At 62.6% G+C, this 56716-nt stretch carries 59 protein-coding genes and 1 pseudogene (2 of these 60 cut by a window edge); 14 read left to right on the forward strand and 46 right to left on the reverse strand.

Going from position 1 to position 56716, the window contains the following annotated elements; all coding sequences use genetic code 11:
• Nucleotides 1–372: the 3' end of a hypothetical protein gene (locus tag AC2ETI_RS02800; protein ID WP_139182792.1), read on the forward strand. 1752 nt of this gene lie to the left of the window's left edge; 372 of the gene's 2124 nt are visible here — the last part of the coding sequence; the start codon falls outside the window, past its left edge; its stop codon occupies nt 370–372.
• 256 nt (nt 373–628) lie between these two features.
• Here the strand turns inward: AC2ETI_RS02800 and AC2ETI_RS02805 are convergent, their stop codons facing one another.
• The 3 genes from AC2ETI_RS02805 to AC2ETI_RS02815 all read right to left on the reverse strand — a co-directional run bounded on the left by AC2ETI_RS02805 (nt 629) and on the right by AC2ETI_RS02815 (nt 3033).
• Nucleotides 629–1297 carry a DUF8176 domain-containing protein gene (locus AC2ETI_RS02805; RefSeq protein ID WP_092764481.1) on the reverse strand — a complete coding sequence of 223 codons (669 nt, stop codon included), beginning with the start codon at nt 1295–1297 and terminating at the stop codon, nt 629–631.
• 108 nt (nt 1298–1405) lie between these two features.
• Nucleotides 1406–2494: an insoluble domain protein gene (locus AC2ETI_RS02810; protein ID WP_483633538.1), complete on the reverse strand. Its 1089-nt coding sequence runs from the start codon at nt 2492–2494 to the stop codon at nt 1406–1408.
• Nucleotides 2495–2685: 191 nt separating this feature from the next.
• On the reverse strand, nt 2686–3033 hold the full coding sequence (locus AC2ETI_RS02815; RefSeq protein ID WP_483633539.1) for a hypothetical protein: 348 nt from the start codon (nt 3031–3033) through the stop codon (nt 2686–2688).
• 171 nt (nt 3034–3204) lie between these two features.
• Here AC2ETI_RS02815 and AC2ETI_RS02820 point away from each other — a divergent pair, with 171 nt between their 5' ends.
• Entirely contained in the window at nt 3205–3378 is a 174-nt protein-coding gene (locus AC2ETI_RS02820; protein WP_155404261.1) for a hypothetical protein, read from the forward strand.
• A gap of 19 nt (nt 3379–3397) precedes the next feature.
• Here the strand turns inward: AC2ETI_RS02820 and AC2ETI_RS02825 are convergent, their stop codons facing one another.
• Both AC2ETI_RS02825 and AC2ETI_RS02830 read right to left on the reverse strand, forming a co-directional pair.
• Complete coding sequence (locus AC2ETI_RS02825) at nt 3398–4228, reverse strand: MerR family transcriptional regulator (RefSeq protein WP_051119134.1); 831 nt, start codon at nt 4226–4228, stop codon at nt 3398–3400.
• 52 nt (nt 4229–4280) lie between these two features.
• Nucleotides 4281–4787 (reverse strand): VOC family protein, encoded by a 507-nt coding sequence (locus AC2ETI_RS02830; RefSeq protein WP_070797188.1) that lies wholly within the window; start codon nt 4785–4787, stop codon nt 4281–4283.
• Nucleotides 4788–4956: 169 nt separating this feature from the next.
• Here AC2ETI_RS02830 and AC2ETI_RS02835 point away from each other — a divergent pair, with 169 nt between their 5' ends.
• On the forward strand, nt 4957–5445 hold the full coding sequence (locus AC2ETI_RS02835) for a nitroreductase family deazaflavin-dependent oxidoreductase (RefSeq protein WP_483633540.1): 489 nt from the start codon (nt 4957–4959) through the stop codon (nt 5443–5445).
• Nucleotides 5446–5463: 18 nt separating this feature from the next.
• On the opposite strand, the gene AC2ETI_RS02840 is transcribed toward AC2ETI_RS02835, so the two are convergent.
• Nucleotides 5464–6675, reverse strand: coding sequence for a GDSL-type esterase/lipase family protein (locus AC2ETI_RS02840; protein WP_483633541.1), 1212 nt, complete (start codon nt 6673–6675; stop codon nt 5464–5466).
• 106 nt (nt 6676–6781) lie between these two features.
• On the opposite strand from AC2ETI_RS02840, the gene AC2ETI_RS02845 reads away from it, so the two are divergent.
• Nucleotides 6782–7357 (forward strand): TetR/AcrR family transcriptional regulator, encoded by a 576-nt coding sequence (locus AC2ETI_RS02845; protein ID WP_483633542.1) that lies wholly within the window; start codon nt 6782–6784, stop codon nt 7355–7357.
• A 187-nt stretch (nt 7358–7544) separates the two neighbouring features.
• Here AC2ETI_RS02845 and AC2ETI_RS02850 read toward each other — a convergent pair whose 3' ends face one another.
• Both AC2ETI_RS02850 and AC2ETI_RS02855 read right to left on the reverse strand, forming a co-directional pair.
• Nucleotides 7545–8453 (reverse strand): tyrosine-protein phosphatase, encoded by a 909-nt coding sequence (locus tag AC2ETI_RS02850; RefSeq protein ID WP_317832961.1) that lies wholly within the window; start codon nt 8451–8453, stop codon nt 7545–7547.
• Between the two features lie 184 nt (nt 8454–8637).
• Nucleotides 8638–9558 carry an alpha/beta hydrolase gene (locus AC2ETI_RS02855; protein ID WP_483633543.1) on the reverse strand — a complete coding sequence of 307 codons (921 nt, stop codon included), beginning with the start codon at nt 9556–9558 and terminating at the stop codon, nt 8638–8640.
• 174 nt (nt 9559–9732) lie between these two features.
• On the opposite strand from AC2ETI_RS02855, the gene AC2ETI_RS02860 reads away from it, so the two are divergent.
• Nucleotides 9733–11196 (forward strand): glycoside hydrolase family 5 protein, encoded by a 1464-nt coding sequence (locus AC2ETI_RS02860; RefSeq protein WP_483633544.1) that lies wholly within the window; start codon nt 9733–9735, stop codon nt 11194–11196.
• A gap of 51 nt (nt 11197–11247) precedes the next feature.
• On the opposite strand, the gene AC2ETI_RS02865 is transcribed toward AC2ETI_RS02860, so the two are convergent.
• A complete protein-coding gene (locus AC2ETI_RS02865; RefSeq protein ID WP_483633545.1) occupies nt 11248–11910 on the reverse strand; it encodes a GAP family protein in 663 nt (220 codons plus the stop codon).
• A 132-nt stretch (nt 11911–12042) separates the two neighbouring features.
• The gene (locus AC2ETI_RS02870; protein ID WP_483633546.1) at nt 12043–13635 is read right to left on the reverse strand and encodes a D-alanyl-D-alanine carboxypeptidase/D-alanyl-D-alanine-endopeptidase; all 1593 of its coding nucleotides are present in this window, start codon (nt 13633–13635) and stop codon (nt 12043–12045) included.
• An 86-nt stretch (nt 13636–13721) separates the two neighbouring features.
• Between AC2ETI_RS02870 and AC2ETI_RS02875 the strand changes: the two genes are divergently transcribed.
• Both AC2ETI_RS02875 and AC2ETI_RS02880 read left to right on the forward strand, forming a co-directional pair.
• Nucleotides 13722–15047, forward strand: coding sequence for a serine hydrolase domain-containing protein (locus AC2ETI_RS02875; RefSeq protein WP_070385291.1), 1326 nt, complete (start codon nt 13722–13724; stop codon nt 15045–15047).
• A gap of 42 nt (nt 15048–15089) precedes the next feature.
• Nucleotides 15090–15728 (forward strand): PadR family transcriptional regulator, encoded by a 639-nt coding sequence (locus tag AC2ETI_RS02880; RefSeq protein WP_483633547.1) that lies wholly within the window; start codon nt 15090–15092, stop codon nt 15726–15728.
• 240 nt (nt 15729–15968) lie between these two features.
• On the opposite strand, the pseudogene AC2ETI_RS02885 reads toward AC2ETI_RS02880, so the two are convergent.
• A pseudogene (locus AC2ETI_RS02885) lies at nt 15969–16328 on the reverse strand (VOC family protein); the annotation flags it as partial.
• 60 nt (nt 16329–16388) lie between these two features.
• Here AC2ETI_RS02885 and AC2ETI_RS02890 point away from each other — a divergent pair.
• Entirely contained in the window at nt 16389–16796 is a 408-nt protein-coding gene (locus AC2ETI_RS02890; RefSeq protein WP_019748092.1) for a hypothetical protein, read from the forward strand.
• Nucleotides 16797–16842: 46 nt separating this feature from the next.
• On the opposite strand, the gene AC2ETI_RS02895 is transcribed toward AC2ETI_RS02890, so the two are convergent.
• The 22 genes from AC2ETI_RS02895 to AC2ETI_RS03000 form a co-directional block, all read right to left on the reverse strand.
• Complete coding sequence (locus AC2ETI_RS02895; protein ID WP_279163938.1) at nt 16843–17586, reverse strand: DUF6390 family protein; 744 nt, start codon at nt 17584–17586, stop codon at nt 16843–16845.
• Nucleotides 17586–18656 (reverse strand): hydrogenase expression/formation protein HypE, encoded by a 1071-nt coding sequence (hypE, locus tag AC2ETI_RS02900; protein ID WP_020969420.1) that lies wholly within the window; start codon nt 18654–18656, stop codon nt 17586–17588. Before hypE ends, AC2ETI_RS02895 begins: the two co-directional genes overlap by 1 nt.
• Nucleotides 18646–19758, reverse strand: a complete 1113-nt coding sequence (hypD, locus tag AC2ETI_RS02905; protein ID WP_021333540.1) for a hydrogenase formation protein HypD — start codon at nt 19756–19758, stop codon at nt 18646–18648. The genes hypE and hypD overlap by 11 nt, the downstream gene beginning before the upstream one ends.
• A complete protein-coding gene (locus tag AC2ETI_RS02910) occupies nt 19755–20054 on the reverse strand; it encodes a HypC/HybG/HupF family hydrogenase formation chaperone (protein ID WP_020907459.1) in 300 nt (99 codons plus the stop codon). Before AC2ETI_RS02910 ends, hypD begins: the two co-directional genes overlap by 4 nt.
• A 16-nt stretch (nt 20055–20070) precedes the next feature.
• The gene (gene hypF / locus AC2ETI_RS02915) at nt 20071–22359 is read right to left on the reverse strand and encodes a carbamoyltransferase HypF (RefSeq protein WP_483633548.1); all 2289 of its coding nucleotides are present in this window, start codon (nt 22357–22359) and stop codon (nt 20071–20073) included.
• The gene (locus AC2ETI_RS02920; protein WP_021333538.1) at nt 22356–22640 is read right to left on the reverse strand and encodes a HypC/HybG/HupF family hydrogenase formation chaperone; all 285 of its coding nucleotides are present in this window, start codon (nt 22638–22640) and stop codon (nt 22356–22358) included. Before AC2ETI_RS02920 ends, hypF begins: the two co-directional genes overlap by 4 nt.
• 3 nt (nt 22641–22643) lie before the next feature.
• The gene (locus tag AC2ETI_RS02925; protein WP_211916881.1) at nt 22644–23138 is read right to left on the reverse strand and encodes a hydrogenase maturation protease; all 495 of its coding nucleotides are present in this window, start codon (nt 23136–23138) and stop codon (nt 22644–22646) included.
• Nucleotides 23139–23144: 6 nt separating this feature from the next.
• Nucleotides 23145–23264 carry a DUF6893 family small protein gene (locus AC2ETI_RS02930; protein ID WP_003942178.1) on the reverse strand — a complete coding sequence of 40 codons (120 nt, stop codon included), beginning with the start codon at nt 23262–23264 and terminating at the stop codon, nt 23145–23147.
• Between the two features lie 79 nt (nt 23265–23343).
• Nucleotides 23344–24708: a hypothetical protein gene (locus AC2ETI_RS02935; RefSeq protein ID WP_483633549.1), complete on the reverse strand. Its 1365-nt coding sequence runs from the start codon at nt 24706–24708 to the stop codon at nt 23344–23346.
• Entirely contained in the window at nt 24705–25343 is a 639-nt protein-coding gene (locus AC2ETI_RS02940) for a DUF6084 family protein (protein WP_020969415.1), read from the reverse strand. Before AC2ETI_RS02940 ends, AC2ETI_RS02935 begins: the two co-directional genes overlap by 4 nt.
• Nucleotides 25340–25960 (reverse strand): DUF5947 family protein, encoded by a 621-nt coding sequence (locus tag AC2ETI_RS02945; protein ID WP_021333534.1) that lies wholly within the window; start codon nt 25958–25960, stop codon nt 25340–25342. Before AC2ETI_RS02945 ends, AC2ETI_RS02940 begins: the two co-directional genes overlap by 4 nt.
• A 19-nt stretch (nt 25961–25979) precedes the next feature.
• The gene (locus AC2ETI_RS02950) at nt 25980–26882 is read right to left on the reverse strand and encodes a NifU family protein (RefSeq protein ID WP_483633550.1); all 903 of its coding nucleotides are present in this window, start codon (nt 26880–26882) and stop codon (nt 25980–25982) included.
• A 3-nt stretch (nt 26883–26885) separates the two neighbouring features.
• Complete coding sequence (locus AC2ETI_RS02955; protein WP_019748080.1) at nt 26886–28679, reverse strand: nickel-dependent hydrogenase large subunit; 1794 nt, start codon at nt 28677–28679, stop codon at nt 26886–26888.
• 54 nt (nt 28680–28733) lie between these two features.
• Nucleotides 28734–29849, reverse strand: coding sequence for an NADH-quinone oxidoreductase subunit B family protein (locus AC2ETI_RS02960; protein ID WP_020969412.1), 1116 nt, complete (start codon nt 29847–29849; stop codon nt 28734–28736).
• 163 nt (nt 29850–30012) lie between these two features.
• Nucleotides 30013–30852, reverse strand: a complete 840-nt coding sequence (gene hypB, locus AC2ETI_RS02965; protein WP_483633551.1) for a hydrogenase nickel incorporation protein HypB — start codon at nt 30850–30852, stop codon at nt 30013–30015.
• A 2-nt stretch (nt 30853–30854) separates the two neighbouring features.
• Nucleotides 30855–31184, reverse strand: coding sequence for a hydrogenase maturation nickel metallochaperone HypA/HybF (locus tag AC2ETI_RS02970; protein ID WP_099697942.1), 330 nt, complete (start codon nt 31182–31184; stop codon nt 30855–30857).
• A gap of 159 nt (nt 31185–31343) precedes the next feature.
• On the reverse strand, nt 31344–33029 hold the full coding sequence (locus AC2ETI_RS02975) for a cutinase family protein (RefSeq protein ID WP_483633552.1): 1686 nt from the start codon (nt 33027–33029) through the stop codon (nt 31344–31346).
• A 181-nt stretch (nt 33030–33210) separates the two neighbouring features.
• Nucleotides 33211–34323, reverse strand: coding sequence for an alcohol dehydrogenase catalytic domain-containing protein (locus AC2ETI_RS02980; RefSeq protein ID WP_256065118.1), 1113 nt, complete (start codon nt 34321–34323; stop codon nt 33211–33213).
• Between the two features lie 28 nt (nt 34324–34351).
• Nucleotides 34352–35710, reverse strand: a complete 1359-nt coding sequence (locus AC2ETI_RS02985; RefSeq protein WP_483633553.1) for a M16 family metallopeptidase — start codon at nt 35708–35710, stop codon at nt 34352–34354.
• Between the two features lie 126 nt (nt 35711–35836).
• Nucleotides 35837–38107, reverse strand: coding sequence for a polyribonucleotide nucleotidyltransferase (locus AC2ETI_RS02990; protein ID WP_020907444.1), 2271 nt, complete (start codon nt 38105–38107; stop codon nt 35837–35839).
• Between the two features lie 438 nt (nt 38108–38545).
• Entirely contained in the window at nt 38546–38815 is a 270-nt protein-coding gene (gene rpsO, locus AC2ETI_RS02995; RefSeq protein WP_003942254.1) for a 30S ribosomal protein S15, read from the reverse strand.
• Nucleotides 38816–38995: 180 nt separating this feature from the next.
• Nucleotides 38996–39976 carry a bifunctional riboflavin kinase/FAD synthetase gene (locus tag AC2ETI_RS03000; RefSeq protein ID WP_019748071.1) on the reverse strand — a complete coding sequence of 327 codons (981 nt, stop codon included), beginning with the start codon at nt 39974–39976 and terminating at the stop codon, nt 38996–38998.
• Between the two features lie 117 nt (nt 39977–40093).
• Here AC2ETI_RS03000 and AC2ETI_RS03005 point away from each other — a divergent pair, with 117 nt between their 5' ends.
• Complete coding sequence (locus tag AC2ETI_RS03005) at nt 40094–40840, forward strand: metal-dependent transcriptional regulator (protein ID WP_019748070.1); 747 nt, start codon at nt 40094–40096, stop codon at nt 40838–40840.
• A 10-nt stretch (nt 40841–40850) separates the two neighbouring features.
• On the opposite strand, the gene AC2ETI_RS03010 is transcribed toward AC2ETI_RS03005, so the two are convergent.
• The 12 genes from AC2ETI_RS03010 to rimP all read right to left on the reverse strand — a co-directional run bounded on the left by AC2ETI_RS03010 (nt 40851) and on the right by rimP (nt 52526).
• The gene (locus tag AC2ETI_RS03010; protein WP_151531340.1) at nt 40851–41327 is read right to left on the reverse strand and encodes a GNAT family N-acetyltransferase; all 477 of its coding nucleotides are present in this window, start codon (nt 41325–41327) and stop codon (nt 40851–40853) included.
• Complete coding sequence (gene truB / locus AC2ETI_RS03015; RefSeq protein ID WP_021333527.1) at nt 41324–42244, reverse strand: tRNA pseudouridine(55) synthase TruB; 921 nt, start codon at nt 42242–42244, stop codon at nt 41324–41326. Before truB ends, AC2ETI_RS03010 begins: the two co-directional genes overlap by 4 nt.
• Nucleotides 42245–42268: 24 nt before the next feature.
• Nucleotides 42269–42928: a 4'-phosphopantetheinyl transferase family protein gene (locus AC2ETI_RS03020; RefSeq protein ID WP_003942126.1), complete on the reverse strand. Its 660-nt coding sequence runs from the start codon at nt 42926–42928 to the stop codon at nt 42269–42271.
• A 13-nt stretch (nt 42929–42941) separates the two neighbouring features.
• Nucleotides 42942–43865, reverse strand: coding sequence for a metallophosphoesterase family protein (locus AC2ETI_RS03025; protein WP_003942180.1), 924 nt, complete (start codon nt 43863–43865; stop codon nt 42942–42944).
• A complete protein-coding gene (locus tag AC2ETI_RS03030) occupies nt 43850–45253 on the reverse strand; it encodes an MATE family efflux transporter (RefSeq protein WP_229756820.1) in 1404 nt (467 codons plus the stop codon). Before AC2ETI_RS03030 ends, AC2ETI_RS03025 begins: the two co-directional genes overlap by 16 nt.
• A 10-nt stretch (nt 45254–45263) precedes the next feature.
• Nucleotides 45264–46256 carry a DHH family phosphoesterase gene (locus AC2ETI_RS03035; protein WP_483633554.1) on the reverse strand — a complete coding sequence of 331 codons (993 nt, stop codon included), beginning with the start codon at nt 46254–46256 and terminating at the stop codon, nt 45264–45266.
• Nucleotides 46257–46268: 12 nt separating this feature from the next.
• Entirely contained in the window at nt 46269–46748 is a 480-nt protein-coding gene (rbfA, locus tag AC2ETI_RS03040; RefSeq protein WP_003942248.1) for a 30S ribosome-binding factor RbfA, read from the reverse strand.
• Between the two features lie 276 nt (nt 46749–47024).
• Nucleotides 47025–47315 (reverse strand): DUF503 domain-containing protein, encoded by a 291-nt coding sequence (locus tag AC2ETI_RS03045; protein ID WP_003942205.1) that lies wholly within the window; start codon nt 47313–47315, stop codon nt 47025–47027.
• 113 nt (nt 47316–47428) lie between these two features.
• Nucleotides 47429–50374, reverse strand: coding sequence for a translation initiation factor IF-2 (gene infB, locus AC2ETI_RS03050; protein WP_020907439.1), 2946 nt, complete (start codon nt 50372–50374; stop codon nt 47429–47431).
• Nucleotides 50375–50482: 108 nt separating this feature from the next.
• The gene (locus AC2ETI_RS03055) at nt 50483–50833 is read right to left on the reverse strand and encodes a YlxR family protein (protein ID WP_019748063.1); all 351 of its coding nucleotides are present in this window, start codon (nt 50831–50833) and stop codon (nt 50483–50485) included.
• 44 nt (nt 50834–50877) lie between these two features.
• A complete protein-coding gene (gene nusA / locus AC2ETI_RS03060) occupies nt 50878–51909 on the reverse strand; it encodes a transcription termination factor NusA (RefSeq protein ID WP_003942738.1) in 1032 nt (343 codons plus the stop codon).
• Entirely contained in the window at nt 51906–52526 is a 621-nt protein-coding gene (rimP, locus tag AC2ETI_RS03065) for a ribosome maturation factor RimP (RefSeq protein WP_020907437.1), read from the reverse strand. The genes nusA and rimP overlap by 4 nt, the downstream gene beginning before the upstream one ends.
• Before the next feature lie 232 nt (nt 52527–52758).
• On the opposite strand from rimP, the gene AC2ETI_RS03070 reads away from it, so the two are divergent.
• Both AC2ETI_RS03070 and AC2ETI_RS03075 read left to right on the forward strand, forming a co-directional pair.
• The gene (locus AC2ETI_RS03070; protein WP_020969399.1) at nt 52759–53244 is read left to right on the forward strand and encodes a hypothetical protein; all 486 of its coding nucleotides are present in this window, start codon (nt 52759–52761) and stop codon (nt 53242–53244) included.
• Entirely contained in the window at nt 53241–53696 is a 456-nt protein-coding gene (locus tag AC2ETI_RS03075; RefSeq protein WP_020907435.1) for a ferritin-like domain-containing protein, read from the forward strand. The genes AC2ETI_RS03070 and AC2ETI_RS03075 overlap by 4 nt, the downstream gene beginning before the upstream one ends.
• Nucleotides 53697–53751: 55 nt before the next feature.
• On the opposite strand, the gene AC2ETI_RS03080 is transcribed toward AC2ETI_RS03075, so the two are convergent.
• The gene (locus tag AC2ETI_RS03080) at nt 53752–55176 is read right to left on the reverse strand and encodes an MFS transporter (RefSeq protein ID WP_483633555.1); all 1425 of its coding nucleotides are present in this window, start codon (nt 55174–55176) and stop codon (nt 53752–53754) included.
• A gap of 84 nt (nt 55177–55260) precedes the next feature.
• Here AC2ETI_RS03080 and AC2ETI_RS03085 point away from each other — a divergent pair, with 84 nt between their 5' ends.
• The 3 genes from AC2ETI_RS03085 to AC2ETI_RS03095 form a co-directional block, all read left to right on the forward strand.
• Nucleotides 55261–55896 carry a TetR/AcrR family transcriptional regulator gene (locus AC2ETI_RS03085; RefSeq protein WP_021333000.1) on the forward strand — a complete coding sequence of 212 codons (636 nt, stop codon included), beginning with the start codon at nt 55261–55263 and terminating at the stop codon, nt 55894–55896.
• Nucleotides 55897–55989: 93 nt separating this feature from the next.
• The gene (locus AC2ETI_RS03090) at nt 55990–56487 is read left to right on the forward strand and encodes a nuclear transport factor 2 family protein (protein WP_029255178.1); all 498 of its coding nucleotides are present in this window, start codon (nt 55990–55992) and stop codon (nt 56485–56487) included.
• On the forward strand, nt 56484–56716 hold the beginning of the coding sequence (locus AC2ETI_RS03095; RefSeq protein ID WP_483633556.1) for an SDR family NAD(P)-dependent oxidoreductase. Its footprint extends 607 nt past the window's final position; the window shows 233 of its 840 coding nt (coding positions 1–233); it begins with the start codon at nt 56484–56486; its stop codon lies off the right edge, out of view. Before AC2ETI_RS03090 ends, AC2ETI_RS03095 begins: the two co-directional genes overlap by 4 nt.

A 56716-nucleotide genomic window follows, 5' to 3' on the forward strand; every position in this document is an offset into this window, starting at 1 on the left:
CGTCCACTTAGGGACCTGCAGCTAATACTCAAAGACACCGCTGCATTGAAGAGTCAGCTTGAATACGACCGAACACGCGTAGGCGCTCTTGCCCAGCGGCTGAGACGATCACGGAACGCGGCCGTCCACGGCGGCGTACTGTCCCAAGATGCGTGCGAATCCATGGCCAACTTCGCATTTGACCTGGCGCTTCAGGCCCTGAACGTCTCGATGAAGTCCATCTTCGAGGGCGTGGACAAGAAGAGCCTGTTTGATTCCTACCGCGACGAGAGCACCAATCTCCTCGATAGCTTCAGCGATACGCTTGATTTGAGTGTTCTGTTTGAGGACACCGCATCGCGAAAGACTAAGAAGGTGAATACTCCTCGATAGAACGCGCGAGATCAAACTCGTAGGACACCACGATCCCAATAACCAACATCAGTTGAACGCCTCCTTGGTACCCGTGACGTCCCAGTCTGCTCCATTAGCTTCGAGGATCTACGAGTCACTGGTCGGATCGATTGCCATGTGGTGCGGCAGTAGCCCCTACGGCGGCGACCGCGACAGTTACAGCGCGGCGGGTTCGGTTGGCAGAGTCATTCATTGGGGATTCATCTCTCTCGAAGAATGTTGTCGCCTTCGTGGGTCAACTGATGCTGTCAACGAACCATCGACCGTCAAATTCTTTAGCAGTGATGGCCTGTGGGAACTGTGAGGGCGGCTCGCCAGGACGCATTTCGGTGAGAGCGACGGAGTAGATACCGGGCAAGATCGGTCTGATGCGCACGCAATGGGTGGTTCCTGTTGGGACGGTTTCGATTCCGGCTTGGATCTTCTCCTTCGCTGGCAGGGAGGTGTCGGGGGTGGTGAGTGCACGGACGGCTGTTCCGGAGCGGGTGACGTAGTAGGCGTATTCGAACGCTGCGATGACTCCGGGGCCGCTTTTCTGGTCGCCGGGGTCGGTGCGGCATGCGGTGGCGTCGGTTTCGGTCGTCGGTACGGAGGCGAGAGCGGGCGGGGTGACGTCGAGGGCGGGTGCCGATTCCGAGGTGTTCGCCTCGTCGGCGATTCTTTCCTGTGCGCGCTCGTCGTTGCCGGAGAGAAGGCGCAGGACGGACCAGTCGAGTAATGCGACCACGACAATTAAGGCAGCGACGTAACGCAAGCGGTGCGATCGGAAATCCCTCTTGCACGGACGCTTCGGCGCTGGCGAAGGCGTGGGTGCAGACACTGTTGTGGCCACGTCCGCGCCTGCGCCATGGGGCGTGCCGCCGAGTAAATCGATCACTGCGGGGTGCCTGCTCGTGTTCTTCATCGCTGTCGCCCTTTCGGTGCTCGCACCTGGTCCTGCAGTGGCGCATGGACAAGTTCAGGGCGAGCGGCGCGTTGCCGCCCGACTTGAACGGCTCTGATCATGCGAGCTTTACGCCGGGATACCTGCGCCGACTGCGTCGCTGATCAGCGAGGACGCCAGGCCCGGGGTGGCGCTGGTGAGGAAGTCCGTGAGTGCGGTGTCGACGTGTTCGACGATCTGCTCGCCTCCGGGCTGAGCTGCGACGAAGTCGTGGGCCTGCTGGTCGATCGTGGGGGCCGTAGCGATGGTGTCGCGGACGGCGGGTTGGTCGACGTCTGGGACCTCGATTTCGACGGGTTCGCCGAGTTCACCTGCGCCGTACGCGACGGCGGCGGTGAATCCTGCTATTCCTCCGCCCAGACCGCCGACAATGAATGCTGGTGCGCCGGCGAGGAGGGCGCCTGTACCGGCGCCGACGGCGGTTCCGGCGAGACCGCCCGCTACCCAACCGATTCCGGGGACAAAGACGTTGCCCAGTCCGAGGCCGATGTTTCCGCCGACGGTGCCGCCGATCAGTGCTCCTCCGATGGCGAACGGGGTCGCGAGGCCGATTCCTCCGGCGAGTGCTCCGGCTGCGGCACCGCCTACTTGGGTGGCGGCGTCGCGGCTGGCTTTGTCGACGGCGACGCCGAAGGAGTTCCAGCCGGTGGCGGCTCCGGATTCGATGATGGCGGTGGTGTTGTTGGTCCGCTCGAGGTCGACGTCGGAGACCCAGTTCGGTTGTGCGATGTGGAAGGTTCCGATGCGGAGGGTGTCGCGTGGGGCGATGATCGGTGCGACGACGTCGACGGGGGTCGGTGTGGTCTTGGTGTAGGCGGGTGGTGTGTAGGTGTTGGTGTCGTAGTCCCAGTTCGGTAGCGGCTGGTAGTCGATTTTCTGGTGTTGCGCGGGTGGGTCGACCCAGTAGATGGGTTCGGTCGGGGCTGGAGCTTCTGTGGCCGGCGGCGGGGTGGGTTCGATGGTCACGCCGGACTGTCCCCCGCCGTCGGTAATGCCTGCTTGTCCTCCTCCGTCGGTGATGCCGGCTTGCCCGGGCGCTGCGGCGCATTGTCGGGAGATGCCCATCTCGGCGGCGACGTGGGCGATCGGACGACTTTGGCAGCGCTCGATCAGGCGTCGTCTTCCCTCCACGGTCAGCGGAGCATTACGGTGTGTCACAGGGCTGGTCCTTCTTGGTCGAGAACGGTTGTGTCGCAACTCCCATTCTTACGCCGAGGACCAGCCCGTCTACTTCAGTCCCGCGTCAGCAACGTCCATACCCACAACAGCCAGGGATGGCGTTTTTGAGGACGCGGCGTAGTTCGGAGATGACGGGGTCACCGCCGCCTTGGGGGCTGCGAAGGGGTTACTCAGCACGGGTGATGTCGCCGGCGGTCGGGGTGATCGATTGAGAGATGCGGCGGCTCATGGGTGGACCTTTCGGGTGAGGGTTGTGCAGGTGTGTCAGCGAAGCCTGCGCTCCGGTGTCCGGGCGCGGCTGCGGTGGTGTCAGGTTCGGGGAGCAGGACGACTTCGTGTGGTCCGTAGGTGATGTGGTTCTTGACCCGTCCGGTGCCGTTGAAGGCGAGGGTGGTTTCGGTGACGGCGCCGCTGTCCTTGTCTCGGATGACGGTGACCGCGGCGACGTTCGCGGGGTGTTCGTTGCCGTGTCTGTCGTCGACGAGGACGGTAATTCCTTCGGTGATCGCCCGAATCAACCAGACCTACGAAATCGACTAACAGCTCACTTTCCTCAACGACGACCAAGCTCTCCTCGACGAGAACGATTCAACAAAACTGATTGCCTCGCCGTGACCTCCCGCTTCTTCCGACAGGCGAGATGATCGCTGGGGTGGGAGGATTACCGCAACGAGCCAACTCTCTGGCGAGTGACAACGGAGGTAGACATGAAGGTCCCGGCGTTCCACTCGACGGAACCTTCGGACCTCGACGTCTATCACGACAACGAAAGCTGCATCTTGGCCGCGCGCATCGCAGTACCCCATCGTGCCCCCGGGGTCGACGGCCGACCGTGGTGCACTGCCTGCGCGTCTTTGGACTGACGAGCGACCACCAGCTCACTCACACCCATGTCGCCGATTCGGGGACAACTCCATGGGCCAGAGCGTTCGCATCGATGACAGCGCGGAGCCACGCGGTCAGACCGGTCTCGACCGTCTCGTAGAACAGCGCGTCGTAGAACTCGGAGAATCCCGGATCGGCCACGTACATCCGTCCCAGACACACCTGCATCGAATGTGTGCAGTCGAAGTAGACCCCGATCGACGCTCGGTGGCGTTCTGCCAGCGAATTCGCCTCGGCGCTTCCCGGTTCGACACCCGCGCGGCACGCCAGCGCCAGATGTTCGTTGAGCGTCTCGACGCAGTCGGTGATCTTCTGCCAATCCTCAGCGGTCCTACCCGCCGACCGTTCCGCGTGCTGCGCCCACTGCGCACTGTCACCCCAACGCTCGTGCGCCTCCGGCCCCCATGACGGCTGCCAGTGTCGGCCGAAGATCGACACCTGCTCGTCTGCCGGCAACAGCACACCGGACTTCCTGGCATCGATGATGCGATCCAAGGACTCGCCCCGTTGCTCCAAGTCGGCAATCCGTTGTCGCAACTCGGCGCGCTGCCCGCGCAGTGTTTCGTCCACGTGGGCTGCCGGCGATTCGAGCAATATCCCGATCTCGTCGAGCGACAAGCCCACGTCGCGGTAGACAAGTACGCGACCAATTCGGCCGAGGTCGGCGTCGGTGTACAGCCGGTAGCCACCGTCACTGCGCCCGGACGGGCACACCAAACCGATTGCGTCCCAATGATGAAGGGTACGTACAGTTATGCCCAGCCGAGATGCGGCAGCACCGACGGTAAGAGCATTGTCTGCCTCGTCTCCGAAGAGTTGATCCGTCACGGCATCCAGTTTGACAGACGCGGCGCGCGAGACCACCGCGTCAGACTTCTGTTCAGTCGTCGGGTCCGTCAATTCCCATACCTCGCAGATGCTCGGCCTCGGCACTGTTCGGGTCGTACGGACGAGCGGCCGTCATGATCACACGCGCGTTCTCCGGTGTCACGATCTCCAACTCCAGTGAATTCCACGGCTTCAGGTCTGGACCGCTGGTGCATCCGGGCCGCAATTCCTCACACGCCTTTGCTATCTGGTCGATCTGACTCAGCACACACGCAAAGCTCACGCTGATGGACGGTGGTGAATCTGCTCGCTCGCCGGGCACGAGCAGAACGTCTTGAAATGCCCAGCGCCGCAGATGCGTCAGTCGATCAGGCACCGAAAAGAGGTCGAAGAAACCGAGCCCGCGGATCCAGAAGTCTGCCGATTCGGCCAGATCCGAAGTCGGAACAGACACGAACATCGGCATACCGTAGAGACCTCGGAACTGTTCCGGAGGCACGGCATCGGTCGTAGGGACAGGGACGGGGCTGATGTCGAATGCAGGGTAGGTGTCGGTCATGAAGTCATCGTGAGCCCTCACGCTACGTCAGGGTCAAATCGTGTGAACTCCGATCACAAAACACAGTGACCGGAAACCACAGTGATCAGAAATCGAGAAGCACCGAGCCCGGAAGCCTCATAGGTTTGTCGAAACGACGCTCACGCCGACAAACTGGAGGTAGCCGACCATGGCACAGACGGATCCAACACCGAGAGATCCCATCGGGAATCACTGCGAACCGAAGTCCGGCGGTTCCGGCGCACTGTCACGGTGGATGCAGCGGAACGCGAACGCCCGCACGAATCGCAAGATTCGGCGCGGGAAAGGCACGTTCATGGGAATGGACGTCCTCATCCTGCACACGGTAGGCCGACGCAGCGGGCAACCCCGAGAGACTCCGCTGATGCACCTGTCCGACGGCAGGGGCGGTCTGTTGATCGTGGCTTCGGGCGGCGGCGGTCGAAACCCGGACTGGCACTCGAATGTGGTGGCGCATCCCGATCGAGTGTCTATCGAGATGCCCGGCCGAAATGCCGTACCAGTCACAGCTCACGAACTAGAAGGCGACGATCGCGAGCAAGCGTGGCACCAAGTGGCCACCGCCCAGCCCCGAATCGCCAAGTACCAGAGCAAGTCCGATCGCAAGTACCCGCTGATTCGGCTCACCGTGATGTGAGTGGTGGTGTGAGCCGAATCAGATTGCGCGATTACACCTCGCCGGCGAATACACCTCGCCGGCGAATACACCGCCGTCTGCGAATACACGTTGGGCAAAGCGTTCGCCGATGAGACGATGCGTTGCAGCGTCCGGATGGAGCTGATCGGGAAGCGGCAACTCTTCGTTCTCCGCGGCACCGTAGAGATCACACCCGTCGACGTAATGCAGATTGGGATCATCGACTGACCGCTGGGTTACGATGCGCGCCAACTCTTCCCGAATCGAGCGCAGCGTCAGCTTCCCGGATGCCCGCTCGGCGGGATCTCCGGTGGCAACGAATCGCATTTCGCCTCTGGCAAGAGCGTCGAAGTCGAAGGCACCAGGCCCCGGTGTGTCCTCGTGGATCGGGCAATAGACGGGCGAAACGACCAACAGCGGAGCCACTGGATGACCGTCGCGAACCGTGTCGAGGAAGCCGTGCATTGCAGATGTGAAGGCCCGTAGGCGCATCACGTCTGCGTTGACCAGATTGATGCCCATCTTGATGCTGATCAGGTCAGCAGAAGTGTCGCGCATCGCGCGGGCGGTGTACTGGTCCAGCAGAGCACTGCCACTGAACCCGAGGTTGATCAGATCCACGCCGCCGACGGAGGCTGCAAGAGCAGGCCAAGTGCCGGAGGGACTTTCAGCGCCGGATCCTTGACTGATCGAGCTTCCGTGATGGAGCCACACGCGGCGCTTCGTATCAACCGCGAGTTCGAGTGGCGCGTCGGTTCGCAATGCGACAAGTTCGGTGGTCTCGTTGTGTGGCAACCAGATCTCGACGGTCTTGGATCGCGCGGGCAGCTCCGCGAAACGGATGATACTGACAGGTCCGGACTGCCTCTGAGCGGTACCGGTAGCCATGTCGATCGTCACCGTATTGCCGCCCGTCGCGCTTGCTTGCCCGGCCAGTTCGCCGTCGACGAGCAGGTCGTACACCCCTTGCGGCCTCGGCGGAGCGCCGGTGTAGATCATTTTCGTGGGCAGAGTATCGAGTTCGATGCTCGTAGCGCTGGTTCGGAATACAAGCCGCACTCCGGACGGTTGTGATTGCGCCATTGCCATCTGCCCGTCAGCGAATTGCGTGCGAGCCTTGGCAGGTAGGCGGTGCGTCAGCACACCGCGTTCGGTCCGTTCGATTTCGAGGGCTCCGCGCACGATGTCGTCGGAAATTTCGGTAGTAGTCCAGCTGCTCTGGCTGTGCATTTCATTCACCTGAAAATCGTTTACGGAAGTTTGCTACTGCTGATAGTAATTTGCCTATAATCCTTAGGCAAGTGGTTTACCCTCCCAACGAACAGGACCGATTGACATGCCTCGCGCAGGACTCACAGCCGACCGTCTCGCGATGGCGGGCGCGGAATTGGCCGACGAGGTCGGCTTCGAGCACGTGACCGTATCGGCAGTCGCCAGGCAGTTCGACGTCAAAGTCGCAAGCCTGTACTCCCACGTAAAGAGTTCGAACGACCTCAAAACCAGAATCTCGTTGCTCGCTTTGGAGGAGATGGCCGACCAGGCTGCCGACGCCGTGGCCGGTCGGTCCGGCCGCGACGCTTTGACCGCCTTCGCGAACGTCTATCGCGACTACGCGAAGGCACACCCCGGCCGGTACGCCGCGTCACAGATGCGCCTCACCCCGGAGGACGCAGCAGCGAGCGCGGGCTTCAGACACTCGCAGATGATGCGATCGATTCTGCGCGGATACAACCTCACCGACCTCGACCAGACTCACGCAGTTCGGTTGCTAGGCAGCGTTTTCCATGGATATGCCAGCCTGGAGTTAGGTGGATCGTTCAGCCACAGTGCACCGGACAGCGCCGAAAGCTGGTCCAGGATCCTCGAGGCTCTCGATTCGATGCTGACCAATTGGCCAGCGTCGAGTGCATGATCAGGCGTGCTTCTTGTGAGCAAAGTTCCTGCGCCACTTGGTGATGGCATGCGGCCTGATGATGGAGACCGCAACCTCGAGCCCACCGCAGGAGCAGCGCCACAAAATTGCGCATTCCCGTAATCATTGGTCGCACTGGAACAGCAGAGGGTCCGAGTGGGCAATAAGTCGAGGTGTGGGGCTGCGCCTAGAGGAGAAGCTTGGCACGCAGAGAGTCGATAGTGCCCTGGTCGACGCCGAGGCCCTCCCGTACGTAAGTATCCATACCGCCGTAGAGCCGGTCCACCTGGGCGTACGCCGCATCGAGCCACGACAGGTCCACCGCGTCGTCCCGGCCCAGGTACGTGTTCGACGCCATGAAGTCGGCACTGATGACCTCACGCGGGACACCGAGGATGGTCAGCAGGATCGCGGTACCCCAACCGGTGCGATCCTTCCCTGCGCTGCAGTGGTAGACGGTTGCGCCGTCGGAGTTGTTCGCGATCGCCGTCAGCAGATCATGGAAGGCGACATCGGAGCCACGGTAGTTGACCATGAACGGGTAGCCGATGCTCTGGCCGATGTTCGAGGTTCCGTTGACCGCGCCGTCGATCAACGCGCGACCGAGGGTCAGGGGAACGAACTCGTGGAACGCGATGCCATGGTCGATGCTGACGACGTCGGCGACCTGGTAGGTGACCCCGGCGGGGATCCGATCGGGATCCTCCGTGCGTTCGGAGGTGTTACGCAGATCGACGTCGAGGGTCAGGTTCGCGGCGGTGAGTTTGGCCAGATCAGTCTCATTGAGCGAGCTGAGCTTGTTGGAACGGAACACCAGGCCTGTCCGGACGGTCCTGCCGTCGGTAGTCCGATAGCCGCCGATGTCGCGGAAGTTCCGCGCCTCGTCGAGCCTGATCTCGGCCGCGGACGGCGGTGAGATCTCCGGCAGCGGCGGTTGCTCCCCGGACGATCCGAACTGGCTCGAACCCGATTGCGGGTCGCCGCTCGAGGCGGAGGCGAGTGCGGGACCGGTCAAGGCCGCCACCACGGTAAACAGCGCAGTGAGGGCGATTCCGAAAGAATGCGCCCCTCGGCGGCGCGTGTAAGCAGTCGTCATCGTCGTCCTCTTCACTCGCTGTGCTGGACGACCCCGCGCCCCCGCAAACTCACGTGCGAGATTACAAGGGTGGCGCGCTCCTCGTCCCGACTTTGCCCCAAAAACCGGACATTTGTTCAGGTGTCCGAATTGCCCGCTCCTGCCACTCCTACACCCTCGGCACACTGAACCGCGCCCGTGCTTGTCACGCGGGGTTGGAGTCGAGTCGATTCCGAAGCCAAGCACCCATATCGAGCGCAGCACGCCGGGCAACAGGCGTTGGATGGTTTGTAAATCCATGCGGGACAACAGGATAGAGACGCAAGTCGACGTCGTTACCGGCCGCCGACAGCCGCGCCACCATGGCAAGGTTCTCAGCCAGAACCACGTCTTCTGATCCGACCACCACGAGGGTAGGCGGCAGGCCGCTGAGGTCGCCGAATGTCGGAGAAATATCCGGGAGAGTGCGATCATCGACATGCCCGACATAGGCTTCGATGAAGTATTCGTCGCTGATGGTGCGGCCCGCGGGAGTCTGAGCACTGACGTCGTACGTGCCCGCTTCCAACACGGCACCGGAAAACGAGTGGGCCAGACCTCGATCACGAAGGCGCAGCAATGTCGTCGTCACCAAGGTTGCTCCCGCCGACATGCCACCGATGGCGAGCCTGGTTGTCCCGAACCGTTCGGCAGCGACATCAAGTAGCCACAAAGCGACTGCCTCGCAATCGTCCGGCGCTGCCGGCCAAGGGAATTCCGGTGCAAGCCGGTAATCGACGGTAACCACTGCCACCCCGACCGCGTCGGCAAGTCTCGTACTTCGGGCGTCAGCGCTGGCCGCTGAACTCATGTAGAAACCACCACCCGGAAGATACAGATAGACCCCGTTGACAACGCCGTCTTTCGGCGTGACTACGCGCACTGAAACGGATCGACCCTCGATGTCGAGTGTGTGTTCAACAGCCCGGGTCGCCGTGGGCTCAACCACCCTGGATGCTCGCGCCACAAGCAGTTCCTGCAGCGAACTCGGACCGACACCGGCAAGCCGCGACGCATAGAACGCTCGCGTGATCGTCACATCGTCGCCGGGTAGTTGTTCGACCAGATCAGTCAGTGCAAGCTTCACAAATGCTCCCTCGGGTCGCGACTTGTCGACAATTCTCGCACCCCGTACAGCAGCCTCGAGCCGGGGCATTCCAGGCAGTGAAGACGTGACGGGTATGTGCGAATCGCGCCGCAATAAGGCGTTCTCACGCTACCCTCATCTCCAAATTGGACGTTTGTCTAGAAAGGTCGACGGATGCGTGCGCTGTTGCTTGCCACCCTTGCAATCCTGGCTATCCAGATTGCAGCCCCGGCGGCAAACGCTTCACCCCCGGATCCGGGCTGGACTCTCCCCCAACTGACCGTCGCAGATCGAACGATCAAGGACGTCGACGGACGAACGGTGTTGCTCCGCGGCGTGAACGCCAACGGTCTCAATGACTACGCAACCAACGGCACCGGTCTACCCACCGTTACGCCGCTGGGAAGAACGGACTTCGCACAGATGGCCGCGCTGGGCTTCAACGTTGTCCGACTCAACGTCGCGTGGTCCCTCCTCGAACCGACCCGCGGTGCATTCGACACTGCGTATGTCGACCGGATTCGAGGCGCAGTCCAGAACGCGAAAGATCACGGCATCTACACCGTTCTCGACATGCATCAGGACGCATGGGGCCCGTACGTCGGCACCCCGAGCGACCAGTCGTGCCCGTCTTTCATGGAGCCGGGAGTCGGCTGGGACGGCGCACCGGAGTGGGCAACCCTGACCGGCGGATGGACGACCTGCAACATCGGTGGACTCCGGGAAGCCGCACCGGCGATCGCCCATGCCTTCCAGGCGTTTTACGACGACGAGCAAGGAATCCAGAGTCGCCTCGTGGCTACGTGGGCGCGGTTGGCCGCCGAGTTCAAAGACGAACCAGCGGTGGCAGGATACGACCTTTTGAACGAACCGAATCCCGGCCTGCGCGATCCATTCACCGCCGCTGATCAGATCGGGCAGTTCTACAAGCGGGCCACCGACGCCATCAGACAGGCCGAATCAGGCGGATTTCCGCACCTCGTGTTCTTCGAGCCCAGCGCGATCTGGTCGGCATTCGGCTTCGACGCGCTGCCCCCACGCCAGTACCTGACCGATCCTCTGGTGGTCTTCTCGCCACATCTCTACAGCGAATCGATAACAGTCAGTAGCGAATTCCCCGGAATCGAAGACGGGTTCAAGATCGCCGACCGCGCTGCCGCCTGGTACGACGCCCCGTTGTGGACGGGTGAATGGGGTTGGTTCGGGGATGCCGGCGAGCAGGGAGCAGACGTCGACCGCTTCGTCGACGCCACGGACAACTACCGGATGGGCGGCGCGTGGTGGTCGTGGACACAAGCGTGCGGTGACCCCCACCCGGTTCGGGACGGCAACACCCACCAGCCGCAAGGAAATTTGAATCGCATCGACTGCCCTTCCGGCGAATCACTCGGGCTCGTAGAGGGATTTGCCGGGCCTCTCTCGCGTGCTTATCCCCGAGCAGCGCCCGGCACACTGACGGAGTTGTCGCGCAACGGGTTTACCGGGACCGGTACCGGACAGGTCGAAGCCTGGTACCCCGGCACCGACCGGCCACAGCTCGAGACCACGAATCTCGCTGACGTCCGACTGTCCCCGATAGCGGGCGGCTGGCAACTGATCGGCCACGCCGATGGCGACTACGCGGTGAACTTGGCCTGATAGGACACCCACCTCGGCGGTCCGCGTTCACACCACCTGAAAGAGGGTTTATCAGAAGATTCCGCCGATTCCTTTGCCGATCAGAACAACTCCGACGACCAAGATCAACACGCTCATCACTGTGGTGTTGTTGTCCTGGAGCCAGACTTTGAGCTTGGCCAACGGCTCGCGCAGACGATCAGCAGCCACCAGGTATCCGATGACCGGGATCGCGACCGTTGAACTGGCGATGATCGTGAAGGCGAGGACAGAGGCGATCACTCCACTGGTCGCCAGCGACGCCGAGCCGATCGACACTCCCGCCGCGATGCACATCAGCAGATTCTTCGGGTTGATCGCGGCGAGCGCGAATCCTAGGCCCAACCCCTTGACCGCGGTCATCTCGTCGATGGCTTGCATCCACTTCGGTGTTTCGTGCTCGCCGCTGCGCCCTCGCCACTGCTTGACCCCGACCGCCAACAGAAGTACACCGAGAGCTAGTTTGATCCACGATACCGTGGCAGACGGTCCATTGCCCGAGGCGCTGCGGGCACTGGACAGGATGACAAAAAGAACTGTGGCAATGAAGATTCCGAGCAGCCAACCCAACGCGAACCCGATGCTGGTGCTACCCGCGCGCTTGGAGAGCAACATCAAGATCGTGGCGATTACGGCTACCGGAGACACGGCGATACCGACAGCTATGGGGAGGAGATCTCCGATAACGGAACCCATGTCAAAACTCGTTTCTCATCGGGACGCAGTCGATACCGCTGCGCGCCAATGCTGACACTCTGTGCGCCTACATCGTTCGTGCCTCATTCGAAAGGGATGAGCGCCCGAACGCCGGACCTCCGTCTCGCCCCGTCAATTCGTCTGTGCTTGTTGGAATGCAGCGGCAACACCACCGACGTCTCCCCCGACTTGGAACACGCCCCTAGGCAGGTCGGGAAACACTGCATCGCTGACGGCGACGACAAACAGAAGTCGGCGATCGTCCGGGGTGATCATGTAACCCGACAACGCTTGAAGAGTGACTATCAACCTGCCGGTGTCAGATTCGACGTCGGCGGATGTTCCCGTCTTACCGATGACCTTCCCCTTTGCCGGACTGTCGGTTCCCACGCCCGACAACGAACCTCGCTCACCGAGTACGGGTTGACCTGCCCAGAACGTATCGGCCCATGGCTGCTGGTCCGCCCAGTCGAGCCACTGGAGGACGGCTGCGGGCGTCGATTGTGACGGGTCTCCACCCTGACCGTCCATGACCACCAGGTCGGATGCTGCAATACCTGCCTTCTCGGCGAGTGCCCGCACGGTGGGCAGACCGTCGCTGCACGACGACGATCCTGTCGCTACTGCCAACAGACACAAGAAAGTGTTCGCGCCCGTGTTGTAGCTTGTCGCGAGAATCATCCCTCCCGACTCCGAAATTGGTGCCGATTGCAGGCTCGCAACTTGTCGACTTCCTGAATATGTCCGATCGACAGGCAGGGCAGCCGTGCTGTTCGTGCGAGATACCGATGCAACCTCGATTCCATTGCGTCGCAGTGCTTCTACGAACAGCTGACGCGCCCACGTCGGTGCGTCGGTAATGCGATAGACAGTCAGCGATGTCTTTCCAGCCGGCACCGACCCGGTCACGTTGATCTGGGTGGGATCGGACGGATCGGCCGCAACCTTCAGAGTCGAGTCGCTACCTTCCTCACCCGTGGTGACCTGAGCATCGACGCGGAACAGGCCGTTACCGGGAAGCATGTCGATGGCGGCGGGCTCACCTACCGCACCCGGACTCGCCTGGATATCGACGAGGTTGTCGTTGACGAAAATCGACGGGACCAGGCCTTCGACTGTCGAGTATGTGTCCCACAGACGAGGGTCCACCAGAACGTCGCCGTTTACCCGAGTGATGCCGGCGTCGGCTACTTGTCGTGCGAGATCGTTCAGGCCTGCCAGCGGATCACCGGGCGCGAGAACGGCTCCTGGCAGGGCATCGGCGTAGACGTGGTCGATGCCGTCGGTGGCGAAATCGAATCGGCCTTGTGCGGCGTTGCGCCCACCGAGCGCGAGGTCACCGGAGCCGACCAGCACCAGATCACCGGTAAGGGTGCCCTCGACGGGGAGAGAAGTGGCATAAACGGGGGTGGTGACAGTGTGGTCTACACCAAGGGTGTCGTAGGCGGTGCCGACGGTGAAATGTTTGGTCTGGGAAGCCAAAAACATAGAGCTATCAGCATTGTTGCTGTAAATCACCTCGTCGGTGGCGGGGTCGACCAAGAGATAGGACCACCGAGCCATGGCGTACGGATCGGTGGCCATGATGCGGGCTGCCTCCTCGGGAACCTGTTGCGCCGGAGCCGATGCGGAACCGGAATTCGACGGCTTCGCCGAACATGCTGTGAGGACTACTCCGACGCTGATCAACGCAGCGACGGCGCGAACTGATGTGGTGTGCGGCATGGACGCTCCTGAGGATGCATGACTGATTTGTCGTAATTTACTGCAAAGTGCAGCATGCAGAGTGCAGTATCGCTTAAAGTCCCTCTATGAACCCTTTTGGGAAGTCGACGTCCTTTCACAACGTCAAGACCCGCAAAGTGGCTGTGGCCTGCATCGCTACGGCATTGCTGCTCTCAGCCTGTTCGTCCGCAACCGATTCCGAGTCCCCCTCGTCGTCCCCGCCGACCTCCGCCGGGTCTGCGGACAGCGCCGTCTTGTCTTTCGACAGCGCCGCAATGGATTCCGTCGTCTCCGAGAAGGCAGAAGAGTTCCGTGAGATCGCAATGGTGGTCATGGTCACGACGCCGACGCAGAAGTACGTCAACACATGGGGTTCGGTCAGGGAAGGCGTGAACGAGCCTCCCACTCTGGACACCAAGGTTCGCGTGGGCTCGAACACCAAGACCTGGACCGGTACGGCCATCCTGCAGTTGGTCGACGAAGGCAAGGTTGCGGTAACCGATCCGGTCAGCAAGTTCCGCCCCGATGTCCCCAACGGCGACAACATCACCATCGGCGACCTACTCGACATGCGTAGCGGCCTGTACAACTACACCGAAACCCTCGAACTCAACCGGGCGCTCGACGAGCAACCGGAGCGAGTGTGGACACCCGAGGAACTGCTGGCAATGGGGCTGAGCCAGCCGCCGTATTTCGCGCCCGACACCGGTTATCACTACTCCAACACCAATACCGTTCTCCTCGGCTTGATCGCCGAGCAGCTGGACGGCAAGCCGATTCAGCAGATCTTCGCGGACCGATTCTTCGGGCCACTCGCACTGGCAGGGACGTCGTTTCCTGCGAACACCGACACCAGCATCCCGACTCCGTTTGCAGACGGCTACACCTACAGTGGCAACGTCGAAACGCTCGGCGAAGGCAAAGAGGCCCTCCCACAGTCTCGCCTCGACGCGATCGCCGCAGGCACCGAAAAACCGACCAATACCACTAGGCACAATCCCTCGTGGACATGGTCTGCAGGTCAGGGAATTTCGACTGCAAACGACATGGCGACATGGGTCAAAGCTCTGGGAACCGGTTCGCTCCTGAGTCCCGCCACACAAGAGTTGCGTTTGAACAGTGTGCAACCCACAGATGGCGAAGGATCCGCAGGATACGGATACGGCATCGCTCAAATGGGTCCGATGTACGGCCACATCGGCGAACTGCCCGGCTACAACTCGTTCATGGGGTACGACCCGGTCAACGACGTGACCTTGGTGGTGTGGGGAAATCTGGCACCCACGGCCGATGGTTTCGCCCCGGCCTCTGCCGTCGCTGCAGCGCTCGTCCCCTTCATCTACGGCAAGCCCGCTCAGGACACATCCGACGACATCGCCGACACCGAGGATGCAAACGGTGAAGGGAAGTAGCACTTGTAGGCTCGGATGTAACCGCGGAACGAAGGGAGCCATGTGGCTCAGCGTGATCTCACACCTACCTCGTACATGATCCTGGGACTGCTGACGGTCAAGGACTGGTCGGCATACGAGATCGCCGAACAGGTCGGACGCGGGGTCGCCGAGTTGTGGCCCAGCGCCGACCGACAGCGATACAACGCCCCCAAAATCCTGCTTGAACGCGGCCTGGTCACGGCGAGCACGGTAACGAAAGGCACTCAGCGCTCGCGCACGGTCTACTCCATCACCGACGAAGGTCGCACAGCGCTGAGTGACTGGCTCGCCACCCAGGCCACACCCCCCGCCTTGCAGTTCGAAGGCATGATCCGCGTGATCTTCGCCAACCAAGGCACGATCGCCGACCTGCGGACCAACCTGACCACCATGCGCGAACAGGCAACTCGGTCTCGAACTCTGTTCGTCTCACACGCACAACGGATTTCGGCCCCCGAAGCCGGCACACTCCCCCAGCAGAATCATCTGATGGCACTGGCCAACCGGTTCATGATCGGCCACTTCAACCACATCGCAGAATGGGCCGACTGGGCGCTGGAAGAAACTGCTGACTGGCCAGACACAGTGCAACCGGCAACAACCCACCGAAAGCGCACCGTCGCCACCCTCGCTCACTCGATAGACGACGGAAGTAGCTAGATCACCCTCGAAAGCCATCGGACGTCGGTCCGACACCTTCTCGAAACCAGTTCGATCAGCGATCTGGAAGAGAACAGTCCGACGGACGCGGACCGCGGGCGACGATCAGAGAAGCGGGACCCGCAAAGTCCGGTGACGAACGAGAATTCCAAGTGCACGGCGGGGAAGGATGTCGACAGCCGGCGGAGGCAGCACTGGACGACATTGAATCTGGAGTAATTTCTCCTCGAAGTGGTTAGTTCACGGGTAGACGGCGATCTCGATAAGGTTTACGTCGGGGTCGCGACAATAGTGCGAGACCATCTCGCCGAGGGCACCCAGTTTGGTCACGGGCCCGTCGAGCACCTCGACCCCACAGTTCTCCAGGTGCTCACGGACAGTTCCGGGTGACGCAAGAGTGATGAAGCACAAATCCTCGGAACCTGCTGCCTCGACGGCGCCGGTGGTCCAGGCCGGGTCTTGCTCCGCCGATCCGAGAGGCCTCAGATCGATCTTCTGATCTCCGAACTTCAGTGCAGTGCGTGCCGTGGGGCCGAATATCTCGATCGTCATTCCGAGTACCTTCGCGTACCACTGGGCGGTGGCGTCGACGTCACCCCGCCACCGATTGAAACGCGAAACGGCACCGAATCGCCGGTCAAGCGACTAGCGTCGAATCGTATGACTGCACTCAACGCTTTTGCACGTACCGGTGCCGCGGTCTTTGCGGCCCTTGCGATCTCCGGCGTGATGATGCCGGGTACCGCGGCAGCGGCGCCGAGCACGGTTCCGTTCCAGGTCGACCCTTACGTCCCGCTCGTCGACTTGCCCACTCCCCACCTTGCAGCGATCGTCGGCGAAGAACCGGGCGTCGCCGTGCTGCACGTGCAACGCGCACCCGGAGACGGAAACCCCCACTCCGCGGTCGTCCACTGGCTCAGTCTCGGCACCGGAGCGTACGGATCCGCATCATTTCCGACACTGGATGCACAACCCGTCACGATTCGTCCGGGCTCGGGTCAGGTCGTCGCATACGTCGATCCCCAGGCGATCGGAACACCGGGCCTCGGAACCTTCTTCGTGCCCTGACACCTCCGTATCCGCCAGACCGTGGTCCCTGCTCTGACAGGGCCTGTCACCTCGACAGCATCCGGGTCGCGATCTGCAATGCCGAGTCTTCCGCGGCATCCAATGCCCGTGATTGCTCTGACGTGATGTTGTCACACAGCCAATCCCAGTGCATCGTCACCAAGGCGCCCTGGACGGGCGTCGGTGCGAGTGAGCGGCCGTCAACGCTCCATCGCACTCGCTGCGTCACCGGCGTGCCGCGTACGAGTTGCTCACCGTCGAACTCGAGCGGGGACGAAACCACCAACGCGTGCTCCTCACTCACGTCCTCGACCACTCCCCATCTGATCCGGCAGTTCTGGAGGACGGACAGTGGGACCGCACCGCGCTTCCGAAGAAGCTTGACCCACGGATACACCAGAAATACGTGAAAACTGTGGTGCGCGAGCGCGCGGTCCCGATCCCCGAGGGCAGGGAGAAACCCGGTGTTCTCGCGTTCACCGAATGCCGCCCTCAAGTGCTGCAACAACGCCCCCGAATCAAGCGAGTCGAGGAGATCACCTCCTACCCAATAGGCTTCGATCACTCGCGGATCGAGAGGATCGTCGATGCCCGCACTTGCGGCCAATGCCTCGAGGTACGGCCACGCACCGTCGAATTGACGAGCGCGATCACGGTCGCCGCTGCCCGAGTTGCCGCTGGCCAGACGAAGCAGCACTGAAGGATCGTCGGGTCCGCAGTAACCCAACTCGTTCGGCGGATACGCGTAGCGGGCAAACAATGCCGGCCCGTTCATACCGACGGCAGTCATCAGCAGATCCGCGGAAGTTGTTCACCTGCCGGCAAATCCACTACCCGATTGCCTCCCAATGCCGTACGCGCCACCACCATTCCGCGATGTTCGGCCACGCACTCCCCGATCACGGCAGCTCCCGCACTCAGCGGATTACCGCGCATCGCTTCCAGAATTCGGTCGGAGTCTTCTCGCGGAACGAAGGCGATCAACTTACCCTCGTTGGCGACGTACAAAGGATCCAAACCGAGTAGCCCACAGGCGTCGCGCACGTCAGCGGGAATCGGCAGATCTCGTTCCACCAGCGCAACACCGATGTTCGACGCTTGAGCGATCTCGTTGAGGGTGGCGGCAACTCCGCCCCGGGTAGGGTCGCGCAAGACATGGATGTCGACGCCGGTGGCAATCATGTCGGCGACCACGCCGTTGAGCGACGCGCAATCACTGCGCACCTCGGTCCCGAATTCGAGACCTTCGCGACAACTCATCACGGCCACCCCGTGAACACCGATGTCGCCGCTGACGATCACGACGTCACCCACTTGTGCGCGAGTGGGGTTGATGTCCACCCCGTCGGCGACAATCCCGATTCCCGCGGTGTTGATGAAGACTCCGTCGCCGTGACCGGCATCGACAACTTTGGTGTCACCCGTCACCAGTCGAACGCCGGCAACGTGCGCAGCCCGCCCGAGCGCCTTCGCGATCCCCGCGATGTCGGTCAACGCGGTCCCTTCTTCGAGGATGAATGCCGTCGACATCACCAAAGGTTGTGCTCCCGCCATCGCCAGGTCGTTCACCGTTCCGTTGACCGCAAGATCGCCGATCGTTCCGCCGGGAAACACCATGGGTTTCACGACGTACGAGTCCGTTGAGAAGGCGAGCCGCACCCCGCCGATGTCGAATACAGCCGAGTCGCCGAGCTCGGCATCGGCAGCGCTTCCGAACGAGGGCAGGAACAGATGCTCGATGAGCTCGGCGGACATCGCTCCCCCACCGCCGTGTCCCATGACGATGTTCGGCGAATCACGCAGCGGCAGTGGGCACACCCATGCCGACAGGTCCACGACAGCGGTCTCCTCAGCCGGCATGACCCGCCTCCTGCAGTTCCAGGCGTCGGTACAGGTAGTACGCAGCGCACGCCCCCTCGGACGACACCATCGTGGCACCGAGTGGATTCCGCGGAGTGCATTCCTTCCCGAAGGCACTGCACTCGTGTGGCTTGATCAAGCCTTGCAATACTTCACCGGACCGGCAGACACTCGACTCGTCGGTGTGGATATCGGTCACCGAAAAACGTTCTTCCGCATCAAAATACGCATACTTCGGCGCCAGCTGCCAACCACTGTCCGGGATCGATCCGATGCCGCGCCACGTCCGGTCCGACACCGCGAACACATCCTCGAGCATCGCTTTCGCTGCGGTGTTGCCCTCCGCCGTGACAGCACGGGCGTAGGCATTTTCGACCTCGTGTCGACCCGATTCCAACTGCAGCACAGTCTTTCTGATGCCCTCCAGGAGATCCAGCGGCTCGAATCCGGTGACGACGATCGGGACCCTGTACTTCTCGGCGAGGGCCGGGTACTCCGACGTTCCCATCACACTGCACACATGCCCGGCCGCCAGAAATGCCTGCACGCGGCACTCTGGCGAGTCCATTATCGCGGCCATTGCCGGCGGGACCAGAACGTGCGAGACGAGCAGCGAGAAGTTCTTGATACCCAGGCGATTGGCCTGGTAAACGGTCATGGCGTTGGCCGGCGCTGTGGTCTCGAATCCGATCCCGAAGAACACCACTTGCCGGTCCGGATTCTCCTTGGCAATAGTCAGTGCATCCAACGGTGAGTACACCACGCGAACGTCGCCGCCGGCGCTCTTGATCCGGAACAGATCCGACGAACTCCCCGGAACTCGCAACATGTCCCCGAATGAACAGAAAATGACATCGGGCTTTGCCGCGATTTCGAGAGCTTTGTCGATGATCTCGAGCGGCGTGACGCAGACCGGGCAACCAGGTCCGTGAATCATCTCGATCTGCTCTGGGAGTAGTTGATCGATGCCGTGCCTGATGATCGAATGTGTCTGACCACCACACACTTCCATGATCGCCCATCGGCGCGTGGCCAGCGCGCGGATCTGATCCAGCAGTTTGCCGGCCAGTTCCGGATCGGAGAACTCGTCCAGATACTTCATGATTCCGTCTCCTTCGGTTCGATCCCGGCGGCCCGGGCAGCCCTGGCGAACCCGTCACCGAATTCCTCTTCGAGTACGCCGAGGTGTTCGAATTCCGCCAGCGTGCTGCGTGCGGATTCCTCGTCGAGTCGTTGGATCGCAAATCCGACGTGCACCACGACGTACTCGCCGACTCGGGCGCCCGGAATGTATTCGAGGCACACTTCTTTTCGGACGCCACCGAAGTTCACCACCGACATCGTCGTTCCGTCGCGTTCCTCCAAGGACTCGATACGTCCTGGTACGGCTAGGCACATGGCACAACTCCTGACCTCATGACGAACTCCCGACCAGCACTTGGCCGTAGGCGAGACCACCGTCGTTCGGTGGTAACTGCAGTCCTGTCAACGGCGTGAATCCGGCTTCTCCGAGCAGGGCACACGCCCGGACGAGCAGGAGAGGGTTCTGAAACACGCCTCCGGTGAGAACTACCTCGTCCACTCCCGCCAGTTCCCGGCCACGGATTGCCCACTCGAGTACGAGGTGCGCGACGGATTCGTGGAAGCGCGCGCCGATCACGTCGGCGGGCACCTTCGCCCGGAGATCACGGACAACGGCCCGAATGACCGACCGTGGATCAGCTGTCCATGAATCGTCGTCCGACTGCACCCAGTCGAAGGTGTACCGCGACGGGGCGCAGTCGACTCCCCTCGAAATGCCCTCCAGTTCGATGGCGGCCTGCGCTTCGTAGTCGACGCTCTGACGAACCCCGGTCAGCGAGGAGACTGCATCGAACAACCGCCCCATGCTGGAGGTGTCCACACACCCGAAACCGGTTTCCAACTGGTGAAGTAGGACCGACTGCTCTCGTGGCGGACAGGCCGCCACCGGCGCGAGGTCGGATTCCCAGTCCAACCCGGCATGCCAGAGGTGGGCGAGCGCCATTCGGTACGGTCGTTCCACTCCGGCATCGCCCCCGGGCAGCGGTACGTATCCCAGATGCGCGAGACGGCGATAACCCTTGTACGTCGCCAGCAGCAATTCCCCTCCCCACACTGCGCCGTCCGCCCCGTAGCCGGTGCCGTCGAACGCTATTCCGAGAACCGGTTCGCTCCCGTCCCGGCCGTTCTCCCCCATCACGGAAGCCACATGTGCGTGGTGATGCCCGACGACGCGCACCGGTCGGTCGCCACTACGACTGCGAGCCCACGAGGACGAGCGATACCGAGGATGCTCGTCACAGGCAATCTGGTGCGGCACTACTCCGGTGATCGACTCGAAGTGACTCTCCGAGGCAGCAAAACTGTCGAGGACAGCGAGGTCGCCCATGTCTCCGATGTGCTGACTCGGCCAGACATACGCACCCTCGGCAAGACAGAAGGTGTTCTTCAGATCGGCCCCGACCGCCAAGGTGGGCGGTAGATCGAACGGCGCCGCAACGGGCAGCGGTGCATATCCGCGCGAGCGACGAAGCAACTGTCGTCCACTGCCGACTATTCGCATCACCGAGTCGTCACACGGCATCAAGATCGGACGGTTGTGGGTCAACACCCCGTCGGTGAGGTCACCCACCCGTTCGAGATCGTCGTCAGAGTACAGAATTGGCTCGCCACCGATGTTCGCCGACGTCATCACCAACGCCGCGGGGCCCGCAGCGTCTCCCGCCAACCCGAGAAGAAGATGCTGAATCGGGTTGTAGGCCAGCATGATTCCGATGTCCGGAATGCCTGGGGCAATCGAAGGAGACAGCGTGTATCCAGACGCTTTGGCAACCAGCACTATGGGACGCTCGCGCGAGGACATGGCATCGGCCTCGGCATCCCCGACCACACCCAGCGCTCTGGCTTCTCTCACATCGCGCACCATCACCGCCAACGGCTTGCTCGGTCGATGCTTGCGTTCACGCAAATCGTGAACCACGCGATCATCACGCGCATCGCAGGCCAAGTGGAATCCTCCAATTCCCTTGACGGCAAGAACCTTCCCGCCTCGTAGCAGCGATCGGGCTCGTAGCAGTGCACCCTCGCCGGTCACCGCGGGCGCGTCGCCTTCCACGAACGAAAGCGTTGGACCACACTCCGGGCAGGCAATCGGTTGCGCATGAAACCGGCGGTCGGAGGGATCCACGTACTCTGCCGCACAGTTCGCGCACAACGGGAACCGCTTCATCGTCGTAGCGGCCCGGTCGTAGGGCATGGACTCGATGATCGTGAATCGTGGACCACAATTGGTGCAGGTGATGAAGGGATGACGAAATCGCCGATCGCTCGGATCAGTCAGCTCCCGCAGGCAGTCGTCGCAGATCCCGACGTCGGCCGGCGCCAAGGTTCGCCCGACCGCCCCCGCATCCGTCTCGATGATGCAAAACCCCTGACGACCTAGCGGCGGCGAGTCCTCGCGCTCTATCGACTCCACTCGTGCCAGCGGTGGGGGGCGGTTTCGCACCCGAGCGACAAATGCATCGATTGCCTCTCCGTCGCCTTCGATGTCGATCACGACCCCGAGAGCAGAATTTCCCACCGAACCCGACAGTCCCAGTTCGGTCGCAGTCGCGTGAACGAACGGCCGGAATCCCACCCCCTGGACTACGCCACGAACGATGACACGGTTGGCGATCATCATGTCCCGACCTCGCCGGTACGAGTATCGGACTCGTCGATCTCACCGTCTTGACCACGGCCCATCAGTTCGAGGCCGGCCCGGGCGCGCTGTGCTCCCTGTTCGTCGACCTTCTCGACTGCAAAGCCCATGTGGATCACCACCCAGTCACCTGCCGTGACGGTGCCTTCGTCGAGCATTCCGATGTTGACCTTGCGCGGTGCACCTTCCACGTCGACGAGGGCGAGTTGACCGCCGTACCCGTCCAGTAGTTCGCGTACCCGTCCCGGAATCCCCAGACACATGACTCACACCTCCGGCCCCAAAGTGGTGGCATCACAATCCACGTCGATCGACCGGACGAGTGCCATCACCGCAGAGGCGGCTTGCCCTACCGAATCACGCATCTCTGCACTCAATCCGATTCCGTCGCCGACCGATTTCGCGTGTGCCCCCACCACGAACGTCCGCGGGAGTGCTCCGCCGAGGGCCTGCAGGCTGGCAAACACCGAACTCGGATGCATCGAGTGTGCGTCGAAACCTCCTTGCGGACCTTCACTTTCGGGATCCACTTCGATGATCGCAAGCTTCCCCGGAACTCCGGTCACCGGTAATGCGTCGATCAGCACCAGCGCGTCCCACGACTCCAACAAGTCGTATGCGAGATGTACACCACGAATCCCGTAGTCGACCAGGCGAACCCCCGTCGGGAGATTCTCATGCTGCAACGCTCGAACAACTTCGGGGCCGAATCCGTCGTCTTCGAGAAATATGTTTCCGACGCCTGCAATCAGCACGCGCACAGTGCTTTACATCTTTCGCATTCGCAGATAGCGCTGGATGTCCGGCATCGACACCACCAGAACGATCGCGGCTGCGATCGCGGTGGCGCCGAGAAGTGCCGTCGACAGCAATCCCATGCTCCTCATGGCGGGTTCTCCTCTCGATAGCAGTGAAGTCCGAAAGCTGTGAAGTCCGACAGCGTGAAGTCCGACAGCGTGAAGTACGTCAACTCGCGCCGTCTCGCGGCACCGGCTCTATCTCGTCCGGCGCGAAGTACAGGTAGCGGCCGTACCAGTTGTGCAGATCGGCGGCCGGGTCGTCCAAGAGCGTCACCCCAACATGAATGTCGCCGTCCACGTCTTCATGAATGGTGGCGACGTGGGCGATCCGGCCGTCGAAGAACAGGTCCTGAGCATCAGCGCGACGTGAGGGGTGAAGCCGAACCGTACTTCCACCGCAGACGCGGACGCCGTTGATCAAAACTGCGTCGGTGCGTGGTTGAACACTGGTGTCGGCTTCCGGCGTCCACCAGTCCACGCCGTCAGGCACCTCGGGTATCAGATCAGAACCGGCATTCGAATCTCGCAGCACGCCGTGCAGGCCGGCTAGATCGTCGGCCGTCAAGCTTTCACATCGGTCGATGATGTCGGCAGCTTTCGAGTCGGTCGCCCGCGCCCGCGCCTTTTCCTCTTCGGTCATGGCCAGAATTCTCAGCGTGAGAATTTCGTCGATCTCCGTCGAGTCGAACAGGGATCCTTCGCTCTGCGGCGCAATCTCGGGAAAGTCGTACAAGATGATCGGTGACACCAGAACGGTGGGCGATGTACCGGGGTGAGTCGGATCCTCGGTCCCCGCAAGCACGGGATAACAGCGATTTTGGCGCAGCGGCTCCGAGTGATCTGGTTCGTCGAACAACGACACGAACTTCGAGCCTGCGCAGGTCAAAATGACGTGAGTGCCGAGCATCGACTGCGCCGTGGCCGTGCCCTTGTCCCTCATGTCGACGCTCGTGTCGTTCATGATGCTCACGGAGATCACCCTGCGTCTGTCCCCGGCGGAGGCGTTCAATTCCAAGCGGCCAGTCACCGGAAGCCGTGTCCGAACGACCCGTCCGACTACCCGGCCCCGAGAATCCGCCAGAGTCTCTCCGTCGACAACTCCCGCCGCACAGAAGGATTCTTCGACGCCGGCCTCGAGTTCGTCCAGACGCCACGGACCCAAGACGATCTCGGATTCGGTGGCTTCGTCCCACGAGATCGCCTCGTGCCCGTCGACGACCAACCGATCCACCGGAATCCACGCGCCGCCGGCGCCGAGTCGTTCAACCGTCCGCGACTGGTGGTGCAGAAATCTCACCGTCGCCGTTACTTCGGCGCCGTTCCGCTCGAGTTCGCCGAGCAGACATTGGGCGGACATCGACGGTTCCTCGCCGACTCCGTCACCGGCGGCGCCGGGCGGTCCGAGAACCCCGAACTGCCAACGGGATTGATTCTTCGCCGAGCCGGCCCGGTAAGGATAGAGAAGATATCCCTCGTACAGGACAGCGTCGGCCACGGCCCGAACGTCGTGATCCATCTCAGTTCGGGTCATCGGGGCACCTCGCTCGCCGTGAGCAACTGCCGCACGGCTGAATCGAGGTCCGTGAAGCCGTGCGCTGCCTTGAATCGCACGAGATCGGCAATCGTCTCATGGTCGAGGCGTACCCAACCAGAGGCCGGATAATGCGTGGCCATCAGCTGTTTCCACACGTCGACCGGCAATTCGTAGGCAGCAGATCTGTCCCACGGGATCTGCTGTACCGAGAAACCGCGCTGCCCGTCGGTGAATACGGTTCCGCTCAGTAGAACCACGATCGGAATCGTTCCGTCACGGAGTGCGTGCATGTACTTCGACGCCGTCACCGAGAAGTCGTACGTACACGCCATGGGTAAGGCCGCGACCGTTGTTTCCGTGAATCCCTGAACGACCGCGGAACACTCCATCCACAAGAAGGTTCGCAGCGTACTCGACCAACGCTCCCGCGGACCGAACAAATCGCGCAGGGCGTCGCCTTCCTCGTCGGAGTACGGCCGGCGGTGCGGTTCGATTCGAACCTGTGCGCGTAGAGCGACTGCTCGGACGGTCGCGCCGGTAGTCTCCGACATCCTCAATCTCACCGTCAGATTTGGTGTAACCGCATACGGTTCCACCTCCACGTTGTCGACCGAGAAGTCGAGGACGGTCATGCCGACCTGCTTCGCGCCTCGACGCGCCCGAAGAACTCGTCCACCGCGCGCGCTGCATCCTGGCCACCGTCGAATCCGCGCCACACGGTGCGCAGCCTGCCCACCAGCTCGTAGCAGGCGTCGATGGGAACAACGAAGCATCTCGGCGATTGTCCTGACGTGGGCACCGAGACAATCAACGCCTCGACGTCGGCCCGCATCTGCGAGAGCCCCGGATTCTCCGCGAGCACAGTCTCGAACGAGTCGATGGGCAGCTCGGATTCGGTAGCTCCGGCAGGTCCCGGATAGAAGACTATGTACTTGTCGAGGAGTGAGTTCCGAAAGAAGAATGCCAGTCCGACGGGGATTTCCAGGGACTCCCACCGGCCAGGGCCGAGGTCGAAGTCCGGAAATTCGAGATACCGATCGGGAACCGCCTTGTATCGAAGATCCGCGTCGACCGGCGCAAAGAGCAGATAGCAGGGACGGCACACGCACATCAGGCTCCGGACCTGTACGTCCACGACGTGTTGGTGTTCGTCACCTATGCCCGCCGCGCACATCTCACACAGCGGCCCGGTCGGAACGGCGCGCGTCGAGGCGATTCGCGTGAGCACCTCTCCCACAGTGGTTTTCATGACCAGGCTTCGTCCACGGCTAGGTCACCGGCAACACGGAATCGTCGGCAAGCGCGACCGAGAGCACACCGTCGCGAATAAGCACCGGCAGAGGCGCCAGGTGCTCGGAGCCGGTGCCGACCCGCGCACCCGCTCCGTACACGCTGAAGTGGGCAGAGCACGTCGGACAGGTAAGGACAGCGGCGTCTCGGACAGGAAGGCCCATCATGCGTTCGAGCACAGCCCCCGCCATCGAATGGTCACATACGGGGCAATGGTCGCGATACGCGTACAGATCGTCACCGGAGCGGCAGACCAACAGATCGGTATCCGATACCCGGAAACCCGCGACCTCACCCGCGTCGACTTCGGCAAATTCGGGGACCTCCACCCAGTGCGCGCCTCCCCCGTCGGCGTGTACGTGCGAGAACAGGGACTCGACCGAGATCACACCCGACTTCAGCTCGTGCGAATCCGGTGTTTCGACGTCGATTCCGGTGGTCTCGGGTGCCGCCGCCTGCACCGCGTCCTGGACCGCGGTTTCGAGGGTCACCGACGACGAAGGGCAACTGTTACAGCTTCCGAGAAGCCGTAGCCGCACCACGCCGTCCGCCACCTCGATCAGTTCGACGTCCCCGCCGTGCGAGCCGAGGTACGGACGCACCCTGTCGAGCGCAGTGCGTACGCGGGTCTCGACGTCGTGCGGGTGAAGTCCGTGCACCAGTAGGAGGCTCGACACCAGATCGTCGCGAACCATCGCATCCATCATGGCCGGATCCGCCAGTGCGACGGTGCGTTCGAGTGCGGCGCCGTACAACTGCACGACCTCGCGGACCAGTTGCTCGGCGCGATCCCTGGCCACCGGGCCTGCACCGGCATTGGCCTGTAACAACGTCTCGATGCGCTCACCTGCTCCGCGCCAGTAGTCGGCCGATTGCTCCATCGATCACTCCCCGGTCACGGACTGCGTCGGAGAGTGCAACTTCTCCAGGGTCTTACCGCCGCCGAGATACATGTGAACACCACACGGCAGACAGGGATCGAAACTACGCACGGTCCGCATGATGTCTATGCCCTTGAAGTGGTCTCGATCGTTCTCCTCGAAGATCGGCTGACCCTGCACGGCATCCTCGTACGGACCGGGGGTTCCGTAGCTGTCGCGCGGGCTCGCATTCCACGGGGTCGGTGGGTACGGGTGATAGTTCGCGATCTTGCCGTCACGAATCACCATGTGATGTGAGAGAACTCCGCGGACGGCTTCGGTGAATCCGCAACCGATTCCCTCGTCCGGAACCTCGAACGACTCCCACGTCTTGGTACGGCCTGCCCGGATCTCGACAAGCGCCTTCTCTGCGAAGTGAAGGGCAGCCGCTGCTGCGTATGCCTGGAAATACGTTCGCGCACGGTTCCTTTCGAGAGTATTGCTGCCATGCTCTGGAATCTTCCACTCGAGCGAGACAGGACCCTTCAGTGCTGTTTTCGGAAGATTGATCTTCACACTGTGTCCGGTCGACTCCAGGTATCCGATGTCGACCAGGCCGGCAAGAGCGGTGCTCCACAGACGAGCCAATGCTCCCCCGCCGGTATCCAGAGCGAGGTTGTCTTTTCCGTCGAACCATCGCGGTGACATGACCCAGCTGTACTTGTCCTCGAGGTTCCGCTTCTGCGGGTGAGGGTTGGTGTGTTGATTCCACGGGTGCCGGCGATCGACCGGGTTACCCAGCGGATCGGTCTTGACGAACATCTCCTGATCACTCCAGTCCTCGTAATACGAGGACCCCAGCATGATTCGGATACCGAGGTTGATGTCCACCAGATCCGTGGTGACCAACTTTCCGTCGACAACCACACCGGGAGTGACAAACATCTTCCGGCCCCAGTCGGTCATGTCCTTGTACGAGAAATTGCAGTACTCGGGGTCTTGGAACGATCCCCAACAACCCAGCAGGGTCCGCCGCAGGCCAACCTTCTCGTAACCAGGCAGCGCCTGGTAGAAGAAGTCGAACAGGTCGTCGTGCATCGGCACGACCTTCTTCATGAATTCGACGTACCGCATCAGCCGCGACATGTAGTCCGTCATCAGTTCGATCGTCGCGACGGTGCCGACGCCGCCGGGATAGAGCGTCGACGGGTGGACGTGCCTGCCCTCCATCAGGCAGAACATTTCGCGGGTCGAACGCGAGACTTGCAACGCTTCGCGATAGAACTCACCTGTGAACGGATTGAGAGTCCGCATGATGTCGGCGATCGTGCGATAACCGTGCTGCTCCTCGTGCGGGCAGCGGGTGTTCTCTGCCTGCGCCAGCACACCGGGATTCGTCTCGGAGACCATCTTCTCGCAGTAGTCGACTGCTACCAGATTCTCTTGAAAAATGTTGTGGTCGAACATGTACTCGGCGGCCTCGCCGAGATTGACGATCCACTCGCCCAGATGCGGCGGCTTGACGCCGTACGCCATGTTTTGTGCGTAGCACGAGCATGTGGCGTGATTGTCACCGCAGATGCCGCAGATACGACTGGTGATGAAATGCGCGTCGCGCGGGTCCTTCCCCTTCATGAACAGGGAATACCCACGAAAGATCGAAGACGTGCTGTGGCACTCCACCACTTCGCGGTTGGCGAAGTCGATCTTGGTGTAGATACCCAGACTGCCGACGATTCGGGTGATGGGGTCCCACGCCATCTCGACAAGACCGTCGCGGTCCGCAGTCGAGGTGGGTTCGGGAACGATGGCCGTCATTGCAGTGCCTCCCAGAGACGTTGCTCACGAACTGATTTGAAGGTATCCGGTCGGTCACCACGTACGCGTCGCACCGGTGAGCAACTTCGACCCGCGCTCGCGCCAGTGCGGTTCCTTGTCCAACGTGTGACCGGTGATCCGGCGCAGACTGTGGATCACGGACCCGTACATTCCCACCGCATTGGTGGAGAGTTTGCCGCCAGGTGGTTCATCCATGAACGGCATGAATTTGTCCGGGAATCCCGGCATCGTGCAGCCGATGCAGATCCCGCCGACATTAGGGCACCCGCCGACTCCGTTGATCCAACCGCGTTTGGGGACATTGCATTTCACAACCGGTCCCCAACATCCCAGCTTGACGATGCACTTCGGCGACCCGTACTCCGTCGCGAACTCGCCCTGCTCGTAGTACCCGCCACGGTCACAGCCCTCGTGAACGGTGGCACCGAAAAGCCACTGCGGGCGGAGGGATTCGTCCAAGGGAATCATCGGCGCCTGATCAGTGGCCATGTACAGAAGATAGGTCAGGGTCTCGGAGAGGTTGTCCGGCTGAATGGGACACCCGGGAACGCACACGATCGGGATGCCCGCCTTCGATTTCCAGGTCCACCCGAGATAGTCCGGCACGCCCATCGCACCGGTCGGATTGCCGGCCATCGCATGTATGCCGCCGTAGGTTGCGCACGTGCCGACCGCAACTACCGCAGTGGCTTTCGGCGCCAGCTTGTCGAGCCATTCGCTCGTGGTGACCGGTTGACCGGTTTCGCGATTGTTCCCGAATCCACACCAGTACCCCTCGTCGTGAAGTTTCTCGTTCGGTATAGATCCTTCGACAACAAGAACAAAGGGTTCCAATTCTCCCCGGTCGGCTTTCCAGAACCATTCCAGGAAATCGTCAGCGCCACCCTGCGGTCCACATTCGAAGTCGATGAGCGGCCAATGAACCGCCACCTGAGGTAGGCCGGGCAACGCACCGAGCGCGATCTCCTCGATACTGGGTTGCGTGGCCGCGGTGAGCGCCACCGAATCACCGTCGCAACTGAGACCGGCATTGATCCACAGCACGTGGATCAGAGTTTCTTCCGCTTTGGCCGCTGCGCTTTCCGGGGTAGCTGCGCTTTCGGAGGCAGGTTCCGCCGTGGTGCCAGCAGTCGATTTTTGTGTGTCCATGTCAGCCGCTTTCACGGGTGCACTTGCGCCTGATTCTCGGCGCCGCTACTGCCTGACACGCTATGGCCTCAAATTGCTGCGGCACCGAAACGCTGACGCCACCGGAGTCGAACCTCGGCCCACTTGCGTGGCACCCACTCATTTCATTAACTACCCGAGCAGATCAGTTGTCAACGGCCACCGGAGAAATCGCCGAACGACTACCGATCCACTCGTACCACTCGTCCATACCCTCACCTGTCGTGGCCGATAAAACAACAACGCGCACAGCAGGATTGAGGATTTTCGCTTGCGCGACACAGGCATCGACGTCGAACTCGACGTACGGGAGCAAGTCGATCTTGTTGATCACCACGAGGTCCGCGACGGCAAAGATGTGCGGGTACTTTTTCGGCTTGTCGACCCCCTCCGGCGTCGAAATTAGGACAACCTTGCCTTCCTCACCCAGGTCGAAGAGCGCGGGGCACACCAGGTTTCCTACGTTTTCGATCAGAAGCAGCGACTCGTCCGCGGGGTCCAAGGCGCGCAGCGCGCGGTCGATCATCTCGGCATCGAGGTGACAGCCCGCCCCCGTGTTGACCTGGACCACTGACGCGCCGGCCTCACGAATCCGCTCGGCGTCGAGCCGGGTTTCCTGGTCACCTTCGATCACGGCAATCGGTCGTTGTCGTCCTAGTTCCCGGATCGTTCGCGCCAGCAATGCCGTCTTACCCGCGCCGGGCGAACTCATGATGTTGAGCGCCGTGATTCCGCGGCCCCGCATCCACTCACGATTGTGAACCGCAATGCCGTCGTTCTTGGCAAGCACCTGCTGCTCGAGAATTACCGTGTGGTCGGAGTGACCGTGCCCATGGTCGTGGTCGTGGTCGTGGTCGTGGTCGTGGTCATGGTCATGGTCGTGGTGGTGACCGTGCCCATGGCTGTCGTCCTGCTCGTGTTCTCCGCCGGCGACGACCGACACCCGAGGTCCCGTGGCGTCCCCGCACCCACACGTCGCGCACATGCTCAGCTCACTTCCATCGACAGGATCCGCAACTCGCGGCCGGCAAGCACCTCGACATCAGCACTGCCGCACCCACACAACAAGAACATGTCGGGCGGCGAGAAAGTCACGCCACAGCTATTGCATCGCGCGCTGGTTGCAATCTGATCGATGTGCAAGCTGGCACCCTCAGCGTGAGTACCCGCGGTGACAACGTCGAAGCAGAACAGCAGAGAGTGTGGAACCACCGCGCAGAGTTGCCCTACTTCAAGCCGCACGCTCGCTACTCGTCGGTCGCCGGCACGCTCGCACACGGCTTCGACCACACTCTGCGCAATAGACAGCTCGTGCACGGTGAAACCCACGATTCGTGATCCGGAAACCTCCCTTCCACGATAAGCACCAACCGCCGCTGTACGTAACCCGTACATACAAAACAGGCTGCGATCCGCAACTACTTGCGGATCGCAGCCTGTGACCGAGCTATTGGTGACGTAATGTCGCGAGGACCCCTACGGGTTCGGAACCGGCACCTTCGTCGTCGTCGTCGACGTCACCGTCGTGGTCGGGGGCGCCGTCGTCGCATCCGTTCCCGCAACCGGTGAGGTCGGAACAGTCGACGTAGGAGTGACCGCGGCCGAACCAGTCGGCGTCGCTGCTGCTCCCGATGTGACCGGCGCGGATCCTGCCGCAGGTACCGGCGACGTCGTTGCGGGCGCTCCAGCGGATTCCGTCGAGCCCGTGGTTGCGGCCGGTGCCTGACCGGTGCCGTCAGCCACTGCTGCGTCGCCTTCCGCATTGCCGTCGGCCATGTAGGCATCGACTGCCGCGCGGATCTGTTCCGGGGTCGGCTTCGCCGTTGTGTCGACGGGCTTTCCTTCCTTCGCCTGCTGGGCTAGGTAGGTGAGCCAGGCCGCTGCGTACTCAGCTGAAGTCAACGGCTTGCCGTTGGCCGCGTCCGCATCACGCCAGTAATCGAAGTGGTGTCCGACGTCCGGAGCGAGTGTCTGCTGGTAGGGGTCGCTCAAGATCACGGGAATCGTGTTCTGGTTGGTAGCAATCAGACCGACGATCTCCTTGAAAAGCTTCTGCGGCAGATATGCCAGCGGAGACACCTTGTCGGTAGATACCGTCTCGCCCTCGGCTACCGGCGCCGGCGCGGGTGTTTTACCGGGCTTGTACTCCGGATCCGAGACCTTGAGCATCACCTGAAGGAACGTCTCGTCACTCTGCATCCAGTTGGGATTCGACGAAATGTCTGCGAACGCCTCGAAGACGATCTGGCCGAACACCACCGCGACGTCCTGGCCGGTGGCCGGGTTCAGACCCTGTGATTCGAGTTGGTCGATGTTCAACTGCCGACCGACATTTGCCGCCAAGATCAACAGAGAGATGTTGCTGGGAGCCGAGCAGGTGAAGTCACCGTCCGAGCAGAAGGACGCGACCTTGCCGTTCAGCTTGCCGAAACCTCCGGCAGTGCCGGGGAGGACACCTTCGCCAGGTGTCGCGGAGGTGCCGCTCTGGTACTTCTTATCGAAGTTGTCCGGGTTAGTGAACGGATTCTTGGCACCGAGGAACGTACCGTCGCCGGCTTCACGGCCTGCATCCGCCAGCATGACCACACCGACAACCTTGTCCGGGTCGACACCGAACTCGTTGTTCTCCTGCGTACCGATGTCCATCGCCACACGACGCACCACATCGGCGCCCTCGCTGTAACCGACGATCGAGAACTGAGTCTTCGGGCATTCCTTGGCGATGGCACTCATCACGGACTGCGTATTTGCAGCACCGGCAGCGACGGCGTCCTCGTAGGACGCCATGTTGGCCGGATATGCGATGTACACCGCCGCGTACGAGCCGGGCTTGTTCGCGTTGACGGAGCCTGCCGGGTTGATCACCTGGTCGACGCGTTCACTCTTGTAGTCACCGGACAGGGCGGCCGGCAGCGGCTTCCCGTCGGCTCCCAGCAACATCTTCACCGTCGAAGCGTCGGGTGTGTCGTGTCGACCGGCAACCGCGATGCTGACCATGTCGTGACACTCGGTGACCGACGACGTCAATTGTGTCTCGATCGTGCGTGACTCCGGAGAGTCCACAGCGACCGCAACCGCGACCAGTGCGGCCACGCCGAGCGCTGCGGGCGCTACTGCACCCGCCAGTATTCGATGTCGCGAAAAGAACCCACGAACCGGCATATCTTCTCCCCAATCAGCTTTTGGAAAACGTACGACCGACCCCCGGGGCGTCACGCAACGTCATTCGAGTAGTCGTCCAGTACGAGAGGAGCGTTACAACGGGTAACGATTTTCCGTCGCGACTCGGGAGGGAATCGGGGGCGTAAACGCCTCATTTCCGCTGCATAACACCGACGTGCACCTACTCCGCGTCGAAGATAATGACCTGTCGGATTGCTTTTCCGTCGGCGAGTTCGTCCATACCCGAATTGATGTCGGCCAATTCGATTCGCGAGGAAATGAGCTTCTCGACCGGCAGCTTCCCGTCGCGCCACAACTGCGCGTAGATCGGGATGTCGCGGGCGGGGACGGCGGATCCGAGGTAGCTGCCGATGATGGTCCGCGCTTCGGCCACCAGCCCGAGCGGCGAGATCGACGAGCGCGCATCAGGCGCAGGCAACCCGACCGTGACGGTCGTGCCACCGGCTGCCGTCGCGGCCACGGCTGTCTCGAACGCCCGAGCATTTCCCGCAGCTTCGACGACGATGTCTGCGCGAACGCCACTCTCGGACAGGCCGGACGGTGTGAAGACCTCGGTCGCGCCCAGTTCCAGCGCCTGAGCCAGCTTGGACTCCAGTGCATCGACGCCTATGACGTTCTCGACCCCGAGTGCCCGCGCCGTCAGGATTGCGGCCATCCCGACGCCGCCCAAGCCGACCACCATCACGGTGTCCGCCGGGCGAGGCTTGGCCGCGTTGAGTAGCGCTCCCCCGCCGGTCAACACCGCGCAACCGAGTACGGCTGCAATCTCGGCCGGAATATCGTCTTCGACGGCAACTACGGACTTGGCGTTGACCACCGCATGCGTCGCGAAACCCGAAACGCCGAGATGATGTTTGACGCTCTCGCCGGAGCGCCGCAGTCGTTGCGCGCCACCGAGCAAACTGCCGTCGTTGTTGGCGGCGCTACCCACCGTGCACGGCATCCGGCCGCCAGTGGCGCATCCCGCGCACTCGCCACACCGCGGAAGAAAAGTCATCACGACGCGGGTGCCCACCGACAACGAATCAACGCCGTCGCCGAGTTCGACGATTCGACCAGCTGCCTCGTGGCCCAGCAACATCGGCACGGGGCGAACGCGATTCCCGTCGACCACGGAGAGGTCGGAGTGACAAAGCCCGGCAGCTTCGATCTTGACGAGGATCTCACCCGGGCCCGGGGATTCGAGGTCGAGTTCCGAAATCGAAATCGGAGTCGACTCCGCAAAGGGACGCTCCCGGCCGATCTCTTCGAGCACTGCACCACGGATCTTCAACTGCACACCCCGATTTCGATAGTTCGAACTACTTGCCCACGATCCCGCGTACCGACGCGGGAAGATCACGAACCCGCTTGTACGGGCCGACGACGGCGGCCGCAAAAGGCCTGGTCAAGAGCACCTGCGCCACATCGAGCACCTCTTCGGAGGTAACCGCGTCGATGGTCGCGAGCGTCTGCGCAACACTGCGATGGTTGCCGTAATTCAGTTCACTGCGACCGATACGGTTCATGCGTGAACCTGAATCTTCCAGTGCCAGAACCAATCCGCCGCGCAGCGATCCCTTGGCGCGGGCGATCTCGGCATCGGTGATTCCGTCCGTCGCCACGTTCGCAAGTACCTCGCGGATCACTGTGGCAACCTCCCCGAGGTTCTCCGGCTGGCAACCCGCGTACACAGAGAACGCTCCGGTGTCCGCGAAGGTGTCTACGCCGGAATAGACGGAGTACGCAAGCCCACGCTTCTCGCGAATCTCTTGGAACAGACGAGAACTCAGCCCGCCGCCCACTGCGGCGTTGAGAACAGACAGGGCCCAGCGATGACCCTCGTGCCGACCGAACGCGCGTACCCCGAGCGCAAGGTGGACCTGCTCGCTGTCGCGGTGGGTCAAGCTCAGTTCAGGCATCGTTCGCAACCGCAGAGTGCCTTCGCGCCGCGGCGCCGGCTTGACCCCACGCTCGAGATGCCCGGCGAATGCGCGGCGAGCGAGCGTCACAACCTGCTTGTGGTCGACGTTCCCCGCTACTGCCAGCACCATCCGCTGCGGCGTGTAACGCCGAACATGGAAGGAGTGCAACTGATTGCGCGACATCGACTCGATCGATTCGACGCTACCGATGATGGGACGACCGACAGGATGATCTCCGAACAACGCGGTCAGGAAGGCGTCGCCGAGCAGGTCTTCCGGATCGTCGTCTCGCATCGCGATCTCTTCGAGCACTACTTGCCGCTCGACGTCGACATCCGCAGTTCTGCAGCGCCCACGCAGTACGACGTCGGCAACAAGGTCCACCGCCATCGGGAGGTCCTCGTCGATCACGTGCGCGTAGAAACAGGTGTGTTCCTTCGACGTGAATGCATTGAGTTCGCCGCCCACACCATCCATGACCTGCGCGATGTCCAACGCGGTCCGTGACGGCGTCGACTTGAACAACAGATGCTCGAGAAAATGCGCCGCACCGGCCACACTCGGCTGCTCGTCGCGGGAACCGACTCCGACCCACACGCCGACGGAGGCGGAACGCACACCGGGGATGAATTCGGTGACGACGCGCAGGCCGCCGGGAAGGACCGTGCGCTGCACTCCCGATTCAGGAGTCGCATCGATCGGCGATTTCAGCACAGCGCTGCGGCTGCGCGTGGTGTTGGGAGTGGTCTTTGCCATGAAAAGGTTCAGCAGTCCTCGGTGCAAGTGTTGAATCAGGTATCTACAGGCTCGTGTCTACAGACAGTACAGATGCGGCCCCGCACGGAAATCCGCGCGGGGCCGCATCAGAGTACGAAGTGAGATCTACTCGGAAGCAGCCTCGTCGGCGGCCGGAGCGGCAGCCTCGTCGTTGCCCTCTTCGACCGGGATCAGCGAGATCTTGCCACGTGCATCGATGTCGGCGATCTCGACGCGGATCTTGGATCCGACGTTGACCACGTCTTCGACCTTGGCAATGCGCTTACCGCTGCCCAGCTTCGAGATGTGCACCAGTCCGTCGCGTCCCGGCAGGAGCGAAACGAAGGCACCGAAGGCGGTGGTCTTGACGACCGTGCCCAGGAACCGCTCGCCGACCTTGGGGAGCTGCGGGTTGGCAATGGCGTTGATCATGTCGATCGCGGCCTGTGCAGACGGTCCATCGGTGGCGCCGACGAACACGGTGCCGTCGTCTTCGATGGAGATGTTGGCACCGGTCTGCTCGGTGATGGAGTTGATCATCTTGCCCTTGGGGCCGATGACCTCACCGATCTTGTCGACGGGGACCTTGATGGCCGTCACGCGGGGAGCGAACGGGCTCATCTCGTCCGGGGTGTCGATGGCTTCCGCCATGACCTCGAGGATCGTGGTCCGCGCATCCTTCGCCTGCGAGAGTGCACCGGCAAGAACCTGCGACGGGATGCCGTCGAGCTTCGTGTCCAACTGCAGGGCCGTGACGAAGTCCTTGGTGCCTGCGACCTTGAAGTCCATGTCGCCGAAGGCGTCTTCGGCGCCGAGGATGTCGGTCAGAGCGACGTAGCGGGTTTCACCGTCGACCTGGTCGGAGACCAGACCCATGGCGATACCGGCAACCGGAGCGCGAAGCGGCACACCGGCGTTGAGCAGTGCGAGCGTGGACGCGCACACCGAGCCCATCGAGGTGGAACCGTTGGAGCTCAGAGCCTCGGAGACCTGGCGAATCGCGTACGGGAACTCTTCGACGCTGGGCAGAACCGGCATGAGAGCGCGCTCGGCGAGTGCGCCGTGACCGATTTCGCGGCGCTTCGGCGAACCGACGCGACCCGTCTCACCGGTGGAGTACGGCGGGAAGTTGTAATGATGCATGTAGCGCTTGGTGGTCTCGGGACCGAGCGAGTCGACCTGCTGAGCCATCTTGACCATGTCGAGAGTGGTAACACCCAGGATCTGGGTCTCGCCGCGCTCGAACAGTGCGGAGCCGTGTGCGCGCGGGATGATCGCGACCTCGGCGGACAGCGAACGGATGTCCGTGACGCCGCGGCCGTCGATGCGGAACTGATCGCGCAGGATGCGCTGGCGAACCAGCTTCTTGGTGAGCGAGCGGAACGCTGCTCCCAGTTCCTTCTCGCGGCCTTCGAAGTTGGGTGCAACCTGCTCGAGAACCTCGACCTTGACCTCGTCGGTCTTGTCGTCGCGTTCCTGCTTGCCGGCGATTGTCAGTGCGGCATTGAGCTTTTCGGACGCAGCAGCCTCGACGGCAGCAAAAACGTCGTCCTGGTACGCCGGGAAGACCGGGTAGTCACCCGTGGGCTTTGCAGCCTTGGATGCCAGTGCTGCCTGAGCAGCGCACAGGCGTGCGATGAACGGCTTGGCGGCCTCGAGGCCTTCGGCAACGATGGCCTCGGTCGGTGCCTGAGCGCCGTCGGCGATCTTCGCGATGACGTTGTCGGTGGCCTCGGCCTCGACCATCATGATCGCTACGTCGGCGTTGTCACCGCTGCCGGACACGACGCGGCCGGCTACGACCATGTCGAAGACGGCGTTCTCGAGCTGATCGACCGTCGGGAATGCAACCCACTGGCCGGCCTTGTTGTCCTCGGAGACGATGAGTGCAACACGCACGCCACCGACGGGTCCGGAGAACGGCAGGCCCGCGATCTGCGTCGACGCGGAAGCGGCGTTGATGGCCACGACGTCGTACAGATCCTGCGGGTTGAGGCTCATGACCGTGACGACGACCTGGATCTCGTTACGGAGACCGTCGACGAAGGACGGGCGCAGCGGCCGGTCGATGAGGCGGCAGGTCAGGATCGCGTCGGTGGAGGGGCGTCCCTCACGACGGAAGAACGAACCGGGGATGCGGCCCGCTGCGTACATACGCTCTTCGACGTCCACCGTCAGGGGGAAGAAGTCGAAGTGCTCCTTGGGGTGCTTGCTGGCGCTCGTGGCGGACAGCAGCATGGTCTCGTCGTCCAGGTAAGCAACGACGGCGCCGGCGGCCTGCTGAGCAAGGCGTCCGGTCTCGAAACGGATGGTGCGGGTACCGAAGGACCCGTTGTCGATCACGGCGGTGGATTCGAACACGCCTTCGTCGACCTCTACTACGGAATTCTCTGTCATTCTTTTCTCTTCACTTCCCTCTCGTCTTCGCCGTACCCGCGCGGGCGTTTCCACCCTCCTGGTGGAAACTGCGCACCGAGGGACGTCCCCCTCTTGAATTGCAGACGCTCCTTGCGATGCGAGCGATTTCTGCTTCGGGACGTCACGACGTTCGGGCGGCCGTCGATCGAAGTCCGCCGGAGCTTTCGGGCACTTGCCCGGTCCGGAGAACCACTACCGACAACCGACACCACGTTCTCTGGTGCATACGGTGTGCTGGCTGCGCACTGCACAACTGTTCGTAGACAACTGTGCATAGCGCCGACAGCGGAAACTGCCTTGCGGCAGCTAACGCCGAAAGCCAGCGAAGCCCAGTATATGCGTGGCTTCGCCGGCTAACGGAGTGTTCGGCAAACCGAAGCGTGCCGTGTTGCTTTCGATCAGCGTCGTGAGAAAAATCTAGCGACGCAGGCCGAGACGCTCGATGAGCGTGCGGTAGCGAGCGACGTCAGTCTTTGCCACGTACTTCAGCAGACGACGACGGCGACCGACCATCAAGAGCAGTCCACGACGCGAGTGGTGGTCATGCTTGTGGGTCTTGAGGTGCTCGGTGAGATCGGTGATGCGCTTGGTGAGCATTGCCACCTGAGCTTCAGGCGATCCCGTGTCGGTCTCGTGCAAGCCGTACTCGCCGAGAACGACCTTCTTTTCTTCCGTGGTCAATGCCACTTGATTCACTCCTGTGATGACGTTTGCGTGAAAGGAACTAGATCGGTGCGGCCACCGCAAACCGCAGCACGCACCGAGAGAAGATCCTACCAGCAGCAATGAGGCGCTTTCGCCCACCTGGAGCGAATGTGGCCGCCGCCACTAGTGCAGGACGAGCTCAACCCACGCTGCGCGCCGCGCTCAACCCACGCTGCGCTCTGCATCCTCACTCAGGATTTGGCGTGCGCGTTCGACGTCTCGGTTCATCGCCGTGATGAGCGACTCGATCGAGTCGAACTTCTCCATGCCGCGAATCCGCGAAACCAGGTCGACAGCGACGTGTTGTCCGTACAGGTCTGCTTCGGTGTCGAGAACGTACGCCTCGACGGTTCGGGTCCGGCCGGAGAAGGTCGGGTTGGTCCCCACAGACACTGCGGCTTGGTATCGACGACCGGGAACGACAGTTCCGAGTTCCTCGCCGGCGCCGAGCACCGTGAACCACGCTGCGTAGACGCCGTCGGCCGGAATCGCCGAAAACATCGGCGGTGCAACATTGGCCGTCGGGAATCCCAACTCGCGTCCACGCTTGTCACCGTGGACGACTACACCTTCGACACGATGTGGACGGCCGAGAGCTTCGGTGGCGGCTTCCATGTCGCCTGCGTCGACGCACGAGCGGATGTAGGTCGACGAGAACGTCACCGCATGCTCGGCGAGCAGCTGGACGCCATCGACCGCAAAGCCGAAGCGAGCGCCCATCTCACGAAGAAGATCGACGTTGCCGAGCGCCTTCTTGCCGAAGGTGAAGTTGTCCCCCACCACCACCTCGGCGACATGCAGACGTTCGACGAGAATTTCGTGGACGTAGCGCTCCGGCGTCAGCTTCATGAAATCAGCGGTGAACGGCATCACGCAGAACACGTCGATGCCCAGATCCTGAGCCAATTCCGCACGCCGTTGCAGCGTCGTCAACTGGGCTGGATGACTACCCGGCCGCACAACCTCCATGGGATGCGGGTCGAACGTCATCAACACGCTCGGAACACCACGTTTGCGCGCAGCGGTAACCGCTCTCGCTATCAATTGGGCATGCCCACGATGCACACCGTCGAACACACCGATAGTGAGCACACAACGACCCCAATCGGCCGGAACTTCGTCGAGACCACGCCATCTCAGCACGATTGGCAGCCTACGGGTCCACCGGCGGCGGGTCACGTTCGGACCCGCCCAGCGAATCACCGCTGTGCTGCCGCTCACGTACGGAAGTTCCGGATTTCGTAGCCTAAGCTAAGCGTTGTGGCAGCTCACAAGACCGGAACCTCGGAAGCATCATCGACGTCGGATGGCGACAGCACTTCGGCGCACGGCGCGGCAATCGACACGCTCGCACTCTCGTCGGTGGCTCAGGACTACCTCAAGGTCATCTGGACGATCCAAGAGTGGTCCCACGAGCGGGTGTCCACCAAGCTCCTGTCCGAGAAGATGAACGTCTCGGCTTCGACGGTGTCCGAGGCGATCCGCAAACTCTCGGACCAGGGCCTCGTCGATCACGCCCGCTACGGTTCCATCGCTCTGACGGACAGTGGCCGCGCGGCTGCTGTGTCCATGGTCCGGCGCCACCGGTTGATCGAGACCTATCTGGTTCAGGAACTCGGCTACGGCTGGGACGAAGTCCACGACGAAGCCGAAGTCCTCGAACACGCCGTTTCCGATCTGATGATCTCGCGGATGGACGCCAAACTGGGCTTCCCCGAACGTGACCCGCACGGCGATCCCATTCCCGCCACCGATGGTTCGGTGCCGACTCCCCCGGCCCGTCAGCTCAGCGACTTCGCCAACGGCGAGCGGGGCCGCGTTGCCCGGATCTCCGATTCCGATCCCGAAATGCTTCGGTACTTCGATTCCGTCGGCGTCAGTCTCGATGTCGACATCACTGTCGAAGAACGCCGTGATTTCGCCGGAACAGTGTCCGTTCGACTCGGCGACAGCCCCGACACCATCGACCTGGGAAGCCCAGTCGCTCAAGCAATTTGGCTCGTGTAGTCGAGGTCGCTCAGAGCGGCAGACGATATCGCCGTTCTACAGGCCGGACGCCGTCGGTCCGGGTCCAGTCGGCGAGCCTCTCGTCGACGTACACCCAACCTCGACGCTCGTACAGCGCGATCGCCGGTAAAGCGTCCTCGACGACGTCGAGCACCAGTTCCAACTGACTTTCTGCTGCGAAATCCGTGACAGCGTCGAGTAGCGCACCGCTGAGGCCGTTTCCGCGGGCATGGGGATGAACGAACAATCGCGACACGGCAATCGATCCCGCGGTGGTGGGCGCGCCTCCGACCTCGCGGTCGACGGCCACATGACCGACAACACGGCCGTCGCTCTCACCGACCCACGCCTTCACCACCGTGGGCGAACTGAGCCAGCGGTGCGGGTTCTGTGGCCACGTGTTCGGATATCCGTCGCACTCGTGGACCTGTGCCAGCGCATCGACGCAACCGTCGAGGTCGCCGTCGACACGCTCGCGGACGATCACCCGCGAAGCGTCGCCGGTCGCACGACCATCACCGAACTGGCGCGTCGACCCTTCTCCTGCAGAAGCGCAATCGTGTGACCGGTGGGATCGATCGCCGCACAGATCCCCTTCATCCCGATCGGCTCGAGCCAGCGCCCCTGGCTGATCGCCTCGGCTTCCTCCGCCGTGATCTGCCGATGCGGAAAAGCCGTCTGCGCGGCCTGATCGATGTCGAGGCTCACACCCGGCTGTTCCGCGAGATCTTCGAGCGTGCGCGCATGTTCGAGAGTGAACGGCCCGACGCGGGTGCGGCGCAATGCCGTCAAATGACCGCCGACGCCCAATTCACGACCGAGGTCGCGTGCAAGCGAGCGGATGTATGTTCCGGAAGAGCACTCAACGTCTACATCCAGATCGACGAAGCCACCCGGGACATCTCGCCGAGCCAGAACTTCGAAAGTCGACACCGTTACCGGGCGCGGCGCCAGCTCGACGGTTTCTCCCGCACGCACCAGGGCATGTGCGCGTTGACCGTCGACCTTGATAGCGCTCACGCTTGCCGGGATCTGCTTGATGTCTCCGGTCAGCGTCGCCACGATCGCCGCGATCTCCGCGTCCGTCACCTGCGAAGCGTCTGCGGAAGTCAGGACCTCACCTTCGGCATCGTCCGTGTCCGTCGCTGCACCGAGGCGAATGGTCGCCGAGTACGCCTTGGTTGTCAGTGCCAGGAGTCCGAGCAACTTGGTCGCACGCTCGACGCCGAGAACGAGGACGCCGGTCGCCATGGGATCAAGAGTCCCGGCATGTCCCACCTTGCGGGTGTTCAACAATTTGCGGCACCGAGCGACCACGTCGTGGCTGGTGATGCCCGCCTCTTTGTCGACAATCAGGATTCCGGCGCCGACAAGACCGGAGGAAGGCTTTTCACGAGCTGACACGTGTGCCGATTCTGCCAGTCGCGCTCACTGCACCGAAATTGCCGTCAGAATGAGCCCGTCCGACACCAACCACCTGCCGTCGAAAGAGGTGAGCGGCGGACCAGACGTCGCCTCACCGGGGACCAGCAGACGCGAGTTGAAAGTTCCGGAAGTTTCCGACTCCGCCTCGAATGTGATGTGGGCGTCCTCGAAACCCAACCAGCGCCCGGTGAGCGGAAACCACGCCTTGTACGTGGCTTCCTTCGCGCAGAAGAGCACTCGATCCCAGTGCACCGGACCGCCGGTTTCCTGAGTGTCCAGCCACGTTCGTTCCGCTTCGATGCTGACCGCGGGCAATACCCCGTCCGGCAGCGGGCCGTGCGGCTCGGCGTCGATACCGAGTGAGCGGACCTGCATGGAGTACGCCAGGACAGCGCCGCGGTAGCCGTCGCAATGGGCGAGGCTTCCGACTACTCCCTGCGGCCAGAGTGGGGCACCACGCTCGCCGCGCATGACAGCGGCAGACGGAACACCGAGCTTGCCCATCGCCTGACGCGCGAGGTGCCGGGTAGTCACGAACTCGCGACGGCGCTTCTCGACCGCGCGGCCGATCAACGCCTCCTCACTGGGGTGCGGAACCAGACCGGGCGGATCCACGAAGGCCTCGGCCGTCGCAACTCCACCGGGAAGAATCTGTTCGATCACGTAGCGATACCTCTCAGCGTCCGGCGCGCATGCGCTCGACTTCGGCTTCCTGCTCCGGCGTGACCTTGAAGTGGCCACCCCACTTGTTGAGCGTTCCCGGCGGGTACTCCGGAACGGGAAGAATCTGACGCAACAACTTCTCCGGCAGTCCACGCCGACGCCATTCGCGCGGGTATCCGAGTGAGACTTCCTCAAAGCGGACGCCGTCGTAGTACGTGGTTCGAGGAATGTGCAGGTGCCCGTACACCGAGCACACCGCGTTGTACTTCACATGCCAGTCGGCGGTCGCGGTGGTTCCGCACCACAACGCGAACTCCGGATACATGAGCACGTCCGTGGGCTGCCGGACCATCGGGAAATGGTTCACCAGAACGGTTTTTGTGCCTTCGGGGAGCGCGTCCAGCCGTGCCTGGGTGTATTCGATTCTCGCCCGGCACCACGCGTCGCGCGTTGCATACGGCTGCGGCGAGAGCAGGAACTCGTCGGTGGCGACGACGTTCTTGTCCCGCGCGATCTCGAGCCCGTGTTCCTTGTCTCGCGCGCCTTCCGGCAGGAAGGAGTAGTCGTAGAGAAGGAACATCGGGACGACCGTGACCGGGCCCTCGTCTCCCTCCCACACCGGGAACGGGTCCTCGGGCGTGATGACGTCAAGTTCGCGGCACATGTTGACCAGGTACTCGTACCGCGGCGCTCCGTGAATCTGAACCGGATCCTTGGCGGTCGTCCACAGTTCGTGGTTGCCCGGAATCCAGATGACCTTTGCGAATCGGCTGCGAAGGAGCTTCAACGCCCACCGAATGTCGTCAGTTTTCTCGGAAACATCTCCGGCGAGAATGAGCCAGTCGTCAGGCGAATCCGGGAACAGTTCCTCCGTCATCGGCTTGTTGCCGTTGTGACCGACATGAATGTCGCTCACCGCCATCAGCTTTGCTGCCACGATCCCTCTGCTTCCTCAGTTGAACTTCCGCGCTTCGCCGCCGCCGGACCTGTCACTGCCCACTTGCCGGAAAACGCTCGCCACGACACCGCGACCATCCGAAGTACTACGAACACGGTAAGCCCTGCCCAAATTCCGGCCAGCCCCCAGTCGTAGGCGAGGGAGAGCCAGATCGCGGGCAGAAATCCGAGAACTGCGCAGAGCATGGTCGCGTTGCGCAGAAACACCACGTCCCCGGCGCCGAGCAGAACACCGTCGAGTGCAAACACGATTCCCGCTACCGGCATGATCGCGACGAAGAACCACCAGGCGATCGACATTTGACCGAGGACCTCGGCGTCGGACGTGAAAAGTCCGGGGATCACGGAGTGGCCCGCGGCGAAGAAGATCGCGAGTACCACGGCAAATACCGTCGACCAGGCAGTGATCCGCCAGGTCATCCTCTTCGCGGCGGCTGCGAATCCACCGCCGAGGGCAGCTCCGATGAGCGTTTGGGCGGCGATCGCCAAGGAATCGAGAAGGAGCGAAACCAGGTTCCACAGTTGGAGGACAACTTGGTGTGCACCGACTACGGCTGCACCGAACCTCGACGCCACCGCGGCCGCCGAGACGAAACACGCTTGGAATGCGAGGCTGCGCAGAATCAGGTCGCGGCCCATCAGCATCTGCGCCCGCATGATTGCAAAATGCGGTCGAGCCGAGACCGGTTCACGAAAGAGTGCCCAGGCGAACAGGACACCCGAAACGCTCTGGCCGACCAGATTCGCGACAGCTGATCCTTCGAGTTCCATCCGGGGAGCACCGAGCAAACCGTGCACGAGAATCGGGCACAACACCGCCGAAATACCCAGGCCGACAAGGACGAACCGAAGCGGTCGCACTGTGTTCTGAACCCCGCGCATCCAGCCGTTGCCGGCCAGGGCCACCAGGATGAGTGGAACACCCAATACCGCTATCCGAAGCCAACTTTCCGCAGCCGCGGCAATGTCGGGAGTCCCGGCCACCGCCGAAGTCAGCGGGCCCGCGATCACCTGCACGATCACTACCAAGGCCAAGCCGATCGCGGCCGCCAGCCAGGTCGCCTGAACGCCCTCGCCCACCGCGTCGCGCTCGCGGCCCGCCCCGTGCAGCCGTGCGGCGCGCGCCGTCGTGCCGTACGACAAGAAGGTCAGCTGCGTACTCACCAACGACAGGATCAGACCACCGACTGCCAATCCGGCCAGCGGAAGCGCCCCGAGTCGGCCGACCACGGCGATGTCGAACAACAGATAGAGGGGTTCGGCCGCCAGTACCCCGAGTGCCGGAAACGCCAGGGAAAAGATTCGACGCCCAGTGACGTCGAAATCAGCTGCCGAAGATCCCGCCGAGGTGGCGTCAGATTCGCTCAATGCCGCGGATTCAGCCGAGTGCCGCGACGAGCGCGGCAACAATCTCGTCGCTGGAAGTGGTCGACGTATATCCGGCCGACAGCCGGTGCCCGCCGCCACCAAGACTTTCAGCGACCGCCGACACGTCGATCGCCGACTTTGCACGCAACGAGATCGACCAGCTTCCGGAAACCGACTCTTTGAGTACTGCGGCAACTTCGGCTTCCGAAGTAGTTCGCACGATATCGACGACGCTCTCGATCTCCTCGGAGCGAAGATCGCCGATGTCACTGCGTCGGATCACCGCGTACACCAGCCCACGGCCGTCCGCGGCTTCCGGGACCAGCACCGCGGACCCGAGTACCGAAGCCAGCATCGGCAACCACCCGAACGGATGCGTGTCGAGCAGCTTTCGCGCAATCGCGTCGCCGTCGATGCCGGTCGCCAGCAAACGCGCCGCGAGCACGTGCGGAAGCGGACCTCCCCACCGGAAGGAGCCGGTGTCGGTGACCAGTCCGGCATAGAGACAGTGCGCGATATCGCGATCGATCGCGACTCCCCACACATCGAAGAATCGTGCGATGAGCGCCGTCGTCGAAGCCGCGGTTTCGTCGACGACGTTGATGGTTCCGAATTCGGAATTGGAGCGATGGTGATCAAGGACGATTGTGCGATGCGCGCCGGCGAGTCGACTCGCCAACTCACCGAGGCGGCCCTCGCTGCCGACATCCACGGTCACCAGAACATCGACGCTTTCCCGAACATCGGCGGGCGCCGTGAGCAAGTGAACACCAGGGAAATCACACATCGACTCGGGCAGCGCCGACGGCCGACTGAACGCGACCTGCACCGAAACACCCCGACGCTCGAGAACGAGACCGAGTGCAAGTCCGCTGCCGATCGTGTCCGCATCCGGCTGCACATGGCAGAGAATTGTCACCGTGTGCGCCGATTCGAGAACCTCGGCCACCTGAGCGAACTTCGCCTCGCAGGGGTCGACGTCCGAAAGTGCGGTGATCGTCATTCTCGGTGCGCGTCAGTCGGCTTCACGAACATCTGGCGACGCCTCGTCTTCGTCCGAAGCCACTCGCGGCTCCTTGTACGGATCTGCATCTCCGGCCGGCTGTGCATTCTCACGCGCCTTGGCGACCTCGTCGTCGGCGGCCTTGGCACGGGCCAGCAGTTCTTCCATATGACGCGCGGTGTCGGGAACGGTATCGGCGACAAACGTCAGAGTCGGTGTGAAGCGAACGCCAGTTCCGGCACCGACCTTCGAGCGGAGAACACCCTTGGCCTTCTCGAGTCCTGCGGCGGCGGCTTCCACATCGGGTGCGGAATCGACCTTCTCGCCCATGACTGTGTAGTACACCGTCGCGTCGTGCAGATCGTTGGTGACCTTGGTGTCCGTGATGGTCACAAATGCGAGTCGCGGATCCTTGATCTCGTGATCGATCGCGGTCGCGACGATGGTTCCGATACGCTTTGCCAACTTGCGTGCCCGGGCTGGATCTACCATGACTGTCAGTCTCCTCTACCTGGCCACTCGAATCGAGGTGACTCGATCGATCAAAGTTCTGGTTAACAAGAATTATTACCGACAACAGTCTCGTCCATCGGCTACCCGGCAACCAAATCACCATCGGTAGAGGTCTTCGGCCACAAGCCACCGTGCACATCGAGCGTGAGTACAGATACCGTCACACTTGGACCCGAGGACACCGAATCCCTTGCCGACCAACTCGATTCGGTACGCCGTCCGGAAGAGTGACTCGCTGACACCGATCGGTGATGCTCAGTCTTCCGGGCCGAAGATTCGCCTTCGCACAGCCAGCAACTGAATCTCCGGACGCTCGGCGACCGCTCGCTCACAATGATCGAGAACATCGTGCAGGTGATCGACGGACGAACTGACCACACCGACGCCCACGAGCGCACGACGCAGGCGTCCCTGCTCCCCCGCCTCCGCTGCACTCACGCCGAATCGACGGAGTTCCGTCAGGATCGGCGACAGCATCGAACGCTTTTCCTTGAGTGAGTGGACATCGCCGAAAAGAATGTCGAACTCCAGTGCCCCTACAAACATTTTCCCCCTAGACAGAGCCGAATGGACTCTTCCGGACTTATATGTTCAAGTCCGGAAGAGTCCATGTCAGCTAGTACTCACGTGCGTCCGCCCCAACGCCCGTGTCGACATAATCAGTCGCGCGGCTTCTCGCGAAGCTCGTAGCACTCGAGAACGTCACCGATCTTGATATCGGAATAGGTGACGGTCAAACCACATTCGTAGCCTTCGCGAACCTCGGTAGCGTCTTCCTTCTCCCGCTTGAGCGAGGAGATGGTGACCGTCTCGGCGATGACCTTGCTGTCGCGGATGAGACGTGCCTTGGCGTTGCGACGGATGCTGCCCGACGTGACCAAGCAACCGGCAATGTTGCCGATCTTGGACGAACGGAACATGGCGCGGATCTCTGCCTTGCCCAGCTCGACCTCTTCGTACACCGGCTTGAGCAGACCCTTGAGTGCCTTTTCGACCTCATCGATGGCCTGGTAGATCACCGAGTAGTAGCGAATGTCGACGCCCTCGCGGTTCGCCAGCTCCGTTGCCTTGCCTTCGGCGCGGACGTTGAAGCCGATGATGATCGCGTTGGACGCAGCAGCCAGGTTGACGTTGGTCTCCGTGATGCCACCGACACCGCGGTCGATGACGCGCAACTGCACCTCGTCGTCGATCGGAATTCCGAGGAGAGCCTCTTCGAGGGCCTCCACGGTTCCCGAGTTGTCACCCTTGAGGATCAAGTTCAGCTGTGAATGTTCCTTCAGAGCTGCATCGAGATCGTCGAGGCTGATGCGCTTACGACTCTTCGCTGCAAGCGCGTTGCGCTTACGTGCGTTGCGACGGTCCGCGATCTGACGAGCGATACGGTCCTCGTCGACCACGAGCAGGTTGTCGCCTGCACCGGGGACCGACGTGAAGCCGATGACCTGGACCGGACGTGAAGGCAGTGCCTCGTGGACGTCCTGACCGTGCTCGTCCACCATGCGGCGGACGCGGCCGTAAGCATCGCCGGCAACGATCGAGTCGCCGACCCGCAGCGTTCCGCGCTGGATGAGCACGGTAGCGACGGGGCCGCGGCCACGGTCGAGGTGCGCCTCGATGGCAACACCCTGAGCGTCCATGTCCGGGTTGGCGCGCAGATCCAGGGAAGCGTCCGCCGTCAACAGCACTGCTTCGAGCAGTGCGTCGATGTTGAGACCCTGCTTCGCCGAGATGTCGACGAACATGGTGTCTCCGCCGTATTCCTCGGCCACCAGTCCGTACTCGGTGAGCTGCTGCCGGATCTTGTCCGGGTTCGCGCCTTCCTTGTCGATCTTGTTCACCGCGACCACGATCGGCACGTCGGCCGCCTGGGCGTGGTTGATCGCTTCCACCGTCTGCGGCATGACGCCGTCGTCGGCTGCGACAACAAGGATCGCGAGGTCGGTGGCCTTGGCACCACGAGCACGCATGGCCGTGAAGGCCTCGTGACCCGGGGTGTCGATGAACGTCACGAGACGCTCGTTGCCCTCGAGCTCGGTCAGCACCTGGTAGGCACCGATGTGCTGCGTGATGCCGCCGGCTTCGCCCTCACGGACATTCGCCTTACGGATCACGTCGAGCAGACGGGTCTTACCGTGGTCGACGTGGCCCATGACGGTGACCACAGGCGGACGGGACTCGAGGTCCTCTTCTCCGCCGGCGTCCTCGCCGTAGGTGAGGTCGAAGCTGTCGAGCAGCTCGCGGTCCTCGTCCTCCGGGCTGACGACCTGCACGACGTAGTTCATTTCGCCGCCGAGCAGCTCCAGCGTCTCGTCGTTGACCGACTGAGTTGCCGTGACCATCTCACCGAGGTTGAACAACGCCTGCACGAGTGCCGCGGGGTTCGCATCGATCTTGTCCGCGAAGTCCGACAGCGATGCGCCGCGAGCGAGACGGATGGTCTCACCGTTGCCGCGTGGCAGCCTGACGCCGCCGACTGCGGGAGCCTGCATGCTTTCGTACTCGGCGCGCTTCGCCCGCTTCGACTTACGTCCACGGCGAACTGCTCCGCCGGGACGACCGAATGCACCTGCCGCTGCGCCGCGCTGACCGGGACGGCCACCGCCGCCGGGACGACCGCGGAATCCACCGGCCGGAGCTGCTCCACCGGGAGCACCTGCACCAGCACCTGCGCCGGGAGCGCCACCGCCGCGGTATCCACCGCCGCCGCCGCCCGGACGACCACCGGGAGCGCCACCGGGACGTCCCGGACGTCCGCCGCCACCGGGCGCGGGACGAGCGGAACGAGCAGGCATTGCACCCGGGTTCGGGCGAGGAGGCATGGAGCCGGGGCTGGGACGGGGTCCGCCCTGACCTGCAGGCGGACGAGGTCCACCCTGGCCGGGAGCCGGACGGGGACCGCCCTGACCCGGAGCCGGACGAGGTCCACCCTGGCCGGGAGCCGGACGGGGACCGCCCTGACCCGGAGCCGGACGAGAACCGCCCTGGCCTGCACCCGGACGCGGTGCGCCGGGAGCCGGACGAGGTGCCGGACGCTCGGCGGGTGCCGAGGAGTACGGGTTGTTACCGACGCGAGGTGCCTTCGGTCCCGGACGCGGTCCGCCGGGCTTTGCGCCGGTGGACGGTGCCGCCGGAGCCGCGGGGGCTGCCGGTGCCGATGCTGCGGGAGCAGCCGGAGCCGGGCGTGCCGGCTGTGCCGGCTTCGGAGCGTTGAACGTCGGGGTGGGGACCGGCGCCGACGGTGCTGCCGGAGCAGCGGCTGCGGGAGCCGCGGGGGCTGCCGGTGCCGGAGCTGCGGGAGCAGCCGGTGCGGGTGCGGCCGGCTTGGGGCCGGGACGCGGGCCACCGGGCTTTGCAGCTGACGGCGACGGTGCGCCGGGCTTTGCCGCGGGGCGAGCCGCCGGAGCGGCTGCGCCGGTCTCGGACTTGGTTTCTGCTCCGCCTGCCGACGGGAATGACTCCCGCAGACGACGGGCGACGGGCGCCTCCACTGTGGATGACGCAGACTTCACGAACTCGCCTTGCTCCTTGAGCGTTGCGAGTAGTTCCTTGCTGGTGACACCGAGTTCTTTAGCCAACTCGTGCACGCGGGCCTTGCCTGCCACTGCTCTCCTCACTGATGAGGTCGAGCAGGAGGCATCCCACAGATGTGGGTCCCGCACGACCTCGGGTTATCGCCGATGGACGTTCATCGTTGGTGCTTCACGGTGTGCTCATGAGTGCTTGTGCCTGTTCTTCTCGAGAGGTACTGCTTTTGTGTGAACTGCGTCGACCAGCTGGTCGACAGCGGACGTGTCCAGATTTCCGGACACTCGCAGTGCTCTGCTGAATGCTCGGCGCCGCTCTGCCAGGCTCAGACAACTCGGATCCAGGTGCAGCCATGCACCTCGACCGGGGAGTCTTCGCGATACGTCGGGGACGAGCGGGGAACCCTCCGGCCCCTGCTCACCAACCACGACCCTCAACAGATCGACAGCCGACCCTTGTTCCCTGCACCCCACACACGTTCTGACCGGCGAACCGGGTTTCACGCGCGCAGAATCCGAGGACTCACGTCGAACCATTGTCCACTCTACCGCCGAACCGTCTCGATCACTGCATTCCACCGTTATCCGTTGGACGTGGCGGGCCGGTCGGACGCGTCGCCAACGGGTGCCGCATCGCTCCGAATGTCGATACGCCAACCCGTCAACCGTGCAGCCAGGCGGGCATTTTGACCCTCTTTTCCGATGGCCAACGAAAGCTGGAAATCGGGCACGATGACACGGGCCGCACGAGCCTCGGGATCGACGACAGTGACGGAGACCACTTTCGACGGGGAAAGTGCGTTGCCCACAAACGTCGCGGGATCTTCGTCGAAGTCGATGATGTCGATCTTCTCCCCCGCAAGTTCGCTCATGACGTTGCGGACGCGCTGACCCATCGGGCCGATGCATGCACCCTTTGCGTTCAGCCCCTGCACGCGTGAGGCAACGGCGATCTTGGAACGGTGTCCCGCTTCGCGCGCGACGTTGATGATCTCGACGCTGCCGTCCGCGATCTCCGGAACCTCGAGTGCGAACAACTTGCGAACCAGGTTCGGATGGGTCCGCGAGAGGGTGATCTGGGGGCCACGGGCGCCGCGAGCAACCCCGACGACGTAGCACTTGATGCGCTCGCCGTGTTCGTAGTTCTCGCCGGGAACCTGTTCTGCGGGCGGCAACAATCCTTCGGCGCCATTGGATTCGCTGCCGATTCGAACGACGACCATCCCGCGAGAGTTTGCACGCGTGTCGCGCTGAATGACACCGCCGACGATTTCACCCTCATGGGTGGAGAACTCACCGAAACTGCGCTCGTGCTCGGCGTCGCGCAAACGCTGCAGGATGACCTGGCGTGCGGTGGTCGCCGCGATTCGACCGAATCCTTCGGGAGTGTCGTCCCACTCCTCGCCGATCATGTTGCCGTCGGCATCGGTGTCGTGTGCCATCACTCGCACCGAACCGGTCTTGATGTTGACATCGATCCGAGCGTTCTGCTTGTGCCCCTCGGTGTGGCGGTACGCCGTCAGCAGCGCGGTCTGGATCGTGGCGATCACAGTTTCGATCGAAACGCCCTTTTCGGCTTCGATCGCTCGCAACGCTGCAATGTCGATATTCACTTGTCGAACCCTTCTTCGTTTTCTACGTCTTCCAATTCTGCTTCGTCGTCTTCGACACTGTCCACGCCCGAGTCATCGGTGAGGTCAACCGCATCCGAGGGAACTGCGCGCCCCTCCGGGATGCCGCCCGCGAGTTCCAACTCCGCCTCACTGGGCTTCGAGAACTCCACCTGAACTACGGCCTTCTGAACGTCGCCCAGTGCAATCTCTCGCACGGTCAGTCCGCCACGGCCGCCGATGACAACCGCCACGGAATCGTCGTTCAACGTTCCGATACGGCCGACCACGGTCTCGCCGGCCAGATCGATACGCGCTTTGCGTCCACGAGCTCGACGCCAGTGACGCTCGAGCGTCAGTGGACGATCGATTCCCGGGGAGGTCACCTCGAGGGTGTACGGCGTTTCACCGATTTCCTCGAGGCTGTCGAAAAGTTCCGAAACGAGTCTGCTGATCTCTGCGGCGGCATCGAGTTCGATCCCGGCATCGCTGTCGACCATGATGCGCACCGCGCTGTGCTTGCCCGCACTGGTCACGACAACGTCTTCGACGTCGTAACCCTGGGCGTGCACGAGTTCGGAGATCAGCTCGATCACCCTCTCCCTGGATGGCACCGGCATCTCGCGAACTCCTCATTTCAGTTGTCGTCGATTGTCCGACTTGTGTCGACTGTCGACGTGGGCGGCTGCGAGCATGAAAAGACACCAGGTGCCTCATGCTGCAAGCATCCAAGAGTACCGCTCATTACGCGTCTCCGTGACCAGAGTGCCCGACGCACGTCACACTTGAACACGTGCCGCGGATTCGAACGATCAGCCGACCACCTGGCACGATGGACTGGTGCTGACGCCCATGACTACTACCCCACTCTCCCGGCGGAGTGCGCTCAAGACGGGAACCGCAGCAGCGTTGGGCGCTGCAGCCTTCTCGTTGTCCGCCTGCACCGACAACGGCACAGCGGAGGCGGCTGCAGAAGTCGACCAGTTGACGGCCCAGGCCGAGCGAGCTCGCTCCGACGCGGCAGCCGCAACCGCCGCCATCGCTCTTGCGCCGGACAAGTCGGCATCACTGACCACGATCAGCGCCGAACGCACAGCGCATGCACTCGAACTCGACGCCGAGATTGCGCGAGCAGCGGGCGGCGGCGCTACGACCACTGCGCCCCCGTCGACCTCGGTCGCAAACGCTCCGACGGGCGTCGACACCTTGAGGACCTCGCTTAACGATTCGGCGCGCAGTGCCGCGGATCTCGCTCGCACGATGTCCGGCTATCGCGCGGGCTTGCTCGGTTCGATCAGCGCGTCGTGCTCGACCCAGGTTGCGGTGTTGCTTCCATGATCACTTCGCACACCCGTCGAACCGAGAGTTCTGCCTTGCTGACCGCAATCGAATCAGAGAATGCCGCGATCTTCGCTTACGGAGTGGTTGCCGCGTTTTCGAATCCTGCCCGTGTCAACGAAGTTGCCACACATACAGCCGCGCACCGCGCGCGACGTGATGCGCTGGTTGCCCTGTCGACCGACGCGGGCGAGACCCCGCCGACAGCCGCAGCAGCCTACGAGATCCCGTTCCCGGTGACGGACGCCGTTACCGCGGCACAACTGGCAGCACAGATCGAATCCGACACCGCCGTGACCTACCGTGCATTCGTCGAACAGGTCGATACCGACCAACTCCGCACGTTCGGAATCGACGGCCTGACCGATGCGGCAATCCGCGGCGCCGGATGGCGGTCCGCGCTGGGAACCGCTCCGGCCACCTCAGCGTTCCCAGGGGACCCGGCTTCGTAAACTGCTGTGCGCCTTTATTAACCGCCGGCGGTTAATAAAGGCGCACAGCAGTGGCTCAGGCCTTGCGATGCGAGGGCACGAACCAAGCCGCAACCACGGCCACCAACACGAAGCAACCGCCGACGCGCAGTGCAGGTGTCAGCGCATCTCCGTAGCCCAGCGGCGTGAGCGCGCCACCAGCGGCAAGGAAGACTGCGGTGAGAACCGCGATTCCCAGCGCAACACCGATCTCGCGAAGCGTCGAGTTGGTCGAACTGGCCGTTCCGTGATCAGGCTCGTCCATGTCGACGAGGACAGCCGTGGAACTCGGCGCGAAGGTCAGGCCCATGCCGATGCCCGCCATCAGGAGCGCCGGAACCAGCGAACCGTACGTCACGTCGGGACCGATCAACGCGGCCAACCAGAACAATGCTCCGGCCTGGAGCAGCAGACCGGTCAGCATAAGTGAACGGAGCCCGACCTTCGGCGCCAGAAAACCGGCGAGAGGAGCGAAGATCATCGGCGCTGCCGTCCACGGAAGCGTCCGCAGGCCTGCTTGGAACGGGCTGTAGCCCATCACGATCTGGAGGTACTGCGACAGCAGGAACACCGCTCCGAAGATCCCGATCGAGAAGGTCAAGCCGATGACGTTCGCCATCGAGAAGCTGCGTGAACGGAACAGACGTAGTGGCATGACCGGATGTGACGTCTTCATCTCGCGAAGAACGAACAGCGCCAACGCGACTGCGGAACCGACCAACGACGCAACCACTCCAAGCGATCCCCAGCCGTCGTCGTTGCCGTGAACGATCCCCCACACCGCCAGAAACACACCGAGTCCGGCGAGTGCGACACCGGGAAGGTCGAGAGGTTGTGTGCGACCGGTCGATTCACGCAACGCATACAACGCGAGAGGAACGGCAACGATCGCAACCGGCACGTTGATCCAGAAGATCCCCTGCCACGAGAAGCCGTCGACTACCGCTCCACCGACCACGGGACCCATCGCGATTCCCAGTCCGGAGACGCCACCCCAGACACCGATTGCCATGGCGCGCTTGGCTTCCGGTACCGCTGCGACGAGGAGGGTCAGCGAGAGCGGCATGATCGCGGCTGCGCCCGCGCCTTGAAATGCCCGGGCCGCAATGAGCAGGGCGGGAGTTGTCGACAGCGCCGAAGCGATCGATGCAGCCGTGAACAGCCCGATTCCGAACACGAACATCCGGCGGCGTCCCCACCGATCGCCGAGCGTCGTCGCCGAAAGCATCAGCGTCGCAAAGCAGAGCGTGTACGCATTCATGAACCATTGGAGCTGCCCGACGGACGCGTTCAGTTCCTTCTCGATCACCGGCAGCGCGCTCGTCATCACGAGGTTGTCGAGGGTAGCCATGAACATGGGCAGAGAAGCAGCAACCATCGCTATCGCGATCGGAACCTTACGTCCTCCACTGTTTTCCGACCCGGATGCGGCGTCCGATCCGGACTTCGTCAAAACGGTCATCGTGATTCCTCGATGTGAAGGTGCCTTAAGGCATCAATTGATTACTTAGGTCGAAACTAAGCTATCCGGTGATAACGTGTCAATATGTCGATCGGTGCAGCTGAACCACGTACCCGCAGGATGAGCGCACCGGAACGTCGCGCACTGGTCCTTGCCGCGGCAACGCGGGCATTTGCAAAGGGCGGGTACTCCGGCACCAGCACGGACGCCGTCGCCAAGGAAGCCGGCGTCTCGCAGCCCTACGTTGTGCGCATGTTCGGAACCAAGGCAGATTTGTTCCACGCGGTGTTCACGCGAGCGCTCGACGAAATCGTCCGCACCTTCAACGACAAATTGGACACCGTCACAATCGATCCGAGCAATCCGCAGTTCTGGGCCGAACTCGGATCCGCCTACGGCGAGCTGGTTCTCGACCGGGATCTGCTGCTTGTCATGTTGCACGGCTTCGCAACCAGCACAGACGACGTCGCCGCCGTCTCCCGGAACGCCATGTCCGGCATCTACACCTTGCTGCGTGAGCGCACCGGTTGCACGCCCGAGCAAGCACGCTTGTTCATCGCGAACGGCATGCTGATCAACAATCTGCTCGCAATGATGGCACCCGAACACGCCGAAGAAGATCCGGCCCTCGGCGAACTCTGGGGCAGCGTCTTCAGCGACTCGACTGCGATCACTCTCACCGGCGACGAATCCTCGAGCGAAACCGACACCGTTTCCTGACCGGTCACTGGGAAAAACTACACACATGTGACTGAGGACACCCTACAGTCGATCCGACATGTCTCCGGGAAACCCAGACGAAAAGGACCGACGGTGGATCTCGCACAACGCCTCGACGCGCTCGAACAGATCGAGGAAATCAAGAAGCTCAAACATGGCTACTGGCGAGCATGTGACGCCAAGGATCCGGTTCGGTTCCGCAGCAGCTTCATCCGTTCAGGAGCGTCGATCGACTACGGCCGTCTCGGCGCGTTCGACGACGCCGGGCCGATGGCGGACATCTTCGAGAAGATCGCTCTTCGCAAGGTCGACGGCCGGTACGCGGTACTCGACATGCATCACGGATTGCATCCCGACATCACACTGACCTCGGAGACGTCGGCAGTGGGGCGATGGACCCTGCAGTTCCGCCAGGTCGACACTGTCGGACGCACCGAGAAGTTGATGACCGGCGAATACGACGACAAATACGTGATCGAGGACGGTGTGTGGAAAATGAGTCAATGTCACTTCACGGAGACGTGGTCGATCACCACTCCCCTGTCCCCCGACACTGATATCGCCGAGGGTTCGTTGGGAGGCCCCCGATGACCACGTCGACAAACGGCAAAGTAGCGCTCGTGACCGGCGCGAGTAGGAGCGTCGGTAAAGGCATTGCACTCGCACTGGGAAGCGACGGCTGGACGGTGTACGTGACGGCCCGAGGCACCGTCGGCGCCGACAGCCCGCTCGATCGCACCGCAGCGGAGATCACCGAGCGCGGCGGTCACGGCATTGCCGTGCAGTGCGATCACGCCGACGATCAACAGATCGTCGACCT

Source organism: Rhodococcus sp. MurmanLake-1 (assembly GCF_056945715.1).

What these genes read in the sequence shown, in the direction of transcription:
- AC2ETI_RS02850 (WP_317832961.1), bottom strand. Translation starts at nt 8,453, where the DNA reads ATGACGACTGCTTACACGCGCCGCCGAGGGGCGCATTCTTTCGGAATC.
- AC2ETI_RS02945 (WP_021333534.1), bottom strand. Translation starts at nt 25,960, where the DNA reads ATGAAAACCACTGTGGGAGAGGTGCTCACGCGAATCGCCTCGACGCGC.
- AC2ETI_RS02955 (WP_019748080.1), bottom strand. Translation starts at nt 28,679, where the DNA reads ATGACGGCCATCGTTCCCGAACCCACCTCGACTGCGGACCGCGACGGT.
- AC2ETI_RS02805 (WP_092764481.1), bottom strand. Translation starts at nt 1,297, where the DNA reads ATGAAGAACACGAGCAGGCACCCCGCAGTGATCGATTTACTCGGCGGC.
- AC2ETI_RS02890 (WP_019748092.1), top strand. Translation starts at nt 16,389, where the DNA reads ATGACTGCACTCAACGCTTTTGCACGTACCGGTGCCGCGGTCTTTGCG.
- AC2ETI_RS02990 (WP_020907444.1), bottom strand. Translation starts at nt 38,107, where the DNA reads ATGACAGAGAATTCCGTAGTAGAGGTCGACGAAGGCGTGTTCGAATCC.
- AC2ETI_RS02950 (WP_483633550.1), bottom strand. Translation starts at nt 26,882, where the DNA reads ATGGAGCAATCGGCCGACTACTGGCGCGGAGCAGGTGAGCGCATCGAG.
- AC2ETI_RS02935 (WP_483633549.1), bottom strand. Translation starts at nt 24,708, where the DNA reads ATGACCCGAACTGAGATGGATCACGACGTTCGGGCCGTGGCCGACGCT.
- AC2ETI_RS02960 (WP_020969412.1), bottom strand. Translation starts at nt 29,849, where the DNA reads ATGGACACACAAAAATCGACTGCTGGCACCACGGCGGAACCTGCCTCC.
- AC2ETI_RS02895 (WP_279163938.1), bottom strand. Translation starts at nt 17,586, where the DNA reads ATGACTGCCGTCGGTATGAACGGGCCGGCATTGTTTGCCCGCTACGCG.
- rimP (WP_020907437.1), bottom strand. Translation starts at nt 52,526, where the DNA reads ATGCCGGTGCCATCCAGGGAGAGGGTGATCGAGCTGATCTCCGAACTC.
- AC2ETI_RS02975 (WP_483633552.1), bottom strand. Translation starts at nt 33,029, where the DNA reads ATGCCGGTTCGTGGGTTCTTTTCGCGACATCGAATACTGGCGGGTGCA.
- hypF (WP_483633548.1), bottom strand. Translation starts at nt 22,359, where the DNA reads ATGATGATCGCCAACCGTGTCATCGTTCGTGGCGTAGTCCAGGGGGTG.
- AC2ETI_RS02865 (WP_483633545.1), bottom strand. Translation starts at nt 11,910, where the DNA reads ATGGGTTCCGTTATCGGAGATCTCCTCCCCATAGCTGTCGGTATCGCC.
- AC2ETI_RS02940 (WP_020969415.1), bottom strand. Translation starts at nt 25,343, where the DNA reads ATGACCGTCCTCGACTTCTCGGTCGACAACGTGGAGGTGGAACCGTAT.
- hypB (WP_483633551.1), bottom strand. Translation starts at nt 30,852, where the DNA reads ATGTGCGCGACGTGTGGGTGCGGGGACGCCACGGGACCTCGGGTGTCG.
- AC2ETI_RS02870 (WP_483633546.1), bottom strand. Translation starts at nt 13,635, where the DNA reads ATGCCGCACACCACATCAGTTCGCGCCGTCGCTGCGTTGATCAGCGTC.
- AC2ETI_RS03055 (WP_019748063.1), bottom strand. Translation starts at nt 50,833, where the DNA reads ATGGTTCGACGTGAGTCCTCGGATTCTGCGCGCGTGAAACCCGGTTCG.
- AC2ETI_RS02840 (WP_483633541.1), bottom strand. Translation starts at nt 6,675, where the DNA reads ATGCACAGCCAGAGCAGCTGGACTACTACCGAAATTTCCGACGACATC.
- AC2ETI_RS02920 (WP_021333538.1), bottom strand. Translation starts at nt 22,640, where the DNA reads ATGTGTCTGGGGATTCCGGGACGGGTACGCGAACTACTGGACGGGTAC.
- AC2ETI_RS02835 (WP_483633540.1), top strand. Translation starts at nt 4,957, where the DNA reads ATGGCACAGACGGATCCAACACCGAGAGATCCCATCGGGAATCACTGC.
- hypD (WP_021333540.1), bottom strand. Translation starts at nt 19,758, where the DNA reads ATGAAGTATCTGGACGAGTTCTCCGATCCGGAACTGGCCGGCAAACTG.
- AC2ETI_RS02910 (WP_020907459.1), bottom strand. Translation starts at nt 20,054, where the DNA reads ATGTGCCTAGCCGTACCAGGACGTATCGAGTCCTTGGAGGAACGCGAC.
- AC2ETI_RS03045 (WP_003942205.1), bottom strand. Translation starts at nt 47,315, where the DNA reads ATGTTTGTAGGGGCACTGGAGTTCGACATTCTTTTCGGCGATGTCCAC.
- AC2ETI_RS03085 (WP_021333000.1), top strand. Translation starts at nt 55,261, where the DNA reads ATGTCGATCGGTGCAGCTGAACCACGTACCCGCAGGATGAGCGCACCG.
- hypE (WP_020969420.1), bottom strand. Translation starts at nt 18,656, where the DNA reads ATGCCGGCTGAGGAGACCGCTGTCGTGGACCTGTCGGCATGGGTGTGC.
- rbfA (WP_003942248.1), bottom strand. Translation starts at nt 46,748, where the DNA reads ATGGTAGATCCAGCCCGGGCACGCAAGTTGGCAAAGCGTATCGGAACC.
- AC2ETI_RS02830 (WP_070797188.1), bottom strand. Translation starts at nt 4,787, where the DNA reads ATGACCGACACCTACCCTGCATTCGACATCAGCCCCGTCCCTGTCCCT.
- AC2ETI_RS03075 (WP_020907435.1), top strand. Translation starts at nt 53,241, where the DNA reads ATGATCACTTCGCACACCCGTCGAACCGAGAGTTCTGCCTTGCTGACC.
- AC2ETI_RS02845 (WP_483633542.1), top strand. Translation starts at nt 6,782, where the DNA reads ATGCCTCGCGCAGGACTCACAGCCGACCGTCTCGCGATGGCGGGCGCG.
- AC2ETI_RS03070 (WP_020969399.1), top strand. Translation starts at nt 52,759, where the DNA reads ATGACTACTACCCCACTCTCCCGGCGGAGTGCGCTCAAGACGGGAACC.
- AC2ETI_RS02930 (WP_003942178.1), bottom strand. Translation starts at nt 23,264, where the DNA reads ATGAGGAGCATGGGATTGCTGTCGACGGCACTTCTCGGCGCCACCGCG.
- AC2ETI_RS03035 (WP_483633554.1), bottom strand. Translation starts at nt 46,256, where the DNA reads ATGACGATCACCGCACTTTCGGACGTCGACCCCTGCGAGGCGAAGTTC.
- AC2ETI_RS02860 (WP_483633544.1), top strand. Translation starts at nt 9,733, where the DNA reads ATGCGTGCGCTGTTGCTTGCCACCCTTGCAATCCTGGCTATCCAGATT.
- AC2ETI_RS02875 (WP_070385291.1), top strand. Translation starts at nt 13,722, where the DNA reads ATGAACCCTTTTGGGAAGTCGACGTCCTTTCACAACGTCAAGACCCGC.
- AC2ETI_RS02985 (WP_483633553.1), bottom strand. Translation starts at nt 35,710, where the DNA reads ATGGCAAAGACCACTCCCAACACCACGCGCAGCCGCAGCGCTGTGCTG.
- AC2ETI_RS03080 (WP_483633555.1), bottom strand. Translation starts at nt 55,176, where the DNA reads ATGACCGTTTTGACGAAGTCCGGATCGGACGCCGCATCCGGGTCGGAA.